General features: G+C 36.6%; 49 protein-coding genes (2 of these 49 cut by a window edge). 31 read left to right on the top strand and 18 right to left on the bottom strand.

Annotated features, from left to right (window positions below; genetic code table 11):
• The 3 genes in view from EG849_RS03615 to tsaD are tightly spaced (at most 6 nt apart) and all read right to left on the bottom strand, a layout consistent with a single transcriptional unit that may run on beyond the window.
• A protein-coding gene (locus EG849_RS03615) for a DUF4159 domain-containing protein (RefSeq protein ID WP_199732249.1) crosses the window boundary here: on the bottom strand, nucleotides 1–351 show its 5' portion. 291 nt of this gene lie to the left of the window's left edge; the window shows 351 of its 642 coding nt (coding positions 1–351); it begins with the start codon at nucleotides 349–351; its stop codon lies off the left edge, out of view.
• 6 nt (nucleotides 352–357) lie between these two features.
• Entirely contained in the window at nucleotides 358–1,062 is a 705-nt protein-coding gene (locus EG849_RS03620) for a 16S rRNA (uracil(1498)-N(3))-methyltransferase (protein ID WP_125011724.1), read from the bottom strand.
• A gap of 2 nt (nucleotides 1,063–1,064) precedes the next feature.
• Nucleotides 1,065–2,087, bottom strand: a complete 1,023-nt coding sequence (gene tsaD / locus EG849_RS03625) for a tRNA (adenosine(37)-N6)-threonylcarbamoyltransferase complex transferase subunit TsaD (protein WP_125011725.1) — start codon at nucleotides 2,085–2,087, stop codon at nucleotides 1,065–1,067.
• A 106-nt stretch (nucleotides 2,088–2,193) separates the two neighbouring features.
• Between tsaD and EG849_RS03630 the strand changes: the two genes are divergently transcribed.
• The 4 genes from EG849_RS03630 to EG849_RS03645 all read left to right on the top strand — a co-directional run bounded on the left by EG849_RS03630 (nucleotide 2,194) and on the right by EG849_RS03645 (nucleotide 10,014).
• Nucleotides 2,194–6,624 (top strand): translocation/assembly module TamB domain-containing protein, encoded by a 4,431-nt coding sequence (locus EG849_RS03630; RefSeq protein ID WP_125011726.1) that lies wholly within the window; start codon nucleotides 2,194–2,196, stop codon nucleotides 6,622–6,624.
• Between the two features lie 176 nt (nucleotides 6,625–6,800).
• Entirely contained in the window at nucleotides 6,801–7,787 is a 987-nt protein-coding gene (gene pfkA, locus EG849_RS03635; protein WP_125011727.1) for a 6-phosphofructokinase, read from the top strand.
• 114 nt (nucleotides 7,788–7,901) lie between these two features.
• Complete coding sequence (gene gap, locus EG849_RS03640) at nucleotides 7,902–8,906, top strand: type I glyceraldehyde-3-phosphate dehydrogenase (RefSeq protein WP_125011728.1); 1,005 nt, start codon at nucleotides 7,902–7,904, stop codon at nucleotides 8,904–8,906.
• Between the two features lie 259 nt (nucleotides 8,907–9,165).
• Nucleotides 9,166–10,014, top strand: coding sequence for an N-acetylglucosamine kinase (locus EG849_RS03645; protein WP_125011729.1), 849 nt, complete (start codon nucleotides 9,166–9,168; stop codon nucleotides 10,012–10,014).
• Between the two features lie 123 nt (nucleotides 10,015–10,137).
• Here EG849_RS03645 and EG849_RS03650 read toward each other — a convergent pair whose 3' ends face one another.
• Entirely contained in the window at nucleotides 10,138–10,518 is a 381-nt protein-coding gene (locus EG849_RS03650; RefSeq protein ID WP_125011730.1) for a RidA family protein, read from the bottom strand.
• Between the two features lie 10 nt (nucleotides 10,519–10,528).
• Nucleotides 10,529–13,279: a putative LPS assembly protein LptD gene (locus tag EG849_RS03655; RefSeq protein WP_125011731.1), complete on the bottom strand. Its 2,751-nt coding sequence runs from the start codon at nucleotides 13,277–13,279 to the stop codon at nucleotides 10,529–10,531.
• A gap of 84 nt (nucleotides 13,280–13,363) precedes the next feature.
• Between EG849_RS03655 and EG849_RS03660 the strand changes: the two genes are divergently transcribed.
• The 8 genes from EG849_RS03660 to EG849_RS03695 all read left to right on the top strand — a co-directional run bounded on the left by EG849_RS03660 (nucleotide 13,364) and on the right by EG849_RS03695 (nucleotide 22,471).
• Nucleotides 13,364–14,557, top strand: a complete 1,194-nt coding sequence (locus EG849_RS03660; RefSeq protein ID WP_125011732.1) for an N-acetylmuramoyl-L-alanine amidase family protein — start codon at nucleotides 13,364–13,366, stop codon at nucleotides 14,555–14,557.
• Nucleotides 14,558–14,611: 54 nt separating this feature from the next.
• Entirely contained in the window at nucleotides 14,612–15,577 is a 966-nt protein-coding gene (locus tag EG849_RS03665) for an MlaD family protein (protein ID WP_125011733.1), read from the top strand.
• A 9-nt stretch (nucleotides 15,578–15,586) separates the two neighbouring features.
• Nucleotides 15,587–16,915 carry a (Fe-S)-binding protein gene (locus EG849_RS03670; RefSeq protein ID WP_125011734.1) on the top strand — a complete coding sequence of 443 codons (1,329 nt, stop codon included), beginning with the start codon at nucleotides 15,587–15,589 and terminating at the stop codon, nucleotides 16,913–16,915.
• A 50-nt stretch (nucleotides 16,916–16,965) separates the two neighbouring features.
• The gene (locus tag EG849_RS03675) at nucleotides 16,966–17,412 is read left to right on the top strand and encodes an LNS2 domain-containing protein (RefSeq protein ID WP_125011735.1); all 447 of its coding nucleotides are present in this window, start codon (nucleotides 16,966–16,968) and stop codon (nucleotides 17,410–17,412) included.
• A gap of 84 nt (nucleotides 17,413–17,496) precedes the next feature.
• The gene (locus tag EG849_RS03680) at nucleotides 17,497–18,288 is read left to right on the top strand and encodes a (Fe-S)-binding protein (protein WP_125011736.1); all 792 of its coding nucleotides are present in this window, start codon (nucleotides 17,497–17,499) and stop codon (nucleotides 18,286–18,288) included.
• 53 nt (nucleotides 18,289–18,341) lie between these two features.
• Nucleotides 18,342–18,824 (top strand): ABC transporter ATPase, encoded by a 483-nt coding sequence (locus EG849_RS03685; RefSeq protein WP_125011737.1) that lies wholly within the window; start codon nucleotides 18,342–18,344, stop codon nucleotides 18,822–18,824.
• Nucleotides 18,825–18,840: 16 nt separating this feature from the next.
• Complete coding sequence (locus EG849_RS03690; RefSeq protein WP_125011738.1) at nucleotides 18,841–21,759, top strand: glycoside hydrolase family 3 N-terminal domain-containing protein; 2,919 nt, start codon at nucleotides 18,841–18,843, stop codon at nucleotides 21,757–21,759.
• A gap of 253 nt (nucleotides 21,760–22,012) precedes the next feature.
• On the top strand, nucleotides 22,013–22,471 hold the full coding sequence (locus EG849_RS03695) for a DUF1801 domain-containing protein (RefSeq protein ID WP_125011739.1): 459 nt from the start codon (nucleotides 22,013–22,015) through the stop codon (nucleotides 22,469–22,471).
• Between the two features lie 45 nt (nucleotides 22,472–22,516).
• On the opposite strand, the gene EG849_RS03700 is transcribed toward EG849_RS03695, so the two are convergent.
• Complete coding sequence (locus EG849_RS03700) at nucleotides 22,517–23,032, bottom strand: hypothetical protein (RefSeq protein ID WP_125011740.1); 516 nt, start codon at nucleotides 23,030–23,032, stop codon at nucleotides 22,517–22,519.
• A 199-nt stretch (nucleotides 23,033–23,231) separates the two neighbouring features.
• Here EG849_RS03700 and bshA point away from each other — a divergent pair, with 199 nt between their 5' ends.
• Together bshA and EG849_RS03710 are read left to right on the top strand one after the other, a co-directional pair.
• The gene (bshA, locus tag EG849_RS03705; RefSeq protein WP_125011741.1) at nucleotides 23,232–24,371 is read left to right on the top strand and encodes an N-acetyl-alpha-D-glucosaminyl L-malate synthase BshA; all 1,140 of its coding nucleotides are present in this window, start codon (nucleotides 23,232–23,234) and stop codon (nucleotides 24,369–24,371) included.
• Nucleotides 24,368–24,826 carry a protease complex subunit PrcB family protein gene (locus tag EG849_RS03710; RefSeq protein ID WP_125011742.1) on the top strand — a complete coding sequence of 153 codons (459 nt, stop codon included), beginning with the start codon at nucleotides 24,368–24,370 and terminating at the stop codon, nucleotides 24,824–24,826. Before bshA ends, EG849_RS03710 begins: the two co-directional genes overlap by 4 nt.
• Before the next feature lie 70 nt (nucleotides 24,827–24,896).
• Here the strand turns inward: EG849_RS03710 and EG849_RS03715 are convergent, their stop codons facing one another.
• Both EG849_RS03715 and EG849_RS03720 read right to left on the bottom strand, forming a co-directional pair.
• Entirely contained in the window at nucleotides 24,897–25,400 is a 504-nt protein-coding gene (locus EG849_RS03715; RefSeq protein WP_125011743.1) for a hypothetical protein, read from the bottom strand.
• Nucleotides 25,401–25,504: 104 nt separating this feature from the next.
• Complete coding sequence (locus tag EG849_RS03720) at nucleotides 25,505–26,329, bottom strand: UDP-2,3-diacylglucosamine diphosphatase (protein WP_125011744.1); 825 nt, start codon at nucleotides 26,327–26,329, stop codon at nucleotides 25,505–25,507.
• 145 nt (nucleotides 26,330–26,474) lie between these two features.
• On the opposite strand from EG849_RS03720, the gene aroC reads away from it, so the two are divergent.
• On the top strand, nucleotides 26,475–27,530 hold the full coding sequence (gene aroC / locus EG849_RS03725; RefSeq protein ID WP_125011745.1) for a chorismate synthase: 1,056 nt from the start codon (nucleotides 26,475–26,477) through the stop codon (nucleotides 27,528–27,530).
• 85 nt (nucleotides 27,531–27,615) lie between these two features.
• A complete protein-coding gene (locus EG849_RS03730) occupies nucleotides 27,616–29,190 on the top strand; it encodes a T9SS-dependent choice-of-anchor J family protein (RefSeq protein WP_125011746.1) in 1,575 nt (524 codons plus the stop codon).
• Nucleotides 29,191–29,241: 51 nt separating this feature from the next.
• On the opposite strand, the gene EG849_RS03735 is transcribed toward EG849_RS03730, so the two are convergent.
• The gene (locus EG849_RS03735) at nucleotides 29,242–29,655 is read right to left on the bottom strand and encodes a thiol-disulfide oxidoreductase DCC family protein (protein WP_125011887.1); all 414 of its coding nucleotides are present in this window, start codon (nucleotides 29,653–29,655) and stop codon (nucleotides 29,242–29,244) included.
• Between the two features lie 3 nt (nucleotides 29,656–29,658).
• Nucleotides 29,659–31,830: an endonuclease MutS2 gene (locus EG849_RS03740; RefSeq protein ID WP_125011747.1), complete on the bottom strand. Its 2,172-nt coding sequence runs from the start codon at nucleotides 31,828–31,830 to the stop codon at nucleotides 29,659–29,661.
• A gap of 146 nt (nucleotides 31,831–31,976) precedes the next feature.
• On the opposite strand from EG849_RS03740, the gene EG849_RS03745 reads away from it, so the two are divergent.
• Nucleotides 31,977–32,642 (top strand): uracil-DNA glycosylase, encoded by a 666-nt coding sequence (locus EG849_RS03745; RefSeq protein WP_125011748.1) that lies wholly within the window; start codon nucleotides 31,977–31,979, stop codon nucleotides 32,640–32,642.
• A 201-nt stretch (nucleotides 32,643–32,843) separates the two neighbouring features.
• Here the strand turns inward: EG849_RS03745 and EG849_RS03750 are convergent, their stop codons facing one another.
• The 5 genes from EG849_RS03750 to EG849_RS03770 form a co-directional block, all read right to left on the bottom strand.
• Nucleotides 32,844–33,776 (bottom strand): transglutaminase domain-containing protein, encoded by a 933-nt coding sequence (locus EG849_RS03750; protein WP_125011749.1) that lies wholly within the window; start codon nucleotides 33,774–33,776, stop codon nucleotides 32,844–32,846.
• Between the two features lie 21 nt (nucleotides 33,777–33,797).
• Nucleotides 33,798–34,646, bottom strand: a complete 849-nt coding sequence (locus EG849_RS03755) for a substrate-binding domain-containing protein (RefSeq protein ID WP_125011750.1) — start codon at nucleotides 34,644–34,646, stop codon at nucleotides 33,798–33,800.
• A 48-nt stretch (nucleotides 34,647–34,694) separates the two neighbouring features.
• Nucleotides 34,695–35,561 (bottom strand): nucleoside phosphorylase, encoded by an 867-nt coding sequence (locus tag EG849_RS03760; protein ID WP_125011751.1) that lies wholly within the window; start codon nucleotides 35,559–35,561, stop codon nucleotides 34,695–34,697.
• A gap of 49 nt (nucleotides 35,562–35,610) precedes the next feature.
• Nucleotides 35,611–35,943 carry a translation initiation factor gene (locus EG849_RS03765; RefSeq protein WP_125011752.1) on the bottom strand — a complete coding sequence of 111 codons (333 nt, stop codon included), beginning with the start codon at nucleotides 35,941–35,943 and terminating at the stop codon, nucleotides 35,611–35,613.
• Between the two features lie 69 nt (nucleotides 35,944–36,012).
• Entirely contained in the window at nucleotides 36,013–36,963 is a 951-nt protein-coding gene (locus EG849_RS03770) for an isopenicillin N synthase family dioxygenase (RefSeq protein WP_125011753.1), read from the bottom strand.
• Between the two features lie 220 nt (nucleotides 36,964–37,183).
• Between EG849_RS03770 and EG849_RS03775 the strand changes: the two genes are divergently transcribed.
• The 7 genes from EG849_RS03775 (at nucleotide 37,184) to ygiD (ending at nucleotide 47,743) form a co-directional block, all read left to right on the top strand.
• On the top strand, nucleotides 37,184–39,586 hold the full coding sequence (locus EG849_RS03775; protein WP_125011754.1) for a TonB-dependent receptor: 2,403 nt from the start codon (nucleotides 37,184–37,186) through the stop codon (nucleotides 39,584–39,586).
• Nucleotides 39,587–39,603: 17 nt separating this feature from the next.
• Nucleotides 39,604–40,959: a hypothetical protein gene (locus tag EG849_RS03780; protein WP_125011755.1), complete on the top strand. Its 1,356-nt coding sequence runs from the start codon at nucleotides 39,604–39,606 to the stop codon at nucleotides 40,957–40,959.
• A gap of 36 nt (nucleotides 40,960–40,995) precedes the next feature.
• Entirely contained in the window at nucleotides 40,996–41,607 is a 612-nt protein-coding gene (locus EG849_RS03785; RefSeq protein WP_125011756.1) for a hypothetical protein, read from the top strand.
• A 109-nt stretch (nucleotides 41,608–41,716) separates the two neighbouring features.
• The gene (locus EG849_RS03790; RefSeq protein WP_125011757.1) at nucleotides 41,717–42,913 is read left to right on the top strand and encodes a PepSY-associated TM helix domain-containing protein; all 1,197 of its coding nucleotides are present in this window, start codon (nucleotides 41,717–41,719) and stop codon (nucleotides 42,911–42,913) included.
• A gap of 199 nt (nucleotides 42,914–43,112) precedes the next feature.
• Entirely contained in the window at nucleotides 43,113–43,838 is a 726-nt protein-coding gene (locus EG849_RS03795; protein ID WP_125011758.1) for a T9SS type A sorting domain-containing protein, read from the top strand.
• Between the two features lie 173 nt (nucleotides 43,839–44,011).
• Nucleotides 44,012–45,988, top strand: a complete 1,977-nt coding sequence (locus EG849_RS03800) for an alpha-ketoacid dehydrogenase subunit alpha/beta (protein ID WP_125011759.1) — start codon at nucleotides 44,012–44,014, stop codon at nucleotides 45,986–45,988.
• 921 nt (nucleotides 45,989–46,909) lie between these two features.
• Nucleotides 46,910–47,743 (top strand): 4,5-DOPA-extradiol-dioxygenase, encoded by an 834-nt coding sequence (gene ygiD / locus EG849_RS03805; protein ID WP_125011760.1) that lies wholly within the window; start codon nucleotides 46,910–46,912, stop codon nucleotides 47,741–47,743.
• Here the strand turns inward: ygiD and EG849_RS03810 are convergent.
• Complete coding sequence (locus tag EG849_RS03810) at nucleotides 47,740–48,174, bottom strand: PH domain-containing protein (RefSeq protein WP_125011761.1); 435 nt, start codon at nucleotides 48,172–48,174, stop codon at nucleotides 47,740–47,742. The two genes, ygiD and EG849_RS03810, sit on opposite strands and share 4 nt — an antisense overlap.
• Before the next feature lie 119 nt (nucleotides 48,175–48,293).
• Nucleotides 48,294–49,403, bottom strand: coding sequence for a C1 family peptidase (locus EG849_RS03815; RefSeq protein WP_125011762.1), 1,110 nt, complete (start codon nucleotides 49,401–49,403; stop codon nucleotides 48,294–48,296).
• Nucleotides 49,404–49,471: 68 nt separating this feature from the next.
• On the opposite strand from EG849_RS03815, the gene EG849_RS03820 reads away from it, so the two are divergent.
• The 7 genes from EG849_RS03820 (at nucleotide 49,472) to EG849_RS03850 (ending at nucleotide 56,519) form a co-directional block, all read left to right on the top strand.
• Entirely contained in the window at nucleotides 49,472–50,311 is an 840-nt protein-coding gene (locus tag EG849_RS03820; RefSeq protein WP_125011763.1) for a 1,4-dihydroxy-2-naphthoyl-CoA synthase, read from the top strand.
• Between the two features lie 81 nt (nucleotides 50,312–50,392).
• Nucleotides 50,393–50,908: a PH domain-containing protein gene (locus EG849_RS03825; RefSeq protein WP_125011764.1), complete on the top strand. Its 516-nt coding sequence runs from the start codon at nucleotides 50,393–50,395 to the stop codon at nucleotides 50,906–50,908.
• Nucleotides 50,908–52,422: a PH domain-containing protein gene (locus EG849_RS03830; protein WP_125011765.1), complete on the top strand. Its 1,515-nt coding sequence runs from the start codon at nucleotides 50,908–50,910 to the stop codon at nucleotides 52,420–52,422. Before EG849_RS03825 ends, EG849_RS03830 begins: the two co-directional genes overlap by 1 nt.
• Nucleotides 52,423–52,459: 37 nt before the next feature.
• Nucleotides 52,460–53,407, top strand: coding sequence for a 1,4-dihydroxy-2-naphthoate octaprenyltransferase (gene menA, locus EG849_RS03835; RefSeq protein WP_125011766.1), 948 nt, complete (start codon nucleotides 52,460–52,462; stop codon nucleotides 53,405–53,407).
• Nucleotides 53,408–53,418: 11 nt separating this feature from the next.
• Nucleotides 53,419–54,096 (top strand): metal-dependent hydrolase, encoded by a 678-nt coding sequence (locus EG849_RS03840; RefSeq protein ID WP_125011767.1) that lies wholly within the window; start codon nucleotides 53,419–53,421, stop codon nucleotides 54,094–54,096.
• A gap of 148 nt (nucleotides 54,097–54,244) precedes the next feature.
• Nucleotides 54,245–55,453, top strand: a complete 1,209-nt coding sequence (locus EG849_RS03845) for a tetratricopeptide repeat protein (RefSeq protein ID WP_125011768.1) — start codon at nucleotides 54,245–54,247, stop codon at nucleotides 55,451–55,453.
• A gap of 31 nt (nucleotides 55,454–55,484) precedes the next feature.
• Nucleotides 55,485–56,519 (top strand): o-succinylbenzoate synthase, encoded by a 1,035-nt coding sequence (locus tag EG849_RS03850; RefSeq protein WP_125011769.1) that lies wholly within the window; start codon nucleotides 55,485–55,487, stop codon nucleotides 56,517–56,519.
• Between the two features lie 179 nt (nucleotides 56,520–56,698).
• Here EG849_RS03850 and EG849_RS03855 read toward each other — a convergent pair whose 3' ends face one another.
• A protein-coding gene (locus EG849_RS03855; protein WP_125011770.1) for an acyl-CoA dehydrogenase family protein crosses the window boundary here: on the bottom strand, nucleotides 56,699–57,671 show its 3' portion. Its footprint extends 1,313 nt past the window's final position; 973 of the gene's 2,286 nt are visible here — the last part of the coding sequence; its start codon lies beyond the right edge, outside the window — the gene reads right to left on this strand; its stop codon occupies nucleotides 56,699–56,701.

Genomic DNA, 57,671 nt, shown 5'->3' on the forward strand with positions numbered 1-57,671 from the left:
TTCCTTGCGGATGTATTCGTCCATTCCATAATTGTCATCAATGTGCAGAAAGCCTCCAGAAGTCAAGTAATTTCGAAGGTTTATCATTTCAGAATCGCTAAAAACTACGTTTCCATGGCCGGTCATGTGAATAAACGGATACGAAAGTAAATCAGGACTACCTGGTTCGACAGTTCCTGGTTTTGCAGTGATTTTTGTTCCAATGTTTTGATTGCAAAATTTAATCAGATTTGGCAAAGCCGTCGGATTTCCATACCAATCCCCACCGCCACTGTATTTTAAAAGAGCGATTTCTTGCGCATTTCCGGCTATCGAAATTAGAATCAGTAATGCAAAATATATTTTTTTCATCATAAATTATTCATTTATAAAAGCAACGCTGTGGCAAGCGACAACTGCAGCGGTTTCGGTGCGAAGTCTTGTATTTCCCAACATTACGGCAAGATAATTATTTTCTAAAGCCAATTTGATTTCTTTTTCAGAAAAATCACCTTCAGGACCAATTAAAATAGTAACGTCTTGCTGGGGTTGAACTACATTTTTCAATGATTTTTTATCCGTTTCTTCGCAATGCGCAATCAATTTCAAGCCTTGTTTTTCTTGTTTTAAAAAGTCTTTTAAAGCAATCGGTTCGTTTAATTTTGGAAGATAATAATGCAGCGATTGTTTCATTGCCGATTGAAGTATCTTGTCAAATCGATCGGTTTTGATAATTTTTCTTTCCGAATGGTCGCAGATAATTGGCGTGATTTCACTGATGCCGATTTCGGTCGCTTTTTCTAGAAACCACTCAAAACGGTCGTTCATTTTTGTGGGAGCTACCGCCAAGTGCAAATGGTATTTTAAAGGGGCCTCTTTTTCGGAAGAGACTATTTTTACTTGGCATTTTGAATCAGAAGCCAACGTGATCTCTGTTTTAAATAAATAGCCTAATCCATTGGTTACAAATAAATTGTCGCCCTCTTTTTTGCGTAAAACTTTAATGATGTGTTTGCTTTCTTCTCTATCAAAAAAATAGATTTCTGCGTCTTCAGTTATATTCTGATTGTAAAATAATTGCATAATTAAAATTCGATTCTTGCTTTTGAAACAACAGTATTGTCTTCAAAATTTTGAGATAAATATTTTTGATAACCAACGATTCCAATCATCGCCGCATTATCGGTTGTGTATTCAAATTTGGGAATAAATGTTTTCCAGCCGTATTTTTTTTCGCCTTCTTTCAGGGTTTTTCTAATTCCTGAATTTGCCGAAACGCCACCGCCAATTGCAATCTGTTTGATTCCGGTTTCTTTAACGGCTAATTTTAATTTATCCATTAAAATTTCAATGATGGTGTGCTGGATTGAGGCGCAAATATCATTCAGGTTTTCTTCAATGAAATTCGGGTTTTCCTTGACTTGTTTCTGGATGAAATATAAAATGGCCGTTTTTAATCCGCTGAAACTGAAGTCCAATCCAGGAACCCTCGGTTTGGTAAACGCAAAAGCTTTTGGATTTCCCAATTGGGCATATTTGTCAACCAAAGGCCCACCAGGATAGGGAAGTCCTAATATTTTTGCACTCTTGTCAAAAGCTTCTCCAACGGCATCATCAGTGGTTTCTCCGATAATTTCCATATCAAAAAAATCATTGACTTTCACAATTTGAGTATGGCCTCCGCTAATGGTCAGGGCTAAAAAAGGAAACTCAGGTTTTTCAAATCCTTCTTCATCTATAAAATGCGCCAAAATATGCGCATGCATATGATTTACAGCAATTAACGGAATTTTCAATGCCAATGCTAATGATTTGGCAAAAGAGCTTCCCACTAAAAGGGAACCCATAAGTCCCGGACCTTGCGTAAAAGCTATTGCATTTAACTGATTTTTGTCGATATTTGCTTTGCGAATGGCCATCTCGATAACCGGAACGATATTTTGCTGGTGCGCTCTTGAAGCCAATTCAGGAACAACACCGCCATATTCGCCGTGAATGCTTTGGCTTGCCACCACATTTGACAAGACTTTATCGCCTTGCATTACGGCCGCCGCAGTATCATCGCAGGAGCTTTCAATGGCCAAAATTAAAAGAGAATTATTTCCCATAGAAGGGCACGGATTTTGAATTATATTTGACAAAAATAAAACAATTAAGAGTATCAAAAAATTTAAAAAAATAGTATTTCGAACCTTTTTAGGTTTAATCCTACTTTTGCTGTTACTCGGCATTACACTTTCCTTACCTTTTGTTCAGACAAAAATTGCCCATTACGTTACCGAAACACTGAACGAAGATTTTGGAACCGACATTTATGTAGACAAGGTGGCAATCTCCGTTTTTGGAACTGTAAAACTTCGCGACGTCCTGATAAAGGACCATCACAACGATACGCTGATTTCAGCAATGTCCATAAAAACCAATATTTTGAGTTTCAAAAAGCTTCAAAGTGGCGATTTGGTATTTGGAGATCTGTATGCAGACAAGCTTTTTTTTAATCTAAAAACCTATAAAAACGAAACAAATTCGAATATCAATATTTTTGTAAAATTATTTGATAACGGCAAAAAGTCCACTAAACCTTTTCAATTAAACGCAGATAATATCTATCTGAATGCCAGCCATTTTAAAGTAACCAATGAAAATCTGATAAATAAGACAGCGATTGATTTTACAAAAATGAATTCGCGCGTCAGACGATTTAAAATTTATGGAAGCGACATTACTACTGAAATAAAAGAACTTTCGATGAGGGACCACAGAGGTTTGTTCATCAAAGACTTAAATGGTAAATTCAGCTATTCAAAAGAAAGCATTTTATTAAAAGAATTAAATCTTTTGACCAAGGAATCTTCGTTAAAAGGAAACGTTGTGTTGACGTATAAAGAAGGCGGTTTGGCTGATTTTGTTAACAAAGTGCGATTGGATGTAGATGTGGACGCCGCGTCGATTTCCACAAATGACCTCAATCTTTTCTACAATGAATTTGGGAAAAACAAGAAATTTAATTTTTCTACGATTTTCAGCGGTACAATGAATGACTTTTTTACCCGAAATTTAAAATTAACAGTTGATAGAAAGTCGCAGATCATAGGAGATATTAATTTCAAAAATCTTTTCAGCACTAATAAAAATGCTTTTATGATTAAAGGCGATTTTAAAAAATTGTCTTCTGACTATGCTAACTTAAAAACAATTTTGCCTCGAATTTTAGGCGAAAAACTGCCTTCTTCCTTAGAATATTTAGGGAATTTTGACATTATCGGAAAAGCCCAAGTTACCAAAATGACGGTAAAAGCCGATTTGTACATGACTACAGATATTGGCGAATTGGCTACCGTTCTTGAATTGTATGACATTGACAATATTGACAATGCGTCCTATTCTGGAAATATTAATTTTGATAATTTTAATATTGGTAAATTCTTGAAACAAAAAGATTTGGGGACAACCACTTTAGATATTGAAGTAAATGGAAAAGGTTTTACCCGAAAATTCTTGAATACCAAAGTTTCTGGAACGGTGTTCAGCCTGAATTTCATGAATTACAACTATAAAAATATCGATATTGATGGAATATTCAAAAATCCGATATTTCAAGGAAAAGTTTTGGTCAATGACGAAAATTTAAAGCTGGATTTTAAAGGTTTGGTTGATTTGAGCAAAAGAGAAAACCGTTATGATTTCCATGCGCTGATTGACTATGCTGATTTGAACAAGCTGAAATTAATCAAGCGTGACTCCATTTCTTTATTTAAAGGAGATATCACCATGCAGGTCACCGGGAATAGCATTGATAATATGTATGGAGATATTTTTATTTCCCAAACTTCTTACCAAAACGAAAAAGACCTCTATTTCTTTGATGACTTCACATTGCGATCAAGATTCGATGCGGATAGGGTCAGAACCATTTCTATTGAATCTCCCGATATTATTCAAGGAAAAATTGTTGGAAAATACCAATTTAAGGAAGTTCCGAAAATTGTGGAAAATGCCGTCGGGAGTTTGTATACCAATTATAGGCCTAACAAAGTCAAACCCGGGCAATACTTAGATTTTAATCTTTCGATTTATAATAAATTGATTGAAATTTTCTTGCCAGAAGTTTCGGTGGGATCAAATACGGTGGTTTCCGGAAAAATTACATCGGATTCAAAAGAGTTCAAAATGAATTTCAATTCGCCTGAAATCAAGGCGTATGACAATTATTTAGACAATGTTTCTTTAGAAGTCGATAACCAAAATCCGCTGTACAATGCTTATGTAGAAATGGACAGCATCCGAACTAAGAAATATAAAATTACCGATTTCAGTACGATTTCAGTAAAATTAGAAGATACCTTATTTTTCAGGACAGAGATGAAAGGTGGTGTTGACCATAAAGATTTTTACAAGCTGAATATTTTCCACACGATTGATAAACAAAACAATAACGTGGTAGGGATCAAGAAATCACAAGTAAATATCAAAGATTACATGTGGTTTTTAAACGAAGATGATGCAACGGATAACCGAATTGTTTTTGATAAAAAGCTAAAGAACTTCTCGATCGAAAATATTTTGATGACGCATGACAACCAAAGGGTTGAATTGCAAGGAATTATACGCGACAGCACTTATAAAGACGTTAACTTGAGTTTTGAAGACGTAAGTCTAGGGAAGCTTTTGCCCACAATGGACAGTCTTCGGATTGCTGGAAACCTGAACGGAAGAATTGATTTTAAGCAAAATAAAAATGTATACCAGCCGTCATCCTCGATAACCGTTGACAGTCTGCACGTCAATGAAATTTCCCTCGGAAACCTTTCTGTTGATATCAAAGGAAATGAAAGTTTGAATCGTTTCAGCGTAAATTCTGTTTTAGAAAATGAAAATGTTGAAAATTTTATTGCCACCGGTGACATTGGCATTTTAAATAAAGAAACCCTTTTTGACTTAAATTTTAGGTTCAATAAATTTAATCTTGGCGCGCTGAGCCCGTTGGGAGGAAATGTGATTTCAAAAATCCGGGGCTTTGCTTCCGGAACCGCCGGCTTTGCGGGAACTTTGAAAAATCCGCAAATTGACGGCCGATTATTTTTGGATAAAGTGGGCTTAAAAGTACCGTACTTAAATGTCGATTATGAATTTGACGAGCGCTCGATCGTGGATTTAACTGAAAATCAATTTAGATTTAATGACGCCAGAATGACCGACACAAAATATGGCACAAAAGGATTTTTGACGGGTAGCATCAAGCATCAAAATTTCAGAAACTGGGTTTTGGATCTCGATATAAAATCGGACAATCTCTTGGTTTTAGATACAAAAGATGCAGACGATGCCATTTATTACGGAACAGCATTTATTGCCGGAGGTGCTTCTATTAAAGGACCTACGACAGGATTGCTGATTACGGTGGATGCTGAATCGAAAAAAGGTACCAATATTAAAATTCCGATAAGCAGTGCGTCTGGAGTAGGAAATAATTCGTTTATTACATTCTTGAGCCCGAAAGAAAAATACAACCAAGACAATGGAATTATTGCGCCAATTGTTAAAAACGCGGGGCTTGAACTGCAATTTAATTTAAAAGTAACGCCTGAAGCCGAAGTCGAGATTATAATCGATAAAAACACGGGCCACGCTTTAAAAGGAAAAGGTAACGGAGACATCCGTTTGGAAATAAGTACGCTTGGAAAATTCAATATGTTCGGAACTTTTGATGTTACCGAAGGAGAATACAATTTCAAATATGGCGGAATTATTGATAAAAAATTCTCGGTTAGAAAAGGAAGCTCCATTTCTTGGGACGGAGATCCAATCCGTGCCCGATTAAACATTGACGCAGTTTATAAAACACAAGCAAATCCTGCCGTTTTGCAAGATAATGCTTCGTTTAACAGAAAAGTCCCGGTGGAAGTCATCATCGGCTTGACCGGAAACTTGACCAATCCAGAACCTGATTTTACAATTAATTTTCCAACGGTAAGTTCGGTCTTGAAATCAGAACTGCAAGTGCGTTTGGATGATAAAGATACGCGTGTTAACCAAGCGCTGTCTTTATTAGGTACTGGTAACTTCTTAAGTGCAGATAATGCAGGAACGGCGGTTTATGGCAGTTTGTTTGAAAGAGCTTCTGGGTTGTTTAATGACTTGTTTCAAGACGAAGACGGTAAATTTACGGTGGCCCTTGACTATCAAATGGCTGACCGAACGCCGACGGCTGAAACCAATAGCCAGTTCGGTATTGCAATTTCCACTCAAATCAGCGAAAGAGTTTCAATTGACGGTAAAGTGGGAGTTCCTGTGGGTGGCGTCAACCAATCGGTGATTGTGGGTAACGTGGAAGTAAAATATAGAGTTAACGATGACGGAACTTTAAACCTTAGGGTTTTTAACCGTGAAAATGACATTAACTATATAGGAGAAGGAATTGGATATACGCAAGGAATTGGAGTTTCATACGAAGTCGATTTTGATACTTTGCGCGAACTTTGGTTTAAAATATTCAATATTAAAACGCCAGAAGATAAAAATAAAGCTTCGGATGAAATTCCCGATTCTGACCTTTCACCCGATTTTATCCAATGGACACAAGAACGAAGAAAGAAAACAGAAAATCCAAAAACCGAGCAATTAAGAGTTCCAGAATCAGAATAACCTCTTTTTGGCCTGTTTTTTTTCATAGATTCCTATAATTTAATGAACATTTAGATACGATTCAAGAAAACTTATTAACGAAATCGTTTGAAACAGCTCCCGTTTCCTAAAATAATAAAAACCTGTGCTGATAAATGATATATGTTTGCTAATTTTACAATATTAATAGCAAATAAATGTCAAAAACAATAAAAAAAATAGGTGTATTGACTTCTGGAGGCGATGCTCCCGGAATGAATGCGGCTATACGTTCTGTTGTAAGAACCTGCGCTTTCCACGGAATTGAGTGCATCGGAATCTACCGCGGTTACCAAGGTATGATTGAAGGTGATTTCAAAGAAATGGGTCCCCGAAGCGTAAATAATATCATTAATAAGGGCGGGACCATCTTAAAATCTGCCCGCTCAAAAGAATTTACAACTCCAGAAGGAAGAAAAAAAGCATTTGACAACTTGACTAAGGTGGGAGTAGATGCTTTAGTAGTAATAGGTGGAGACGGAAGTTTTACAGGAGCAGAAATTTTCAATAATGAGTTTGGTTTTCCAGTAATGGGAATTCCGGGAACTATTGATAATGATATTTTTGGAACAAGCCACACTTTAGGTTATGATACTGCTTTAAATACTGTAATTGAGTGTATTGATAAAATTCGTGACACGGCCAGTTCACACAACCGTCTTTTCTTCGTAGAAGTTATGGGGCGTGACGCGGGGCACATTGCTTTAAATGCGGGAATCGGAGCGGGAGCAGAAGAAATTCTGATTCCGGAAGAAGATTTAGGCTTGGACCGATTGTTAGAATCACTCCAAAAAAGTAAAGCTTCCGGAAAATCTTCAAGTATCGTTGTGGTAGCTGAAGGAGATAAAATGGGCAAAAATGTCTTTGAGCTTAAAGACTATATCGAATCACATCTGCCAGAATATGATATCCGTGTTTCTGTGTTAGGACACATGCAGAGGGGTGGCGCGCCATCCTGCTTCGACAGGGTTTTGGCAAGCCGCTTGGGCGTAAAAGCCGTGGAATCTATTTTAGAAGGGAAATCAAACTTTATGGTTGGTATTTTAAAAGACGAAGTTACTTTAACTCCGCTAGAACAAGCTATAAAAGGACACTATCCAATCGATAGGGAATTATTAAGGGTGTCTGACATCATGTCAACATAAACTATTTAAGGTTGGATGTTTAAAAGTGAGGAAATTTAAACAACAGGCTTTACATTAAACAAACAAATTAAATAATCGGCCCAAGGCGAAAGCTTAAGCCAAAAGCAAATTAAAATGTCAAAAGTAAAATTAGGAATTAACGGTTTCGGAAGAATTGGAAGAATTGTTTTCAGAGAATCTTTCAACAGAGATAACGTAGAAGTAGTAGCAATCAACGATTTGTTAGAGGTTGATCACTTAGCTTACCTATTAAAATATGACTCAGTTCACGGACGTTTCAACGGAACTGTCGAAGTTAAAGAAGGAAAATTATACGTTAACGGAAAAAATATCCGTATCACTTCAGAAAGAAATCCTGCGGACTTAAAATGGAACGAAGTTGATGTGGATGTAGTAGCAGAATGCACCGGTATCTTCACAACTATCGAAACGGCAAACGAACACATCAAGGGCGGTGCTAAAAAAGTAATCATTTCTGCTCCGTCTGCTGACGCGCCAATGTTTGTAATGGGTGTCAACCACGAAACAGCAAAAGCAACAGATTTAGTAGTTTCAAACGCATCTTGTACCACAAACTGCTTGGCGCCATTGGCTAAAGTAATCCACGATAATTTTGAAATCGTAGAAGGCTTGATGACAACAGTCCATGCAACAACTTCAACGCAAATGACAGCTGACGGTCCTTCAAAAAAAGACTGGAGAGGTGGCCGTGCCGCAAGCGTAAATATCATTCCGTCATCAACGGGAGCTGCAAAAGCAGTTGGAAAAGTAATTCCAGAATTGAACGGAAAATTAACAGGCATGTCTTTCCGTGTTCCAACGGTTGACGTTTCAGCAGTAGATTTAACGGTAAAAGTGGCTAAAGAAACTTCGTATGAAGAAATTATGGCCGTTTTAAAAACAGCTTCAGAAACAACAATGAAAGGTATTTTAGGATACACGGAAGACTTGGTAGTTTCTCAAGATTTCATCTCAGACTCAAGAACTTCTATTATCGATGCAAACGCAGGAATTGGACTAAATTCAACTTTCTTCAAAATTGTATCTTGGTATGATAACGAATACGGATATTCAAGCAAATTGATTGATTTGTCTGTACACATTGCAGGTTTAAAATAATTTATAATTGACTGGTCCCGTCATTCATTTGGCGGGACTTTTTTATATACAATTATCAAAATCGCACACATTTCATATTTTTTTTGAAGCCAAACACAAAGAATTTTTTTAAGCCATATTCCCGCTTTCCGTTACAATCTTTTCTTTTTTTTCTTTAAAAAAAGAAAAGGATTTGCACTGCAATCGGGGCTAAAATCAATCTTTCGGCGTTTTTTAAACCATTTTCGCCAAGATTACCTAACAAACTAACTAACCAGAAATGAAACTATTAGTAGACAGTGGTTCCACAAAAGCAGATTGGATTGCATTAGACGATAATGGCAACAAACTCTTCACCACACAATCTTTAGGATTAAATCCTGAAGTCTTAGACAAAAAAGAAGTCTTGGAGCGTCTTGAAGACCGCTTCGATATTTATCAAAACAGAAAAGCAGTAACGCACCTTTTTTTCTACGGGGCGGGTTGCGGGACCGACAGGATGAAAAATTTCTTGGCTTCAATTTTTAAGGAGTTTTTTCCAAATGCAGAAATTGTAGTAAAAGAAGACACGTATGCGGCCGCCTATGCCACCAATCCGTCAAATGAGAAAGCAATCATTTCAATTCTTGGAACAGGTTCCAACTGCAGTTATTTCGATGGCGAAGAATTGCACCAAAAAATCCAGTCTTTAGGATACATGGCAATGGATGATTGCAGTGGCAACCGTTTTGGGCGTTCGTTAATCCGTGCGTACCACTTTGGAAAAATGCCAAAGCATCTTGCCGAAGAATTTGAAAAAGAATACGATCTTGATCCAGATGTAATCAAGCAGCATCTTTATAAAGAACCAAACCCGAATGCGTATTTGGCCACTTTTGCCAAGTTTTTGATCCAGTACAAAGACGACGTCTTTATCAATGTTTTTGTCAAAAAGGCAATGCAGAAATTTGTTGACAATTACATCACGCAATTTGAAAATTGCCGTGAAATTCCGGTTCACTTTGTAGGTTCTATCGCTTTTTACTTGAGAGACGAATTAAAAACGGTATTGGAACAAAACGGACTGATTTTAGGAAACGTGTTGCGCCGTCCAATTGATGGCTTGATTGAATACCACAAAGTAAACTAAGATATGATTACAATAAAAACCTGCTATTTGGCAGGTTTTTTATGTCCAATTTTTTAAAATAACATTTAATAAAAAAGGCTTTATCAATTGATAAAGCCTTTTTTATAGATTCAAAAATTTGGATTATTTCATAGCAATCATAGAAATTTCTACATTCACATTTTTTGGCAATCCGGCTACTTGAACCGTTTCTCTGGCAGGAGCCGTTTTTTCGTCAAAATAGCTTCCGTAAACGGTATTTATCCTTGCAAAGTTGTTCATGTCCATAATAAAGATAGAAGTCTTAATTACGTTTTCAAACGTCATTCCAGCTTCTTCAAGAACTGCTTTCATGTTTTCCATTACCTGCTTGGTTTCGGTTTCAATATCGTCCAGAACCAATTCCCCAGTTTTAGGATCTAATGCAATTTGTCCTGAAGTAAAAAGGGTGTTTCCAAAAGCAACGGCTTGGTTGTAAGGTCCAATTGGTGTTGGTGCTTTATCTGTAAAAATTATTTTTTTCATAGTAATTGTATTAACGTAAAGTTCTATCCGGTTGATTTCTCTTGTCCCATTTGATGTCGCTCAGGATCGAAGATTTGATTCCGATAAAGAATCCCCAAGAAGTATAATCTCCAATCGGAACCCAGTTGAAATCCATTCTCCAGCTTAATAAATCTCTTTCAAAACGAAGTTGTGTAAAGGTTACACCGTTTTGAACAAAGTCATATCCGGTTGATACACCCACTTTCCAACGCGGTGTCAAATCAACATTTCCAGAAACCATTATTGAATTGTTTGTAATCGTGTTTTGGCGCCTATCATTTCCATAAGTCAAAGAGTAGGCAAGGCGAATGTCCCAAGGAATTGCGGCACTATACATTCCTGTTTTTTTCTCTGCTTCCTCAATGTCTTCATCATTAAATTGACTTGTTCTGTTGTCGCCAATGTCTCGTGCAGTACCAAATAAATCATCTTCGCGGCCACCATTTCTTAAACTTTGGTTTTTCAAAGGATCAGATTGGTCTTTTTTATTTGCTCCGTCTGAACTTGAAAAAGAATAATTGATCGTCAAGTTGGCGCTGGTCATTCTGAATAAACTTCCGCCATTGTCAATATTCCATTTATCGATAGTTCTGTTTGCGTTATCTAGAGCATACGGATTTAAAGTAGCTCCAAAATTCACATTCATCTTGTCTTTAAAAAGATTTGTTCCGGCACTAACTCTAATAGGTTGCAATTTTAACGAATCTGCATTTAAATTATAAGAAGTATCAAAATTCAAGCTGTTCAAAAGCATTACTTTTCTCGGCTCTGTTGCGGTACTGTCTTTGTCTGTAACCTTTGCTTCAAAAGTATTGTTTAACGAGAAGCTCACAATGTTTGACATGTTTTTTCCTGGAACTCCATAAATTCCGCCTTCAAAACGAGTATAATCTTTTAGCATCGTTCCACTTCCGTCAGGATCATAAGTATCATAGTACTTTTCAAAACTTGGACGGTAAGAATAACTTACATTTGGTTTAATCAAATGTCTGATTGCTTGGATTTTTTTACCTTCTCCAAAATTAAATGTTCCGTAAATAGTTGTTCCAATAGAAGCATTTACACTATACGTTCTAAAAGCATCAAAACCATTATTGTTAATCGTATCTAACTTTTGATCTGTTATATTGTATTTTTTATCAATTGTTTTCATGGTCCAAATTTCTTCATAATTTGCTCCGGTACTAACACTGAAGTGTTTAAAAATTTTGAAATTGGTTGCAATTGGAATAGAGTGCTGCATTCCAATTCTTGCATCTCTAAACATTTGAGGTTTGAAAAATAAAGAATCATTGGTTTGAATGTCATTTTTTGCATTCAGGTTGTATTGGAAATTGATGTTTTTGATAAATCCTTTTTTGGGTTCATCATCCGATGCAAAAGGATAAATTCGGTCAACGCTACCTTGAAAAGTGGGTAACGTCATATTGATAGTCTGTGTCTGCGTATTCTGTGAATGTGTTGCTGTGATAGACATATTCACTTGAGGCACTGTATTAAACGTTTTTGAATACGAAATAGAAGAACTCAATGTGTTATTTAACGCAGCTCCAATATTGGCTTGATTCATTGTTTGTTGGTAGTAACGGCTACTTCCTAAATTCACAGAGGCTGAAAATCTTGAATTCGGATTGGCTTTAGCATCCTGAGAATGTGTCCATTGAATGTTATATTGCGATGATTTTGCATAATCAGGAAAGCCTCTTTCGCTTTGAATTTGATTTTCAAAACGAACGTTTACATTTCCTCTATATTTGTATCGCGCCGCATAGCTGGATTCAAAGCGCATGGCATAACTTCCGTTTGTATAATAATCTCCAAGAATTGCTAAGTCATAATTATCTGACAGAGCCAAATACAGTCCACCATTTTGTAAAGAAAATCCTTGTCTATTTGAATCACTGGGTGATGGCAATATTAGTCCAGAGGTACCTTTGTCAGACATCGGAAAGAAGGCAAAAGGAACTCCAAGTGGGGTTGGAACGTCAGCAATTACAAGATTTGTTAAACCAACAACTACTTTTTTTCCCGGAACAAATTTAAGTTTTCTAACATAAAAATAATATTCAGGATTGTCAATATCTTTTGAAGTTGTCAATTTGGCTTTGGCCATATAATAGACCGAATCGTTGATTTTTTTAGTTTTTTCGGCAATGATATTCATATCATTTTGTTTGGTTCTAGAATTCCAAACTAAAGCCTTTTTTGTAACCGTATTGAAACGAATAGAATCAGGTTCTATAATGTTACTACCTTGTTTAAATACAGGTCTTTGGGTGTAGTTACCTGAAGAATCTTTTATGCGGCCCGCATAGACTTCATTTTTTGAATAATCCATCACGATTATTCCTGCTTTTAATTCAAAATCTTGGTAATAAAGTTCGGCTTGATTGTATAATGTCAAAAGTTTCTTCTTCTGATCCATCTTTTCATAATCCACCGCTTTACGTCTTACAATTCCTTCAATAGATTTTTTTTTAGGTTTTACCGAATCTAGTTTTGTAGAGTCTTGAGGAGTAACAAGATCCTCCATACCGATCGTTTTTGATACGGTGTCATTGGGTGTAATAACCTGTTTTTCAACAGGTACTGTGATTGTTTTGGTTCTTCCTTCTTGAGAATAAAGCGGTGCACTTCCTATTGTTAGGAAAATTGCTGATAAAACGATATGAAATAAGTTTGTACGCAAAGGTTTAAATACTATTTTTGTAAAAATATGGCTCACTTTTTGACGTGCCAAACTTACATATATTTTTTATCAAAAATAAGGAAATAACAAAATTATAACCATAGGAATTTTATTAAATTTTAACTTTAACAAAATATGGACATACCCACTAAATATAAACAATCATTCGCTTTATTCGCCTGTTTTCTTTCAATTTCTGCTTTCAGCCAATCGGGTAATAATTTTAAAGTAACTCTTGATGCAGGTCACGGCGCAAAAGACTATGGTGCTATCAAAAATAATTTCGTAGAAAAAAACATCGCCCTTGCTGTTTCATTAAAGGTAGGAAAGCTTTTGGAGAAACAACCAAAAGTAGATGTAATTTACACTAGAAATTCAGATGTCTTTATTGAATTGGTTGAAAGAGCAAATATTGCAAATCATGCCAAATCAGATTTATTTGTTTCGATTCACTGTAATTCAAATGACAATTCGGAAGCTTTCGGCACAGAAACGTATGTAATGGGTCTTACCAAAACGAAATCGAATCTTCAAGTTGCAAAAACGGAGAATGAGGTAATTACGTTAGAGCCAGATTATAAGTTGAAATATGCAGGTTATGATCCAAAATCTCCAGAGTCACTAATAGGAATTACTTTAATTCAAGAAGAGAATCTGCTTCAAAGTATGTCTGTTGCCAGTGTGATCCAAGATAATTTTAAAATGCAATTGAATAGAAAAAGCAGAGGCGTGAAGCAAGCTCCGTTTATGGTTTTGCACAAAACGGCAATGCCTAGTGTCTTGATTGAAATGGGATTTATTTCGAACAAAAATGAAGGCGCTTACTTAAATTCAGAAGAAGGGCAAAATGAAATTGCAAAGTCAATTGCGGATGCTATTATGAATTATAAGAAAGAATATTTTGGCGGTACTTCTATCGAAAACAGAATTGATAAAGAAGCATTGCGTGTTGAAAAACCTAAGGAAGTTGTAATTCCTGCAAAACAGGATACGTCAAAAACGGTTGCTGCAAAAACGACTGAATCTAAAAAACCAGAAGAAAAAAAGCCTGAAGTTAAGATTGAAGCCAATTCAAAAGGCATTTTGTTTAAAGTGCAGATTTCTGCAAGTGGTACAAAATTAGATTTGACACCAGGTAATTTTAAGGGATTAAAAAATGTATCTGTAATTTCAGAAGGAAATTTATATAAATACATGTATGGTTCTTCAGATAATTATGAAACCGCAAAACAGCAATTAGCAGAAGCCAAAGCAAAAGGATTCACTACTGCTTACTTAATTGCATTTAAAAATGGAAAAAAAGTCACTTTGCAGGAAGCATTAAAATAATTTTGTGAAATCTTTTTGATTTTATTACTTAAATTTGTTTAAAAACACCAAGCTTTGAAAATATCTAGAGAAATTAAAACCGCGATTCTTGTCATTTCCTCAATTTTATTATTTATTTGGGGATATAGTTTCTTAAAAGGAACAGACCTTTTTAATAATTACAAAACATTTTATGCCGTTTACGACGAAGTTGAAGGTCTTGCACCATCAGCTCCCGTAACAATCAATGGTCTTGCCGTAGGAAAGGTGACCAGCATCACGCTTCACGACGATGGAAAACTATTGGTAGAAATTCAAGTAAAAACTGATTTTCCAATATCAAAGACCACAATTGCTACCATTTATGAGCCAGGATTATTGGGCGGAAAGAGTATCGCCTTAATTCCAGATTTTAAAAATACAGTGGAGGCAGTGGATGGACAGCAACTTTCTACAAATGTAAAACCAGGGATGCTTTCAAATATTGGAGACAAGCTATCGCCACTTCAAACTAAAGTTGAAAAAACCGTAGTTACTGCTGATAGTCTATTGATGGCTTTAAACAATGTCTTTGATAGAAATACACAAGAAAATCTTAGAAAATCGATTGCTGAATTAGCTGTAACGATGAAAGAATTTAGTGCCGCTGCAAAAGGAGTAAATGGCCTGATTGCGGACAACAAAACAAAATTAGACGGTACTTTTACGAATTTAGATAAAGCGACTGCCAATTTTTCGCAACTTTCTGATTCATTGAACAATGCCAATATCGGTGCCGCAATGAAAAAATTAGACAAAGCATTGACCAATGTAGATAAAATCGTTAATGATGTTCAGTCAGGAAAAGGTTCTTTAGGTAAATTGCTTAAAGATGAAGGAATGTATGATAATTTAGAAGCCGCTTCATTAGAAATGAAACAGCTGGTGCGAGATTTAAAAGAAAATCCGAAACGTTACGTGCATTTTTCAGTTTTTGGTAAAAAACCAAAGCCGTATGTTGCACCAAAAGAAGACGAAAAGGTTAAAGATACTATTAAATAAAAAAGCCTGATGAGCTACATAGACAATATTTTATTTGCCATATTACTTGGTTTAGGCTTCGGATATTTTGCTTTAAATGTAAAAAAACTAATCCGCAATATTAAGTTGGGTCAAGACGTAAACCGTTCTGACAACCCAAAAGAACGTTGGGCAAATATGGCAATGATTGCTTTGGGCCAATCAAAAATGGTCAAGCGTCCCGTTGCTGGAATTCTGCATATTATTGTTTATGTAGGTTTTGTTATTATCAATATTGAACTTTTAGAAATCATCATCGATGGCCTTTTCGGAACGCACCGTGTTTTCGCTTTTATGGGCGGATTTTATGACGTGTTAATTGGTTCTTTTGAAATTCTGGCGTTTTTAGTTCTTGTGGCGGTTCTTGCTTTTTTGACCAGAAGAAATATCATCAAATTAAAAAGATTTATTCACAATGACTTGAAAGGCTGGCCAAAAAGTGATGCCAATTATATTCTATATTTTGAAATCGTATTGATGTTGCTGTTCTTGTTTTTAAATGGTTCTGACTTGGCTTTGCAAATGAAAGATGCGCCACATTATACCAAAGCAGGTGCTTTTCCAATCAGCCAATTTATTGCGCCATTATTTGAATCCATGTCAGTTGGAACGCTTATCATCTTTGAAAGAGCATTTTGGTGGCTTCATATTGCCGGAATTTTAGTGTTTATGAATTACTTGTATTATTCAAAACACTTGCACATTCTTTTAGCTTTCCCAAACACTTACTTTGCCGATTTGAATCCAAAGGGTAAGTTTGATAATCTTGAATCAGTTACTAAGGAAGTAAAACTGATGATGGATCCAAACGCTGATCCGTTTGCGGCGCCAGCGCCTGATGCAGATGCAGCACCAACAAAATTTGGAGCAAGCGATGTTCAAGATTTAAATTGGGTACAATTATTAAATGCTTACACGTGTACAGAATGTGGCCGTTGTACGTCTGCCTGTCCAGCAAATATTACAGGAAAAAAACTTTCTCCTCGAAAAATCATGATGGATACCCGTGATAGGATGGAAGAAGTAGGAAAAAATATGGATGCCAATAAAGGTGTTTTTGTACCCGATAATAAAACCTTATTAAACGATTACATTACTCCAGAAGAACTTTGGGCGTGCACAAGCTGTAATGCTTGCGTTGAAGAATGTCCCGTAAATATCAGTCCGTTATCTATTATTATGGATATGCGTCGTTACTTAGTGATGGAACAAAGTGCCGCGCCAATGTCTTTAAATGCAATGATGACTAATGTAGAAAACAACGGCGCACCATGGCAATACAGCCAGCAAGACCGTTTAAATTGGAAAAACGAAAATTAATTCCAAACCCTGCATTAAACTTACCCCTCAACACACTAAATTAAAATAGAATGAAAACTGAAGACATCGACAAAAACTTATTGGCTATTTCTGAAAACGGAGAGGCAATCAGTCCGATACTTCCCGAAGGAATTAAAAATTATCTGATCGACATTGATGGAACAATCTGTGATGATATTCCAAATGAAGAGCCTGAAAGAATGGCTACCGCCGAAGTATATCCAGATGCATTGGCAACCTTAAACCGCTGGTATGACGAAGGACACGTTATATTTTTCTTTACGTCAAGAACTGAAGCCCACCGTGATGTTACGGAACAATGGTTGAAACTGCACGGTTTCAAATACCACGGAATGGTGATGGGCAAGCCTCGTGGAGGAAATTACCACTGGATTGACAACCACTTGGTAAAAGCGACCCGTTACAGAGGGCAATTTACAGACTTAGTGGATAAAGAAGTTACCATCCAAGTTTTTGACGACGGAAAACACGAATAAATTGATAAGCAAACAATTCGATTTTTATGAATTTATAAAGATTTAAAAATCGAATTGTCTAAAAATCTAACAATCAAAAAATATATGTCAGAAGTTTTATCTGTGCCAACAATGGCCGAAATGTTAGCCGAAGGAAAGCAACCCGAAGTATTATTCTGGGTAGGTTGTGCCGGAAGTTTTGACGATAGAGCAAAAAAAATCACGAAAGCTTTTGTTAAGATTTTAAACAGGGCCGGGGTTTCTTTTGCAGTTCTTGGTGCAGAAGAAAGCTGTACAGGCGATCCTGCAAAGCGCGCTGGAAACGAATTTCTTTTCCAGATGCAAGCCATGATGAACATTGAGGTTTTGAATGCTTATGAAGCTAAAAAAATCGTGACGGCTTGTCCGCATTGTTTCAATACGCTTAAAAATGAGTATCCAGAATTAGGCGGAAACTATGAAGTGGTGCATCACACGCAATTTTTGAAATCACTTCTAGATGAAGGAAGATTGACTATTGAAGGCGGCCAATTTAAAGGAAAAAGAATCACTTTCCACGATCCGTGTTATCTTGGAAGAGCCAATAAAATTTACGAAGCGCCAAGAGACTTAATTGAAAAATTAGACGTGGAATTGGTCGAAATGAAACGCTCAAAAGCAAACGGTTTATGCTGTGGCGCGGGTGGCGCGCAGATGTTTAAAGATGCCGAACCCGGAAATAAAGAAGTGAATGTTGAAAGAACGGAAGACGCTTTAGAAACGGCGCCAGATATTATTGCGGCGGGCTGTCCTTTCTGCAACACGATGCTTACAGACGGTGTAAAAAACAAAGAAAAAGAAGCACAAGTGAAAGTGATGGATATCGCTGAGCTTATTGCAAATGCAAAAGACCTGTAAATTCAGGAAAAGGAGTGGACCTCCTAAATTAAAAATTATAATCTAATAGTATTATGTATATTCCTTTTGAAAATTTGCCAGACGAATCAAAAATCTGGATTTATCAATCAAATAGAAAATTTTCAGATGAAGAAATGGCTGAAATCGAGACGGATCTGAAAGCTTTTGTTGAAAGTTGGGCCGCTCACGGAACCGGTCTTGAGGCTTCCTATCAATTAAAATACAATCGTTTTATAATTTTAGCCGTAAATCAAGAAGTTCAAAATGCAACAGGCTGTTCTATTGATAGTTCGGTGCAGTTTATTCAAGATTTAGAACAAAAATATAGCGTAGATTTATTGGATAAAATGAATGTTACTTTCAAATTAGGAGAGCACATTGCACACAAACCTTTGATTGAATTTAAGAAAATGGCCAAAGAAAAAGCCGTTTCTGGAAATACTATTGTCTTCAACAATCTCGTTAATACTGTTGGCGAATGGCACGAATATTGGGAAGTTCCAGCTAATGAAAGCTGGCATAGCCGTTTTTTCTAAAACAAATTTTACATTGATGAGATATTTTATTTTTAGCCTGCTGTTCTTCAGCCAGACTGGATTTTCACAGTCTAGCGTTCCTGATTCAAATTTTATAGAAATAGATAGGACTAAGGAAATTGCGTGGGTCGACAGCATCTATAATAAAATGACGATGGAAGAAAAAATCGGACAGCTTTTTATGGTTGCCGCTTATTCTAACAAAGATTCTACTCACGTTAATTCTATTGACCGGCTGATTGAACGCAATCACATTGGCGGTGTTATCTTTTTTCAAGGTGGCCCAATGCGCCAGGCGAAATTAACAAACCGGTACCAAAAAAAATCTAAAGTTCCTTTGTTCATTGGTATTGACGCCGAATGGGGATTGGGAATGCGTCTTGATTCTGTTATCAAATACCCTTGGAATATGACTCTTGGAGCCATCCAAGATATGAAACTGATTGAAAAAGTAGGCGAACAATATGGAAAACAAAGCCGTAGAGTGGGAGTTCACTTTAACTTTGCTCCGGTTTTAGATATCAATACGAATCCAAAAAATCCAATTATCGGAAACCGTTCTTTCGGGGAAGATAAATTTAATGTGACCGAAAGAGCTTCGGCATTAATGCGCGGTATCCAAAACCAAGGTGTTTATGCAACTGGAAAACACTTTCCGGGTCACGGAGATACTTCAACAGATTCCCATTACACGCTTCCATTGGTTAATTTTTCAAAAGAAAGATTAGAAAGCACCGAGTTTTATCCTTACAAAAGACTTTTTAAAGAAGGTTTAGCGAGTGTGATGGTGGCGCATTTGAACGTTCCAAGTTTAGAACCTCGCGACAATTATCCTTCCTCCATATCGTATAACATAGTTACAAATGTGCTTCAAAAAGAGCTTCATTTTAACGGATTAATTTTTACGGATGCCCTGAATATGAAAGGTGCGACTAATTTCAAATCTCCCGGAGATATTGATTTAGAAGCTTTTTTGGCCGGAAATGACATTCTTCTTTTTGCAGAAAATGTGCCGTTGGCTTTAGAAAAAATCTGTGTTGCCATTCAAGATACCGTTATCCCTGAATCAAGGTTGGAAAAATCGGTGAAAAAGATCCTGAAATACAAATATTTGGCTGGTTTGAACCAATACAGGCCTATTGACATTCCGTTTTTATACGATGATATCAACAGTATGGAAGCCGATGCTTTGCAATATGAATTGTATGAAAATGCAGTTACGGTTTTAAAAAATGAGCAGGAAATCCTTCCTATAAAAGATATTGAAAACGAAAAGATTGCTTATGTGAAATTAGGCGATGATTCCAATAGTTCTTTTATTGGCACTTTGAAACAATATACGGATGTTACCGAAGTTTCTAATGACAGCCTGCCGAAATTGATTGAAGAATTAAAAGGATATTCTACCGTAATCATTGGCTACCACAAAGCAGATGGCGCTTGGAAAAAGCACGATCTTACAGTCGATGAAATTGTGAAAATCCAAGAGATTTCAAAGACCAACAGAGTTATTCTTGACATTTTTACGAAGCCTTATTCTTTGATCCCAATTAGCAATTTTGCCGATATTGAAGGTTTGGTTGTATCTTACCAAAATAGCGATGTAGCGCAAAGTGTTTCGGCACAGCTTATTTTTGGCGCTATCGGAGCAAAAGGCAAGCTTCCGGTTTCTATCGGGACTGCTTTTAAAACCAATGACGGCTTGAGAACCAAAAAACTCAATCGTCTTGGATTCACTGCTTCTGGAAATGTGGGAATGAATGCTAGAGTTTTAGACAAAATCGACTTGATTGCTAAAAATGCGATCCAAAGAAACATGGCTCCTGGAATTCAGGTTTTGGTGGCCCGAAAAGGAAAAGTAGTTTTCCAAAGATCTTACGGTTCTCACGATTACACGAACGCGACCAAAGTGAAAAATTCAGATATTTATGACGTGGCTTCGTTGACAAAAATGGTTTCGACCTTGCCGGCCGTGATGCAGTTGTACGACCAAAAGAAAGTTACTTTAGAAACAAAACTAGGAACAATGCTTCCTATTTTTGATAATACCGACAAAAAGAACATCACTTTCAAAGAACTTTTGTCGCATTATGCAAGACTTCAAGCTTGGATTCCGTTTTACCAAGCCACACTTGACGAACAAAAAGTGCCAAGCGAAAAGTATTACAGAAAAACGATGATGCCTGGCTTTACGTCGCAAGTTTCTGAAAATCTTTTTTTGAGAAATGACTATGAAGACACCATTGTAAAAATCATTGCCGAAAGCAAATTGCTTCCGAAAAAGGAATACAAATACAGCGATTTTACGTTTATCATCTTGAAAGAATACGTGGAAAGAATGACGGCAAAAAAATTAGATGTCGTTTCAGAACAAAACTTTTACAAAAAATTAGGTGCCAACAGCACGACATACAATCCGTTGCGAAAGTTTGATATGAGCGTAATTCCGCCAACCGAAGAAGATAAATATTGGAGATATTCTACAGTTCAAGGTTACGTGCATGACATGGCAGCCGCTATGCAAGATGGAGTAGGCGGTCACGCCGGAATTTTTTCCAACTCGATTGACCTTGCCAAAATTATGCAGATGTACCTGAACAAGGGAACTTATGGAGGCATCACGTACTTTTCACCAGCCACTTTTGACGCTTTCAATACAACTTATTTTTACAAAGAAGGCAACCGAAGAGGTCTTGGTTTTGACAAACCGCAACTTCCCGGAACGATTGGTTCAGTATATCCTGGAGTTTCAAAATCTAGTTTTGGTCATACCGGTTTCACGGGCACGATGGCTTGGGCGGACCCAGAAAAAGAGCTGGTGTACATCTTTTTGTCAAACAGGACCTACCCAGATTCAAACGCGCCAAACGCACTTTCTAAAGAAAATGTGCGCGAAAACATCCAAAAAGTCATTTACGACGCCATAGAAAAATAAAATAAATCAAGCTATATTTTGCGTCTTAGCGCCTTTTCGAGTCCTCATTCTCGGCAAGCCGTTAAGACGCAATTTTTTTTGAAACGAATGTTCAGGCATTTTTTGGAATCCCTTTTCCCGCTTTCTGCAGTAGCTTTTTTTAACCGTAAACGGATTAAAAAAAGGCTACAGCCACCAATCGGGGTTAGTTTAGGAAATTACTTTTCAATCCGTTAACTTTGTCATACCAACCCTAAAACCAAACAAAAAAAAGATGCAGTCAACAGCAAAAACTCCACAAGAATATCTTGAAAATCTTCCAGAAGACAGAAAAGAACCCATGGCAAAGTTTAGAAACCTAATTCTTGAAAGCTTACCAAAAGGTTTTGAAGAAGGAATGTATTATGGAATGTTGACGTATGTTGTTCCGTTTGCCACCTATGCGGCAGGTTACCACTGCGACCCAAAAAATATGCCGTTGCCTTTTGTCAGTTTGGCATCCCAGAAAAATTTTATTGCCCTTTACAATATGGGAATTTATGCCAAGCCAGAACTATTGGATTGGTTTGTAAAAGAATATCCAAACCATTCCAAGCAAAAATTAGATATGGGAAAAAGCTGCATCCGTTTTAAAAAAATGGACCAAATCCCCTATGATTTAATTGCAACGTTGCTTTCAAAAATCACAGTTGAAGAGTGGATTGAAACCTATGAAAAATTATATAAAAAATAAAAGCCAATGCGGGTGCATTGGCTTAAAATTTAAAGTTTTTTTTATTTACTGCATTGACGAGAAATTTCCTTGATAAGAACCCGTTATTGTTTTATTAGGCAGTACTTCATCAAATTCCACTGCAATTACATTGTTAAACTGCAATTTATATTTGTTATTTCCTAAATCAGTTACTGTAACAGTTCCCTCTTCAAAGAAGTATGCTTCTTCACCTTTCATATAACCTCCGTCAGCGCTGACATCTTCAAAAGAATCTACAGAATAAGTCCCATCGATGCTTGTTTGTGAGGCGGGATAGGTAACTGACAATGTTAGTTGCTCAGAAGAAGAAGCGCCAGTACCCAGGCTTGCCAATTGAAATGTTCTTACTTTTGATTCTGAATCAGCCTGATACATTGTAGAAGCATTAAAAAAGGGAGCCACGGCGCCTGATTGATTAAAAGGTACATTGTCAATCATGATGTTAGTAGGCTCAGAATTTGGATCTGAATCTGAATCGTCGCTGGAACAGCCTGTTAGCAACAATGACATTGCAGCAAATGCAAAAAATAATTTTTTCATAATAAGTGGTTTTGGTTAGTTCACAAATATGGATAAAAAATCAATAGGTTTTATAAATACTATTTTTTTTCTTACTAATTAATTCTTAAATTCATAAAATATCTTCTTTTTATGCTGAACCTACCGACGTTAAATTTGTTTAAAATTAAAAAATAACCTTTCTTTTTAAGTACTTTCGTACTACAATTTATATTTCATTATGAAAATCGCAATCGTATGTTATCCCACCTTTGGCGGAAGCGGTGTAGTTGCCACAGAACTAGGCCTTGAGCTTGCCAAAAAAGGACACGAGATACATTTTATCACGTATAGCCAACCTGTTCGTCTGGCACTTTTAAATCCCAATATCCACTACCACGAAGTTAACGTTCCTGAATATCCGCTGTTTCATTTCCAGCCTTATGAATTGGCGCTTTCGAGCAAATTAGTGGATATGGTAAAACTTCACAAAATTGAATTGCTTCATGTTCATTATGCCATTCCGCACGCCTATGCAGGCTATATGGCAAAAAAAATGCTGAAAGATGAAGGAATACGAATTCCGATGGTGACCACGTTGCACGGAACTGATATTACCTTGGTCGGAAGCCATCCTTTTTACAAACCGGCGGTAACGTTCAGTATCAATAAATCGGATATTGTAACTTCGGTTTCTCAAAGTTTAAAAGACGAAACCTACAAGCTTTTTAATATCAAGAAGGATATTGAAGTAATTCCAAATTTTATTGAAGTCAATAAAAACAGGATCGATGAAAACGCGCCTTGCCAAAGAGCCTTGATGGCTTCAAAAGGAGAGCGCATTATCACGCACATCAGTAATTTTAGGGAAGTGAAAAGAATTCCTGACGTGGTTAAAATCTTTGATAAAATCCAAAAAGAAATTCCTGCCAAGCTGATGATGGTTGGCGAAGGACCTGAAAAAGAAAAAGCGGAGAAGCTTTGTGAAAAATTAGGGATCAGCGACAAGGTGATTTTCTTTGGCAACAGCAATGACATTGACAAAATTCTGTGTTATACTGATTTATTTTTGCTTCCCTCACAAACCGAGAGTTTTGGTTTGGCTGCGTTAGAAGCGATGGCTTGCGGCGTGCCTGTAATTTCAAGTAACTCTGGAGGACTTCCTGAAGTTAATTTTGAAGGAGTTTCGGGTTATTTGAGTGATGTGGGAGATATTGACGGAATGGCAAAAAATGCACTTTCGATATTAAATTCAGATGAAGAATTACATAAATTTAAGCAAAATGCGTTAGGAGTTGCCAAACAATTTGATATCTTGAACATACTGCCGCTCTATGAAGCGGTTTATGAAAAAGCATTAAACAAAAAAATATTGTTATGAAAAAGATAGTTTTAGTTCCGTTTGTCCTTCTTTTATTTTCTTGCGATAGCACAAAAATAGCCAATGAAACTGCTGAAAAACCAGTTACAGAACAGAAAAAAACGTCTGAGAAATTGTATACTATTTTAAGTGAATCTGATTATCAAGGAAAGGAAGCCAGATCTTTTGAAATAATTAAAGACAATGAGGGGCTTTCAAAATTATATGCATCCGTAAATGACGAGCAAGTTCCGAAAATTGATTTTTCTAAAGAAAGAATTGTGGCCTTGTTTTTAGGACAAAAAAATACGGGAGGTTATTCTATAAAAGTGAAAAATGTGGTTGAAAAAGGAGGGAAGATATATGTTTCTGTGGAAGAAACTGCTCCAAAACCAGGAGGAATGGCAACCATGGCAATTTCTAATCCCTACACGATTGTAAAAATAAATGCTACAAAAGATATTGTTTTTGAATAAATAAAACACAGTTTATAAAAAAAAACATCCCGATATTCTCGGGATGTTTCTGTATAGTATTTTGTCTGTTTTAGAATGTAAAACGTGCACCAAGAGCGATGTCTGGACCAAAATTGTCATCTCTAAAATCATCACCAAAATACAATTCTGGTCTAAAATCAAGAGATAATTGCAATGGGAAATCAAATTTATATTCGATTCCGATATCTCCAGCCACTAACAAAAATGTTCCGCTGTCATCATAATCATCGTTTGGGAAATAATAACGTTTGTCATAATCATACGTTCCAATACCACCACCAACACCAGCATACCAGTTAAAACCGCCTTCAATGTTCCAAACCCATTGGTATAACCCAACTAGTTTTATGGCATCATAATATTTTGAATCACGCCATCCCAAATCAAGTTCAAGACGATTGTTGTCACCCAAGCCTCTTTGGTAAGAGAGTTCTCCTCCAAAACCGTCGTTGTCACCAAGTCTTAATCCTAAAGCGTTTTTTGCAATCTCTTGTGATTGAGCTGTAAACGCCATTCCTGCTAGCATAAATGCTGATAAAAATAGTTTTTTCATAATTGTTTTTATTTAGAGTTCACTACAAGGTAATAATATAGTCGAGTATTCTAATTAAAATTATGAATTTTATAACATAAAATTTTACAAGAAATATGCGGTGTTTATTTATTTAAAACAAAATTCACCATAGTGTTTTCAGTCAAAAGCGTTTCCATTTCATGATAATCTTCTTCCACAATTTCTATGTTTGCAACATGCCTGTATAATTTCCATCGTTTTTTATTGTATTCTAAAGCAGTCAGGTTTTCTACCCAATCGCCTGAATTCAAATAGTGCGTTTCTCCCTTTTTATTCGACTGCCTTAAAATTTTAGGTTCATGGATGTGGCCGCAAACGACATAATCATATTTATTTTCAATAGCCAAGTCAATTGCCGCAGCTTCAAAATCACCAATAAATTTTACTGCTTTTTTTACGCTCGATTTAATTTTTTTAGAAAAGGAGTAAGGTTCCCTTCCTAATTTCATCAAACACCAGTTAATAAATCGATTTAAAAGGATCAAATAATCATACCCGATGCCGCCTAATTTGGCAATCCATTTGGCGTGTTGCACCGAAGAATCAAAAATGTCTCCGTGGAAGAACCAGCTTTTTTTTCCGTCTAAATCAAGAACCAATTTATCTAAAATAGAAAAATTACCTAAACGAGAATCGCTGAATTTGCGTAACATTTCATCGTGATTTCCGGTAATGTAATAGACTTGAGTTCCCTTTGAAGTAAAATCAATAATTTTTCGGATGACTTTTAAATGTGATTTTGGAAAATACGATTTTCTGAATTGCCAGATGTCCACAATGTCTCCGTTTAAAATTAACGTCTTTGGCTTTATTGAAGAAAGATAATTATGCAGTTCTTTTGCGTGACATCCAAAAGTACCAAGATGAACATCTGAAATTACTACGAGTTCTACGGCTCTTTTTTTCAATTTGATGTTATTTAAAGTTTTACAAATTAAGTTTTCAAATATTAATTCACTTTTATTTGAAGGTTAAATTATGATGATTAATTCCTTTTGAAATGCAGGAATTTTGTAATTCATAATCCTTACATTTGCTTTAAATCGAAATAAAATGGCAGGAAATACTTTTGGAAATCTATTTAAGGTAACCACTTTTGGAGAATCTCACGGCGAAGCTTTAGGCGGAATTATTGACGGATGTCCTCCAGGAATTGAGTTGGATTTCGAAGCCATCCAACATGAAATGCAACGTAGAAAACCAGGACAGTCTTCTATAGTCACGCAAAGAAAAGAAAACGACGAAGTGCAGTTTTTATCCGGAATTTTTGAAGGAAAAACAACCGGCACTCCAATTGGTTTTATTATTCCGAATACCAATCAAAAGTCTGATGATTACTCCCATATAAAAGATACATTTCGACCTAGCCACGCTGATTATGTTTATGAAAAAAAATACGGAATCAGGGATTATCGCGGAGGCGGCAGAAGTTCAGCAAGAGAAACAGCCAGCAGAGTAGTGGCCGGTGCGATTGCAAAACAGGTAATTCCGGATATAAAAATTAATGCCTTTACTTCTTCCGTAGGAGAAATTTTTATTGACAAACCGTATCAAGATTTGGATTTTTCAAAAATAGAAAGCAATGCGGTTCGTTGTCCAGACGAAGCTTCGGCTCAAAAAATGGAAGACTATATTAAACAAATCAGGAAAGAAGGCGATACTGTTGGCGGAACGGTAACGTGTGTGATTCAAAATGTACCGATTGGTTTAGGCGAACCGGTTTTTGATAAATTGCATGCGGAGTTAGGAAAAGCTATGCTTTCAATCAATGCCGTGAAAGGTTTTGAATACGGAAGCGGTTTTTGTGGCGCCAAAATGAAAGGAAGCGAACACAATGATTTGCACAACGCGGACGGAACTACAAAATCAAATCTTTCCGGCGGCATCCAAGGCGGTATTTCAAACGGAATGGATATTTATTTTAGGGTAGCTTTTAAACCAGTGGCCACAATTATGCAAAAACAAGAGTCGTTAAACACCTATGGAAACTTAGTAGAAATGCAAGGAAAAGGTCGCCATGACCCATGTGTTGTTCCCAGAGCAGTGCCAATTGTGGAAGCTATGGCTGCATTAGTAATTGCAGATTATTTTTTATTAGCGAAAAAGTAAAATCCTGCTAAAAATTTAACATATAAAAAAATTAATATATTGAAAATAAGCATAAATTCGTGTAAATAATTAAAATAATATTAATATGAAAAAAACTTTACTTTCAGGTGTCTTTTTATTAAGCACTTTTATTTCTGCGAATGCACAATTTTCACAGAGTTTTGAAGGAAGCACTACAACTCCTGCTGGCTGGTCAGTTATTGCTGGAGGTGATACAGGGCAGACTTGGGTGATTACAGATTTAGCTGCAAGTGCTGGTATTAGTGCTCAAAATGGAACGAATGTGTTTTCAATCAATTATGGTACTACTGCGCATAATGATTTTTTAGTAACACCTCAAATTGCCGTTGTTGCTGGTGTTTCAGATAAATTAACTTTTTGGGGAAGAAGCAGAGATGCTAATTTTCCAGAGACAATTTCTGTAAAAGCTTCAATGACTACTGCAACTGCAGCTGCTTTTACAACAACTTTGGCTGCTACAATTGCTCCAGCCGGAGGAACTTCATTTTATAAATATACCATTGATTTAGCCTCATTTGCAGGTCAATCAATTTATGTAGGTTTTCATAGTCAAACTACAGATCAATTTGTTTTTGATATTGATAATGTTGTTGTGGGAACTACAATGTCTTGTATTGAGCCAACAAGTGCACTTACATTTACAAACGTGACCAATACTTCATTAAATCTTGCCTGGACAGCTGCAACACCAGCACCGGCTCAAGGATATGATATTTATTATTCTACGTCAGGTGTTGCTCCAACAAGTGCAACGGCAGCGAATTTATCTGTGGCAGCAGGTGTAGTTACTACACCAGTAACAGGATTAACTCCTGGTTCGAAGTATTATTTTTATGTACGTTCAAAATGTTCTGCTACAAGTTCTTCAGTTTGGGGACAATTAGGAACTATTCTTACAGCTTTCACTCCTGTTGCTCCACCATACAGTTACGGTTTTGACAATGCAGCTGGTTATTTACCAGATGGTTGGACAGGAACTTGGTCTACAAATGCTACAGCTGGAAATCCACAAGCAGGTACCCAAATGATTTTTTCTAACAATTCTATTACAGCCGCAACAAACAGATGGTTATTTTCTCGTCCATTTAGTTTAGAAGCTAATTCAGTAAACACAATCACTTTTTATGTAAGAAATTTCGGTGCGGCTCCAATTCCTCCACAGAGTTTCAAATTAACTACTGCTAACACAAATATTATTGCAGATCATACAAATGTTGTTTACACTTCGTCAACTTTAGCGAATAACACTTGGACTCAAATCACAGCTAGTTTTACACCTACAACAACTGGTATTTATTATTTTGGTTTCCACCATTTTTCACCAGTTCAAGCTACAACTGTATCTTTTGCTCTTGATACTTTTGCTATTTCTTCAGTGTTATCCACAAAAGAATTTAGTACTAATTCATTAAATGTCTATCCGAATCCATCTAATGGACTTGTAAACATTTCAACAGATTCTAATTATAGTTTAATTTCAGCTAACATTTCTGATTTAAACGGAAGAACAGTTAAAACATTGAAATTAAACGGAGAATCTACTTCTCAAATCAACATCTCTGATTTAGCAGCAGGTGTTTATATGATGAACATTGCTTCTGATCAAGGTTCCGTTACTAAAAAGATTGTAAAAAATTAATTCAGTTTCTATAAAATTTAAAAGCCAAACTTTAAAAAGTTTGGCTTTTTATTATAAGAATTTTGCTTTCAATTCTGGTGTTGGTATCATGCAGGCGTCTTTTTTTCCATACCATTTGTACCTGTTTTTAGCGATGTAATCGTAAACAGAATTGGTTAGTGATTTTGGCAAAACAGAAAACCAACTTATGAAGGAATGAATTCCTCCCAATTCCTTTGCGATTTTTAAAGCCGCTTCCGCTTTGTAATAATAAGCATTTCCAGGTTCATACAGAATAATAGAATCTGTTTTTGAAAGATCCACGCCAATGTGTTTGATGATTTTTAAACCCAGCTCCGATTGCAAAGCCACAAACCTAAAAACATCCTTTTTATCGTGTTTGATAATAAACTGAATGGAAGCATCGCACAAATTACAGACTCCATCAAACAGAATTGTTTTTTTATTTTCGGGCAAGTTCATCATCATTTATTTTTTTGCTTCAACCAGTTCTAAAGAATCTAATGCTACTTTTGAAGTGAAAATTCCATAGTTGACCGTGACTTTTGTTTTTTCAATTTTATCAATGGTACCAATCGCTTTTCCATCAACCATTCGAACCCGATCGCCCAATTTTAAAATAGGTTTGGGCTTGTTGGCTTCTAATTTTATGGCTTTGATTTTCTTCTCTTTTTTCTCTTCTCGAATTTCCTCGACTTTTACGGCAACTTCCTTGATGATTTCCTTTTGGATGATCTCTTTTTCTTTCTTTTCTTTAACCGTAACTTTTTTACGCTTTGAATTTTCAATTTCCACCATCTTCAAAAATTCTCCAATCAAAAACTTTTTATCTTTATTATTGAAGTATTTTTCAGAAATATCATCCACTTTCTGCCCCATATAAATCAAGCGCTGGTTGGCATCATACAATTCTTGATAACGTTCTAATTTATCTTGAATTTTCACGTTGATGTTCTGCATTTTAGTACTTTCTTCACGCGCTCTAACTTCTTCTTCTTTTAAGTTTTGAGACGTTTTTTCAAGCTTGGAGCGTTCTTTTTGCAACGTAGCAATCGTTTTGTCAAAACGAACTTTTCCGCCTTCAATTTTCTTTTTGGCACGATTTATTAACCCAAAAGGAATTCCGTTTTTTTGTGCTACTTCAAAGGTAAACGAACTTCCGGCTTGACCGAGAATCAATTTATATAAAGGTTCCAGGGATTTTTCATCAAAAAGCATATTGGCATTTGAAGCAAAAGGCAATTCGTTTGCCAAGATTTTCAAGTTGGAATAATGTGTTGTAATAATTCCAAAAGCTTCCCTGTGATAAAATTCTTCCAAGAATGTTTCTGCCAAAGCGCCACCTAATTCAGGGTCAGAACCCGTTCCGAATTCATCAATCAGGAACAACGTTTTATCGTTGCATTTCTTCAAGAAATAATTCATATTTTTCAAACGGTAGCTGTAGGTGCTCAAATGATTTTCAATAGATTGATTGTCTCCAATATCCGTCAAAATTCGATCAAACAAAAATGTTTCGCTTCGCTCGTGAACCGGAATCAACATACCGCTTTGCAACATTAATTGAAGCAAACCAACGGTTTTTAGCGAAATGGTTTTTCCCCCGGCATTTGGCCCAGAAATTACAATGATTCGACTTTTATCCGTCAATTCTATGGTTTGAGGAAACGTGACTTCGCCTTTCTTTTTGTTGTTCAGATACAAAATAGGATGGAAGGCTTCTCTAAAAAATAATCGTTTTTCTTCGATAATATTCGGAAGAATTCCGTTGATTTTATTCGCATATTTTGCTTTACCGGCAACCACATCAATGTCGGCCAAAAACTCCTGGTACGTTTTCAAAAGTTCCAAGTGCGGACGGATATCGTTGGTCAGTTGCTTTAAGATTCGCGTAATTTCTTCCCTTTCTTCGTATTCTAAATTGCTTAATTCTCGCGAATATCGCAATGTAGCTTCGGGTTCGATATAAGCGATGCTTCCGGTTTTAGAATTTCCTAATATCGTGCCTTTAACTTTTCTTCGATACATTGCCGAAACCGCCAAAACCCTGCGATTTTCAACAATACTTTCTTTAATATCGTCCAAATATCCCAATCCGCTGTATTGGCTTAACGCCAATCCGAAACTCTGGTTGATCTTGCCACGAACCAAGTTCATATTTCGGCGGACTTCTACCAAAACAGGAGAAGCGTTGTCTTTTATTTCTCCGTATTTGTCTACGATTTCATCAATTTTTTGGGCGATGAATTTGGTGTATTCAACTTGCGATGATTTTGCATTTAATTGCGGATAATAATCGTTGAATTTTTTCAAGAAAAGCAACAAAACATTAACCGTTTCAGAAATCGTGGCAATTTTTCGAAAGCTTCCTACTTCTAAAAAACTGTCTTCAATCGCCAAAAATTTTATTTCGTGGTTGATCGACTCAAAACCGTGGTTGGGAATCGCGTTATTGTTGGTAAACGAAGAAACATATTCTGAAGTCTGGTGCAAGTTGTCCATCAGCTCTTTCTTATTATTTAAAGTCTTGATTTTCAATGCTTTTTCTTTTCCTAAATCGGTGTTGCAGATTTCTGAAATGGCTTGCAAGACGGTATTGAATTCTAAATCTTGTAATGTTTTATCTGTGATGCTGATCATTTTTTATACTAGCGAATTTTAGATACAAAAATACGAAAAACTAAGCCAAAGAAACACAGTTGTTTTACGGATTATACCAAAGGATTTATAATTTGTTTTAGCGCTTTTTCAAAAATCTTTCCGAAATTTGCAATTAAACTATATGTATGCAAGTCACAATTCATCCTTCTTGGAAATCGGTTTTATCAGAAGAATTTGAAAAACCATATTTTGAAAACCTAATCAATTTTGTAAAATCAGAATATGTGGCCCAGACTTGCTACCCAAAAGGTAACCAAATCTTTTCGGCGTTTGACCATTGCCATTTTGACGATGTAAAAATTGTAATCATCGGCCAAGACCCTTATCACGGACCAAATCAGGCCAATGGTTTGTGCTTTTCTGTCAATGATGGAATTCCTTTTCCGCCGTCTCTGCAAAATATTTTTAAGGAAATTTCAAGTGATTTGAACCGACCAATACCAACTTCCGGAAATTTAGAACGTTGGGCAGACCAAGGCGTCTTGCTTTTAAATGCGACTTTAACCGTAAGGCAAAGCGAGGCGGGAAGCCACCAGAAAAAAGGCTGGGAAACGTTTACTGACGCGGTTATCAGAAAAATATCAGATGAAAAGGAAAATGTGATTTTCTTGCTTTGGGGCGGTTTTGCACAAAAGAAAGCATCGTTGATTGACAGCAAAAAACATTTGATTTTAAATTCAGGACATCCTTCGCCGTTGAGTGCGAATCGTGGTTTTTGGTTTGGAAACAAACATTTTAGCAAAGCCAACGATTATTTAAAGTCAATTGGAAAAGAAGAAATTAACTGGTAAAGTGTTCTTTACTTTTTTACCCGAAGTATTTTTTTGACAATGGTGGGCTGAAAGTTTAAAAGAAGCCCTAAAGGTTTAAAAAATAGCCCTGATGCTGGAATTGTTTGAGCTCTTAAACCTGTGACCAAACAGGTTTAAAGCGAGTTCCTGCAGCAGGTAATTCATTTAAAAGTGCCATTTGTTGGGCTTCAACTAAAAATTTTAGCCTAAAGTCAAGGCTCCTAAAATTTCTTCAGACATAAACGGACCGCCCGGATATTTGGCCGTGTAATCAAGATTCAGCCAGATTTTACCACGTTCATCGATGTGATAATGTAATTCTTTTCCTTTGCTTTCTTCTTTAAATAGAACTTCTTTTATAAGATAATTGATGGCTTCAAGGTCTTTTTTGTCACCAATTAAAACCTCTGGATAAATGTGGCCGCCAGTGTGAATAAGCCTTGGCGTGCCTCCGACAGCGCGAACGGCGGCGGCCATCAAAATGGCGTGGTCGTCACAATCTCCCGAGAAATGAATCAGCGATTCAGACGCTCTGGCTATATATTCTTTCCCTTTTGGGTCGTTGACGTAATTCCAGCGGTTTTGAATTTCTTTAAAAACGGCAAAGGACTGAATTTGAAGACGGTATTCGCTGTAGCCTTTTACATCTCTGAAATATTTGGTGGTGGCCAAAAGCGCAAAGTTCCTGACCTTTGGATTGTCATATTCAATGGCATTCAGAATCTTTGACTTGTTTGGAAATGGAAGCAGTTTTGAGATGATGATGTCTTGCGGATTCGGGTCGTCAGACATGGCATAAACCATGGAGCGGTAATCTTCAAAAACGCTGTTGAAACCGTAGTTTCCGAACAAGCTTCCGAAGACTAAAACCAATAAATAAATGACAATGCAAACGATGATAATGGTGCGCAAAAGCCTTAAAATTAATTGGATGACGATAAGGATTCCTAAGAAAAGTAGGATTCTATCTAATTGAAACGGCCATTGCGGATCGATTAATTTCTGGTGGATAATGATGAAAACAGGAATGGCAATCAAGATATTTAAAAGCAATATAATGACACTGTCCCAAGGTTTTTTAACCTGGAGCTTGGCTTTTATTTCTTTAAAATTGATGTTTCCGAGTTTTGTCATAGTGGCCTAAAGGCAGGTATTTCAGCTTTGAACGATATCTGTAAAAATACCTTTTTTATCTATAATTGATAGTTCCAGGAGTTGATTTTGAACATTGTTTAACATTTTTTCTGTTAATTGTTCTTGAGACCATTCGGTCAATGAAAGCCACTCTTGAATGTCTTCTTGTTTTTGATGGTAGCGTTCAGAAAGCGTCCTGTCAATGCTTGGAATTTCTTTAAAGTCTGCTGTCGTCTGGTTGATGATTTCAAGGATTTTTTCGATAATTTCTGGGTTCTTCTCCAGCATCTCATTTCGAACCGCAATCACAAAACACGGCCAAGGCGTAGGACAATCAGCGATTCTGCGGAATGTGCCGTTGTCAACCAAAGGTTTTGTCATAAAACGTTCCCACATAAAATAATCTGCAGTGCCTTCATTTAAGGCAACAACCGCGCCATCAATGGTGTTGATGATTTCGAATTTTAGGTTTTCGGTTTTCCAGCCCTCTTTGTGCGCGTTGACATAAGCCATCAATTGCGAACCCGAACCCAATCGGCTGATAGCTACTTTAGTGTTTTCTAAGTCCGAAAGATTTTCGTATTTTGATTGGGCATATACGTGAATTCCCCAAATTAAAGGCGATTTTACATAAACCTGAACAATTTTACTTTGATTTCCGGCAACGATATCTTTAATGATCCCTTCGGTTAAAATAACGGCAATGTCAGTCTCTTCATTGCGAAGCATTTGGCATAATTTTCCTGTTCCTTCAGGAACATCTGTCCATTGCAAGTCGATATTTTCGGCTTCAAATTCACCGTTTTCAATGCAAAGATGCCACGGCAGATTAAAATGTTCTGGAACTCCGGCTATTTTTATTGTTTTCATTTTTCTATTTCAAAGTTCAAAATTAGTCGATAAATATTCTTTTTTTGACTATTCAACTAATTTGTTTAAAGTATAAGCAATCAATTCATCTACAGCTTTATATGGATCTTCACTAAAAGTACCGCTTGCACGATTGGCAATGATCGCATTTAACGATAAAGCGTGGTGACCTAACAACGCAGAGAGGCCGTAAATGGCAGCGGTTTCCATTTCAAGGTTGGTAATCCTGTTATCGTCAAAATTGAAATTATCCATTTTATCATTCAATTCTGGATCTTGAATTTCCAATCGCAAAACGCGTCCCTGCGGACCATAAAATCCTCCTGCAGTTGCCGTGATGCCTTTGAAGATTTTATCGCTTTCAATCAGCTTTTCTAATTTTTCACTGCATTTTACCACATACGGTTTTCCTTTTCGGATGTCCCAGTTGGTGTGATTTAAAAAGGCTTCCTCGATAGCGTACGACGTAATTTTATCAATCAGATAGGAGCGAAGCATATTGTCTAGACCCAATCCGAATTTTGACATTACAAAACTATCGACAGGAATGTCTTTTTGCAACGAACCTGAAGTTCCGATTCTGATGATGTTTAGAGAAGTCAGTTCTTCTTTCGGTTTTCTAGTGTCTAAATCAATATTGACTAAAGCATCTAATTCATTAACTACAATATCAATATTATCAGGGCCGATTCCGGTTGACATTACGGTAATTCTTTTTCCTTTGTAGATTCCCGTCTGGGTTTTAAACTCTCTTTTTTGCGTTGAAAATTCAATGCTGTCAAAGAACTGCGTGATTTTTTCAACACGGTTTTGGTCGCCCACAAAGATGATATCGTGCGCTATATTTTCTGGTTTTAAATTCAAATGGTAAACACTGCCGTCTGGATTTAATATTAGTTCTGAAGATTGTATCATTGGTAATTGAATGATTTAATAGTTAGAAATTGAATGATTGTACAAAGGATCAACCGCCCACGCGTTTTACTTTAAAACCTTTGTCTTTTAAAATGGCCATTATTTTATCGCGGTAATCGCCTTGAATGATGATTTCTCCGTCTTTAAAACTTCCGCCCACAGCTAATTTACTTTTTATTTCTTTGGCGAGAATTTTAAAATCTTCGTCTTCGCCCGTATAACCAGAAATTATTGTGGTCGGCTTGCCTTTTCTCTTTTCATATTTGCAGATCATCGGCTCTTTTTGTATCCAAAGTTCTTTTGGTTCAGATGAAACTTCCTCAATTTCTTGGGAAGGTTCGTGATCTGGAAACAGGTTTTTTAATTGGTCTTGTAAATCCATTTTAAATAAATTAAAAAGAAAAGACATCAAGCAAAACTTAATGTCTTTTCAAATATATAAAAGTAAAACTTATTTTTTGATTAATCCCAACTCAACCAGACGTTCGTACAGGAATTCTCCGGCAGAAATGTCATCGTATAATTTTGGATTCTCTTCATCGATGCAGTTTTCCAAACAATCCAGGCGCATATCGCTGACAGGATGCATGAAAAACGGAACCGAATAGCGTGACGTTCCCCACAATTCTCTTGGCGGATTTACCACTTGGTGAATTGTCGATTTTAATTTATTATTGGTGTGGCGTGAAAGCATGTCGCCTACATTAATCACCAATTCGTCAGGTTCAGCAATCGCATCAATCCATTCGCCGTCGTGGTTTTGAACTTGCAGTCCTCTACCTTGAGCGCCCATCAACAAGGTAATCAGGTTGATATCGCCGTGCGCCGCGGCACGAATTGCATTTTCAGGTTCTTGCGTAATCGGCGGGTAATGAATCGGCCTCAAGATCGAATTTCCTTCTTTTGCGAATTGGTCAAAATAGAATTCATCCAATCCAAGGTGCAAGGCTAAAGCTCTCAAGACATAAATTCCTGTTTTTTCAAGCATCTGGTAGGTTTCTTTTCCGACTTCATTAAAACGAGGCAATTCTTTTACTTGCACATTGTCAGGATATTCGCCAGCCCATTTTGAATCGTTGCCTACATATTGGCCAAAATGCCAAAATTCTTTCAAATCACCTTCTTTTCGGCCTTTTGCACTTTCTTTTCCAAAAGCGACATAACCTCTTTGGCCACCGATTCCAGGAATTTCATAGCTGTACTTCGTTTCTAATGGGAGGGCAAAGAAGTTTTTAATTTCCGTGTACAATTCATCCACCAATTTGTCATTTAAAAAATGACCTTTTAAAGCAACGAAGCCTATTTCTTCAAATGCTTTTCCGATTTCATTTACAAATTTTTGTTTACGTTCCGGGTTGTCCGAAAGGAAATCACGCAAGTCAACACTAGGAATATTTTGCATACTCTTTTAAAAATAGATGTTAATAACTTTGCTAGGCGTCACGCCTTAATAGTTACAAAAGTAAAGATTATTTCATTTAAAAATTCTAAAACGCGTCAACATTTTACTTTATTCGAGACTGAAAAAAAAAGTAAAATAAATATTTGCGTTTATTTGGATTTATTATAAATAATGAAGTTCTTTGCACCAGAATTAAAAAAATATCCCACAAAGACTGGTCATGAAAAAGTGTTTTTTCTTATTTTTCGTACTTAATACGGTATTAAGTTTTGCCCAAAACGGGACTGTTTCTGGAAAAATTGAATCTAACGATGCGCAATCGTTTTCAAATGTCAATGTAATTGTAAAAGAAATAAACAAAAGCGCAGTTGCTGATCAAGATGGAAATTTTCTATTAGAAAACATTCCTTATGGAAAATACACTTTAGAGTTTTCTTCTCTTGAAACGGATAAAAAAGCAATAGCAATTGAAGTTAAGGTGCCAACGAATTTTATTCCAGTAGTACTTTTAAGAAAAACAAATTTTCAAATAGACGAAGTTGTAATTAAAAAAGAATCAACAAAAAGCCAGATCGAAGGAAAAGGTTTTGCCGTTAATGTGATTGAAACCAAACAAGCCGGATTGCGCAATTTACAGACAATTGAACTGTTAAATCGTACTGCTGGCGTAAGAATCCGTCAAAACGGAGGATTAGGATCTGATGCCAATTTTAATATCAACGGAATGTCTGGAAATGCGGTAAAGATTTTTATCGATGGAATTCCGGCTTCCACTTATGGTTCTTCTTTCGACTTAAACAGCATTCCACCGGCCATGATTGAAAGAATTGAAGTTTACAAAGGAGTCGTTCCGGGTCATTTGTCTGAAGATGCTTTAGGTGGCGCCATTAACGTAATCCTGAAAAAAGGAATGAGAAACAACTTAAATGTTGCTGCTTCTTATGGGTCTTTCAATACGGCGCAAACTAATTTTAGCGGATTGTATCGCTTTGAAAATTCAGGATTTACAATCAAATCTTCTGGATTTCTAAATTATTCTGACAATGATTATGAGGTTTGGGGAAATATGGTTTACAACATTTTGCCCAACGGAAGAAGAGAGTTTGTAAAAGCAAAAAGACGCAACGATGCTTATCGCTCAATGGGCGGTGTCATCGAACTGGGATATACAGATGTAAAATGGGCTGATAATTTTTTAATCGGAATTACCGCTTCAGATGCTTATAAAGAAGACCAGCACGGTGTTTTTATGACCATTCCTTATAAAGGAAGATTTAATGAATCGGATGCACAATTGGTAAACCTGAATTACAGCAAGAAAGATTTCTTGACAAAAGGACTGGAAGTGAATTTGCAAGCCATCTACGGACAAAGAAACCGTATGATAAATGACACGGTAAGAGGTGTGTATGACTGGGATGGAAATAGAGCTTATGACATCAATGGAAATCCAGTATTTAGCAATACCGGTGCGCAACAAGGCGCGGCTACCTTAGCAACAATAAAAAGAGATGTTTTTTCTGTAAGATCAGGTGTTTCGTATGCATTTAATGACAATCATAAGATATTGGTGAATAATTTATTCAATACTGTGGATCGAAAAGATGATGACGAATTGAAATCAGTTTTAGAAAGAAATTTTCAAGGAACTAGGGATTTATCGAAAACAATCACATCACTGACGTATGAATTTGTAGGTTTTAATGATAAATTAAAAACGTCTTTATTCGGAAAATACTACCAGCAGAAAATTGAACGAATGAATCCGATCGTTGAACAAATAAACGGTGTGAATACAAGAGTGGAACAAGTGGTAAGCAGCAATAAGAAAGCCGAAGGATACGGAATTGCAGCGTCTTATATCATTACACCGACAGTAACTGTTTTGGCATCTGCTGAAAAAGCAGTTCGAATGCCAAATGAAAATGAGGTTTTTGGAGATGCAGGTGATAACATTGTAGAAAATCCGAACATCAAAAACGAAACAAGTGAAAACGTAAATCTTGGGTTTAAGCTGGGAACATTTGAATTTAAAAAACACGCTTTGTCTTTTGCCGTTAACGGATTTATTAGAGATATCCAAGATAGAATCGGTCGTCCCGTTCAAACATTGATTAATAGCAATATTCAAGTTTTGCCTTATGTCAATCAAGGAAACGCGAAGTCAAAAGGATTTGATTTTGAATTGAACTATACGTTTGACAACAATTTGAATTTTACATTCAATACATCAAAATTTGAATTGACGACTACAGACATTTACAACAGAAAAAGAGCGCTTCCAAATGAACCTTTTTTTACGATCAATGCAGGACTAAATTACACCTTTAAAGATCTTTTGGGTAAAAAATCAAAACTTAACGTGTTTTACAATTACTTCTTCGTTGATACATTTAATTACATAATGTCACCAGGAAGCAACAACGCGGGGCTAGATTATTTTGATATACCTCAGCAAAACATTCAAGATTTAGGCTTGAGTTATATGTTTCCTAATAATAAATTGATTATCAGCTTTGATGCTAAAAATATCTTTAACAAGCAAGCTTTTGATAACATGGGAGTTCAAAAACCAGGAAGCGCTTTTTACCTAAAATTAAATTACGTATTCAATAATTTCTAAATACACATATATATCCAATGAAAAGAAAATTTTTTAAGTTATTCACTTTAGCAACCGTTTTAGGTTCGTTAGTTTTAACGAGCTGTGGGGATGATGATACAAATGGATCTGGAACAACTGAACCGCCTATCACTGAAGGCAGATGGATCACAGTTGCTGGAGCAGTTATGGGAACAACAGATGGTGTTCCAGGAGATGGAAACGGGGGAACATTGATTTACTCTATCAGTAAGGACGATGCCAAAGACCCAAACAAATCAGTTAACGTTTTTGATAATGGATATGTAGTGCCTTCAGCAAGAACTGCTCGTTTGCAATCGTCTGAAGATGGTTTTACCTTCTTTAATATTGCTTATGGCGGTGGTAACGGAGGAGAATTTTCTAAATATATAGTGGGTGGAGGACAAAACTTCTCGCCAACAGGTGGTGTGGTAAACATTGCACAATATGCAAGTGCAAGTCCAAGATGGGTGAAACTATTTGACGGTGACAAAACGGGTGTTGCAGTAAATGTAACAGCGCCAGTAGTTCACACCGATGGAACTGGTGCGTATAGCAATACGAGAGGTACGGCTACAGTTTTGACTTTAGACATGCAAAATGCATTAATTTCTGGAACTAAATCGTATGAAATTGCATTAACTGCAGCAGAAGAAGTTTTAGGGCACCACATCTTCAGGTTAGATGCACCAGTTTTAAATAAAGCAGGTAACAAATTGATCATCGGTACGTGGATGCGTAAAACAAATCCGGCTACAGGTGCTAACGAAACTACTTTTGAGCATTTAGGTTCTAAATCAGTAGTTGTGGATTATCCTTCTTTACAAAATCCAACCATCATTACCTCAACAGTTGGTTTTGGCGACACCAGCGGATACCGTTCTTTCAACAGCTTTTTGGCTGACGACGGAAATATCTACCAGGCGACCCAAAGAGATGCAGGCGGTTCACACATCTTAAAAATCAACCAAAACAATACGTACGATAACAGTTTTGTTTTCAGTTTAGATGCAGCATTAGGAGTAACAAATTCATACATTGAAAACTGGAGATACGTTGGTAACGGAATTGCATTGATAATGTACACGCACGATGGCGCTTCTGTATCAGGATTAACTGATCAGCCTCAAAGTTTCATGGCTCGCGTGGACTTGAATGCAAAAACAGCACAGCAAATTGACTTGCCATACAGCACAGATATGTATTTCTTCCAGTACCAAGGTTTTGTTGTTGACGGATACGATGTATATGTAACAATTGCGCCGGTGGGCCAAGATGGAAATATCTATGTAATCAATAGCCTTACCGGTGCGGTAACTAAAGGTGCCAGATTGATCAACAAACCAGGAAATCACTTTATTGGAGCGTTCTAACAAATACAGCATATAAATTTTAAAATACAAAACAATATGAAATCAATAATCACAGCACTTGCATTTTCTTTAGTATTAGTTTCTTGCAACAAAGAAGAGAAAAAAAGAAAAGGCGTGGATTACAACGCTGCAAAAGCAGAATTAGCCTTGACAGCAGAACAAGAAAAAAGTTATGACGAAGTAGTTGCAAAATATGCTAAAATTGCAGAAGAAAGCAAGGCAGCGGCAACTGATGGTGCAAAACCAGACCGTGTGGAGATGTTTAAAAAGATGGAAGAAAGAAACGTGCAGCAAACTGCTGACATGGCTGCTTTTTTAAATGAAGCGCAACTTCAAAAATATTCAGATTTCGTAGCAAAGAATTCAAGAAAAAGACCTCGTTATGATGATGCGCTTTTAGCTAAAATCAAAACAGATTTGGCTCTGGATGAACAGCAGGCAAAGATGTTGGAAGCAGCAAACAATGCTTTCGAAAAAGCCTACCAAGACGCACACGATTTATACCATGGAAATGGAGAATTGGCAAAAGAGTATTGGGATAAATATGATGCCGAAAGAAAAAATGCGATGAAACAAGTTTTATCAGAAGAGCAAAATACGGCATTCTTAGAACTAGTGAAGGGTCAAAAACCAGCAGCTAAAAAATAATATTTAGGTTAGTGTTCATAAGGCATACGTAAGGAGTTCTGATTCATCAAACTCTTTGCGTGTGCTTTTTTTAATAGCTAACTTTGCATAACAGCACAAACAGCAACACATGAATATCTTAAAATCATTAGTTAGAAAACGACTGAAAAAAGAATCAAAACTAAAATATGCAATAGCATTATTGCATTTGTGGCTGGGATTGCTATCTTCATTAGTGATTTTTACTGTTTGTCTTACCGGAAGTATTTATGCTTTTAAAAACCAGATCAATGATTTTTACAACCGTGACAAAGTATATGTAGAAAGCACTGGAAAGCGACTGCCTCTAGATGTTATTCAAGAAAAATTTTCTAAAAAGAATGCAGAAATCACGGCAATCATAATTCCAGAAAACAATAAAAAAAGCTACTTAGTTACCTTTGATGATAAAGACACGAAGGTTTCTAAAACACAGTATCTAAATCCATACACAGGAGAAACGTTAGGTGGAGCGGACCACGGCTTAGACCAATTCTTTGCTGTCGTGCTTGACATTCACAGAACAATGCTGGTCAACCAGATCGGAAAACAGATTGTGGGCATATCTTCGCTACTATTTATTTTTATGCTGCTTTCAGGACTGGTGCTTTGGTGGCCTAAAAAGTGGAAGCATCTCAAAGCAGGACTTACCGTCAAATGGAACGCCAAATTCCACAGATTGAATTATGACATCCACAACACTTTAGGCTTTTATGCGCTTCTCTTTTTAATGTTTATGGCCATCACAGGTTTGTATGTGACTTATCCTTGGATGAAAAGTGGCATCATCGTCAGCTTGGGCGGAAATGCCGTGCTGACTGAAAATGCTGGGGAAGGAGCCAATGATGAAATCTCAAATGCTTTTTCTGATTTGCTGAAAGACATGATGGACAAGCAAGACGAGATGGCCGACTTAAAAGAAGTGAAGCCGGTTTCTATGGACAGTATTTCAGGTTTGGCTTACAAACATTTAAAATACAGCGCTACCACCATTATCCAGCTTCCTGACGAAAAAAATCCGCGTTACCGAATCAAGAAAATAAATACCGACAATTGGTTAGGAGCACAGCTTCCAGATGAAATTACTTTTGATAAAAAAGGAGAAGTAAAGACCATAGAGCGTTTTGCAGACAAACCGTTAAACAAGCAGTTTGTGGAAATCTCAAAACCGTTGCACACCGGAGAAATTCTAGGGCTCCCAAGCGTGATTTTATATTTCATTGTTTCCTTGGTAGGATGTTCTTTGCCGATAACAGGTTTTATTATTTGGTTGAAAAAAGTGAAATAAAAAAAAGAATACTGATTAAAGAATTCAATATAAAAAAATCTTGTCTAAAAGCTATAATTGTTTATACAGGATTTTTTTTTAGGATTAAAATCAAAAAAAGTACAGAATAATGAATTAGGATAATGCTTCTTAAATAGCTGTTTTTTATTATGATATAATTACTTATTTTTGTTTCATGCTAACAATAAATTAATTTATTATGAAAAAACTTTACGTACTATTCTTTTTTGCAATTACTTCCTCTTTTGCACAACAAGGTTCCTTGTGCACTGACCCAATTGTCATTATATCTTTGCCCTATACTACAACAGACAATACGGCAAATTATGGTGATAATTATGATCCCGCCACAACCTCAAGTCCTACTTGTAGTACAACATCGAGTGGTAACTATTATCACGGAGGAAATGATGTTATTTATTCTTATACACCAACTCAAAGCGGTACAATTAAGATAGAAATGCCATCGGCAGTAGGTTGGTCTGGATTGTTTGTTTATACTGATTGTGCCGATATTGGTGTTACTTATGCAGCTTGTTCCACAAGTATTTCTACAGGAAACAGAACAATAAATAATTTTGCAGTTACTGCAGGGCAAACTTATTATTTCTTCCTTTCTACATGGCCAAATCCACAAACAATGGCATACACTTTAAATGTAACACAACTGACATTAAATATAAATGAATTTGAAGCTACTCAAAAAATAGGATTGTATCCAAATCCTGTAAAAGACAAGTTGCAAATTCAATCCAATTTAGACATTACTTCAGCTTCAATAATTAGTATCAATGGACAAGTAATTCGAAAAGTTGAGGTAAAAGACAATACAATTCCAATGGAAGATTTACAATCTGGATTGTATATTGTGCAGTTAAATACAGCAAACGGAAGCATATTGCACCAAAAAATCACGAAGTTGTAATTTAAATTAAGATAATTTTTAAAAGCCTATTCCTAAAAAAAATAGGCTTTTTTTAATGGTAATTATTTAGAAAAAAGACGCTATAAATTAATATCACAGAACTTATTTATACTGTTATTTTTTTATACTTTTGGGCGAGCTATTAAATCACGCAAACCTTTTCGTAAACGATTATGAACTTCGATAGAAAAAACCTAACCAACGAGCAATTATTAGATTTATACAAAAGAATTTTAAAGCCTCGCTTAATTGAGGAAAAAATGCTGATTCTCATCCGTCAAGGAAAAGTGTCCAAATGGTTCTCCGGAATCGGGCAGGAAGCCATCGCTTGTGGCGTCACCGCCGTCTTGGACAAAGACGAATACATCTTGCCGATGCACCGAAACTTAGGCGTTTTCACAGGAAGAGATATTCCGTTGCACCGCCTATTTTCGCAATGGCAAGGAAAAGCAAACGGATTTACCAAAGGGCGCGACCGCTCGTTCCACTTCGGAACCCAAGAATATAAGATTATAGGTATGATTTCACATTTGGGACCTCAATTAGGGGTTGCCGATGGAATTGCCTTGGCCAATAAACTGAAGAAAAACGGAAAAGTAACTGCTGTGTTTACCGGAGAAGGAGCTACTTCAGAAGGCGATTTCCACGAAGCTTTGAACATTGCTTCCGTTTGGGAACTGCCGGTGATGTTCGTCATCGAAAACAACGGTTACGGACTTTCAACACCCACCAACGAACAATACCGTTGCGAAAACTTAGCCGATAAAGGCATTGGCTACGGAATGGAATCCCACATCATTGACGGCAACAACATTTTGGAAGTTTTCAATAAGCTATCTGAATTAAAAGCGTCAATGATTGAAACGCCACGTCCGGTTTTATTAGAATTCAAGACCTTCAGGATGCGTGGCCACGAAGAAGCCAGCGGTACCAAATATGTGCCTCAGGAATTAATGGATATGTGGGCAATCAAAGATCCGGTGGACAATTATAGAAAATATTTAAAATTAACCGATGTTCTTTCTGAAGAAGAAGACGAAGCCATTCGTGCTGAAATTAAAAAAGAAATAGACGAAAACTGGGCTTTGGTGCAAACCGAACCAGAAATTGTGGCTTCTTATGAAGAAGAATTAAATGATGTGTACAAGCCGTTTGATTTTGAAGAAGTTACACCTTCTGAGAAGACAGTCAACATCCGTTTGATCGACGCCATTTCAGAAAGTTTAAGACAGTCGATGGAACGCCATGATAATTTGGTGATCATGGGACAAGACATTGCCGAATATGGCGGTGCATTTAAAATCACAGACGGTTTCGTGGCCCAATTCGGAAAAGAAAGAGTGATCAACACCCCAATCTGTGAAAGCGCAGTAGTTTCTGCCGGAATGGGACTTTCGATAAACGGACACAAAGCCATTGTGGAAATGCAATTTGCTGATTTCGTATCGACCGGTTTTAACCCGATTGTCAATTTATTGGCAAAATCACACTACCGTTGGTTAGAAAATGCCGATGTTGTAGTAAGAATGCCTTGCGGTGGCGGGACCCAAGCGGGACCTTTTCACTCCCAAACCAACGAAGCGTGGTTTACCAAAACGCCAGGCCTGAAAGTGATTTATCCTGCGTTTCCATATGATGCCAAAGGATTGCTGAACACTGCCATCAATGATCCTAACCCAGTGCTGTTCTTTGAGCACAAGCAATTGTACCGAAGCATTTACCAAGATGTGCCCAAAGAGTATTACACGCTTCCGTTTGGAAAAGCCGCCTTATTGAAAGAAGGAAAAGACGTCACTATTATCGCTTTTGGCGCGGCAGTGCATTGGGCATTGGACACGCTGAAAAACAATCCTGAAATTCAAGCCGACCTGTTAGACTTGCGTTCGCTGCAGCCTTTAGACACCGAAGCGATTTTTGCTTCCGTAAAGAAAACTGGAAAAGCAATCATCTTGCAAGAAGACACCATGTTTGGCGGTATTGCCAGCGATATTTCTGCCATGATTATGGAAGAATGTTTCGAACACCTGGACGGACCCATAAAACGTATAGCGAGTTTAGATTCTCCAATTCCATTCACCAAAGCATTAGAAGACCAATTTTTAAGCCGTGGTCGATTTGAAGAAGCCTTAAAAGAATTATTGGCGTATTAATAAAGTTGATACTATAATTCGTCACCGCAAGAAACGAACCAATCACATCACAACACAAAATCCCGATTAATAAATGTGCCCCAAAAGTTTGACACTATTTGGGGCATTTTCATATAAAGAAAGTCATGTCTCCAGCACGTTTACAATTTCCCAATTCTGTAGTCAAATCACCTTATTTGTGAATGTATCACCTTAAACCATTTCTATTTTTTATAGCAACTTGGCGTAAACTAGAATTCCGTCCACAATAATTGAAGTTCCAAAGGATTTATTTCCAAAGAGAATATTACTGATATCAGTTGGTTTTACAGTTTTAGTAGCGATAGCTTTAAACTCACTTAAATTAAAATTTGTTATAGCTTGTCCTAGAAGTTGTTCTAGAACATCGTTCAGAGTAAAGGCTTGAACTTATTCAGTAGATCTTTTTTGGATTAAATTTTAGGGTAATCTTTTCCTTTTCTGACAAAAACTACAATTTTATGCAAACACAAGTTATGTGTATTAAGAAATATTAAAGCTCTTTAAAAAGCTTTGAAAGTAAAATTTTTTCCATTTTCATGTTTATCTAATTATTTAAAAACAATCATTTCATTGATTGTTATTTTTTTTTTTGATCAATCATGTTCACATTTTGAATGGCAAGCGAAGTAGTAGTTTTAATATATACTTTTTAAAGTTTGTAGGAGTAATAGATTGGTTATAAAAGAAGAATAAAACAAGAGAGTTGTTTACGATGATAATTTATTTTTTATTAATCATATTTAAAAAGATAGATCATATTTAATGTACACTACTTTTTGATTTAGTTAAAATTATGTTGTACAGAGTTTTTATTTAAATATGTTTTGTACATTTGTATATACAAATAAAAGTATTTTGGAACGCAAAGATTTTTTAAAAACTATAACAGGAGGAATAGCTATGGCATCATTATACCCATTCTACAACTGGACAAAAGAATTAAGTGAAGAAGATGTGAAACTTCCGGTTTTGTTCATCGGCCACGGTTCTCCCATGAACGGAATTGAAGATAACGAGTTTTCACAAACGTGGGCAAAGATGGGCGAAACCATTCAAAAGCCAAAGGCGGTTTTGGTGATTTCGGCACACTGGCTTACGCGTGGCACGCACATCACGGCAATGGACAATCCAAAAACGATCCATGATTTTGGTGGTTTTCCGCAAGCATTGTTTGACGTACAATATCCTGCAAAAGGAAATCCTGAATTAGCGAAAGCTACAAAGAGCCTGATTCATACTACTGACGTTGGATTAGACCACGATTGGGGTTTGGACCACGGAACTTGGACAGTTGTTCGACATATGTATCCAAATGCAGATATTCCGGTTTTGCAATTGAGTATTGATTATAACAAACCGCCACAATATCATTATGACTTGGCAAAACAATTGGCTTCTTTAAGAAAAAAAGGTGTTTTGATCATCGGAAGCGGAAATATGGTTCACAATCTTAGAATGGTTGATTACAGCAAAATGAATGTGCCCAATTATGGTTATGATTGGGCTGTTGAAATGGATCAGGTTTTTAAAGACAAGATTGCCGATAAAGACCACAAAGCTTTAATCAATTATGAAACGTTGAACAAAGCTTCAAAATTGGCAATTCCAACGCCAGATCATTATTTTCCATTGCTCTATTCGCTAGGATTGCAAGATGATAAAGACGATACTTCGTTTTTTAACGACAAACTAGTAGGTGGTTCTTTAAATATGACGTCGGTAAAAATTGGCTAATGTTTTACTTCAATATGCGAATTAATTTCCAATAAAGCATTTATAAATTCTTGCTTTCTCTTGGGCGAAATATAAATATCGTCAAATTTATTGTACTTGATAATCAATCCTTTTGAGCCCAAAGCAGGTTTCAAATTAGAAGAAACGATCCCGTTCTTCTGGTGTTCAATCGTATGAATTCTAAAAATATCAATTTTGCCTTTCAGAGGGCCTGATTTGTATTTTAAGTACGAACCTTCAATGCTGTAATTGGTTCCTAAAAGAATCCAAAGTAATAAAACCGCACTGACAACACAAATTACAATCGGAATAAAAACTGCAATTTTGGTAAGGTTATTTGGAGTTAAAAACGGTGTAGCAAGCAAAAATAGAACAGCAATCCATAATAGAGAAACTGTTGGAATGTGCTTATCTGAATAAAATTTTTTCATATTTAAATTTAAGAAATATATTTAGGAACAAAAAAAATTCGGGACTAAAAAATCCCGAATTTTCTATGAATACAAATTTATAGATTTCTAAAAAAAATCAATGTATTGTATGTAACTTTTTAAAGATCTAATTGTTTTTTTGTTTTCTTGACCAAAGCGTCTTTATGGACCAAAACAGAGATCGCTTTCAATCTCAAATATGGAACGCTCATATAAATATAGCCGTCGTTCCCCACGTTTTTAGTTCCCCAAGAATTTTTTACTTTATAATAAACGCTTCCGGCTTGATCTCTCACTTTTCCAACGATGTGCATCAAGTGATCGTCTGTGGTGTTGAAATTTTCAAATTCTTGCTGGCGGTATTCTGGCGTAATTTTTTTCTCAGGTTTGATTTCCGTCAAAATCGCTTTTTCGTCGGCTACATTTTCCGGAATCACAGCAATTCCATTTCTTCCAGAGAATGTTTTCTCGCTGACGTCAGCATCCAAAGCCAAAGTATATCCTTTTTCTAAAGCATTGTCCACATTAGCTACAAATTCATCTAACGGCATATTGTAAAAACTTCCGTTTGAAAAATTATCAGGAACATCTAAAATGAATTTTGAATAATTAGGCTCATTGGTGAACGAAGTAATTGTCACATAATCATCTAAATTCAATTTAGTCATCTCCAAAAAGCTTTTCGGAGTGTAGTTTTTTGTTTCGTAAGTAAATTCAGTAACATTGGGGCCCATATATTTGTCAAGGATAACAGCTACTTCTTCTTTCCATTTTGGCTCTAATTTTCGCTCTGGATTAGAATACCATTTTACTACTTTTTCAATTTCAGCTACCATTTTTGAATGGTCATGCTTTTCTGTATTCCCCACAATTCCGGTGTAAGCCACATCTGGAACAAGTCCAAATTCTTTAGCGCTGTTAATCACATCGTGATTCAGTCCGCCTTCGCCAAATTGCGCTTTTCCTTGACGCATTACAAAATTCCAGGCTTTTTTAGGATAAGTGTGGCGAACGTTATACATTTCTGAAAGATCAATTTTTTTTCCCGAAATTCGGATGATTTCTGCTTCTAAAAAAGAAGTGGAAGAAAAGCTCCAGCACGTTCCGGTTTCACCTTGAGAAAGTACCGGCGTGCATGCGATGTCTTTAATTGATTGAAATTCATACTTTTGGGAATAGCCCGAAAATGCCAAGCTTAAAAATGCGATGCTTAAAAAAGTCTGCTTCATTATTATTTGGTTTTGTTTATTCGTAATCTGTAAAAAATGAATTATTTTTACGCTAAAATAATAATAAAATGAGTGCAATAAACTGGGAAACTGTTAAAGATTTTGAAGATATAACTTATAAAAAGTCAAATGGCGTTGCTAGAATCGCTTTCAATCGTCCTGATGTACGCAATGCGTTTCGTCCAAAAACAACGGCTGAACTCTACCAAGCCTTTTATGACGCGCAAGAAGACACGTCAATCGGCGTAGTTTTATTGTCTGCTGAAGGTCCTTCTTCAAAAGATGGGGTGTATTCTTTTTGCAGTGGTGGCGACCAAAAGGCGAGAGGAAACCAAGGATATGTGGGCGATGACGGAATGCACCGTTTAAATATTTTAGAAGTTCAAAGATTAATCCGTTTCATGCCAAAAGTAGTTATTGCAGTCGTTCCGGGTTGGGCCGTTGGCGGTGGCCACAGTCTTCACGTGGTTTGCGATTTGACATTGGCAAGTAAAGAACACGCAATTTTCAAACAGACTGACGCTGATGTGACAAGCTTTGACGGCGGTTATGGTTCGGCGTATTTGGCTAAAATGGTCGGGCAGAAAAAAGCTAGGGAAATTTTCTTTTTAGGAAGAAATTATTCGGCTCAAGATGCTTTTGATATGGGAATGGTAAATGCCGTAATTCCGCACGCCGAGCTGGAAGATACTGCATATCAATGGGCTCAGGAGATTTTAGAAAAATCGCCAATGTCAATCAAGATGCTGAAATTTGCCATGAATTTAACTGACGACGGAATGGTAGGACAGCAAGTTTTTGCGGGCGAAGCAACTCGTTTGGCGTACATGACCGAAGAAGCAAAAGAAGGAAGAAATGCCTTTTTAGAAAAGAGAAAACCAAATTTCGAGAAGAAATATTTGCCTTAATTAGTCGAAGGCCGAAAGTCGAAAGGCTTCACCTTGAGGAGATTTTCCTTAAACCTTTTACCTAAAATCGAATCCCCCTTAATGGAAAACTTCACAAACGATACTTTAAACATAAATTCACTTCCCAAATTTGAGGAAGTGAATTTTTCTTCCCTGCATAAAAATTACATCAAGGTAGTTAGCATCAATATTGCCATCACTTTATTGATTGTAGCCATTGGAATCGGTGTTTTGCTTTATTTTGATGAAGAATTACAAAGTACAACTTCGTATTTGATCTTCGGAATTTCGTATTCAGTTTTTGCGCTACTCGTACTGTTTTTAAGTCTTGCAGGTGTAAAACGACGTGGTTTTGCCGTCAGGGAAAAAGATATTTTATACAAAAGAGGATTGCTTTCTTCAACAACAACCATAATTCCCTTTAACAGAATTCAGCATGTGGCCATGCACGAAGGTTTTTTTTCAAGGATGTTTGATTTGGCTCAAATCCAAATTTTTACTGCTGGTGGCGGTGATGTTAAAATTTCTGGAATCGAAAAAGAAAAAGCAGAAAACATCAAGGGACTTTTGATGCAAAAAATCCAAAACGAATTGTAATGCAAATCGATTTTAAAACCCCGCAAAGACAATCCATCACAGGAATTGTGGTGATGTTTGCTGAAACATTGCAAGGCGTGATTCGTGCCATGTGGGCGCCATTATTGATCATTTTATTCAAATTAGAACCCGAAAAATACATTCTTGTGGGTTTGAGTTTCCTCGGAATCATAATTTTGGTTGGAATTGTTGCTTTTTTAAAATACCGAAATTTTACTTTTTTCCTTGACGAAGAGAAGCAAGAATTTGTTTTAAGCAAAGGAATTTTGAACAAAAGTAAAATCAATATCCAGCTTTCAAAAATTCAGCAGGTCAATATCAACCAGTCGATAATTCAGAAAATTATCGGCGTTTACAGCCTTGACATTGACACCGCCGGAACCGATAAAAAAGAAATCAGCATTCGTGCAATTGATCAAAATTTGGCTTTGCTCTTAAAAGAAAGACTGCTTGATTATGGCGAAAAAGAAGAAATGCTTTTGGATGAAAATCAAGAAGTAATTCCTAAAGAAGAAAATATTGCAAAACCTTTTATTAAAATAAGTTATGTTACTTTATTTAAAGTAGGTATTACATCAAAATACGGACGAACGATCGCTATTTTAATTACGTTTTTGGTTACCTTATTTCAAACTTTTAAAGACGCTGTCGATACTTTTGAATTAGATGAAACGCAAGTTGATTCTGTATTTGAAAAAGGTTTCGGGATGATTTCTGTCGTGATTATAATCTTCGGAATTTTGATTTTAGTGCTGTTCATCAATATCATCAGGACGTTCATCAAACATTTTGATTTTGAAATGGTAAGGCAGAAAAAATCATTGGTGGTTACTTCGGGATTATTCGCCAAGAAAAACACCTTGTTGAATCCGTTTAAAGTTCAGATCACCTCGTTCAGCCAGAACTTCTTCCAAAGAAAACTGAGGATTTTGGATATGAACATGAAACAGGCTTCCAATGATGAAGTGAATGAAAAGCAGAAAAAGAGCAACGTGATCGAAGTTCCTGGTTGTGAATCAGGCGAACGTGACGCGATTTTAAAACTAATTTTAGGCAAAATTCCTGAAAAAGGGCAGGAGTTCAAGCCTAATTTCCGCTATTTACTTTTCAAGATTCTTTTCAGTGTGATTTTTCCAATTCTCATTTTTATCGTGCTTTCCTTTACGGTTATTGATGATTTGTATTTTTATTTACCGCTAGTTTTCGTATATTTAGCTCTTGTTGGTTTTATGATTTTCTACGGATTTAAAAATTACAGAATGTATTCGAATTCAGAGTTTATAATCTTAAAACACGGCGCTTGGGATGTTGAAAATGAAATCATCCAGCCCCACAAAATTCAGGGAATTACGACAAAACAATATTTTTGGAATAAAAGTGCTGACGTCGGACATCTGACTTTGCACACTGCAGCAGGGGATGTTCACTTTCATTTCGGTAATTTTTCCGAAATAAAACTATTAGTCAATTATTGGCTGTATCAAGTAGAGACTTCCAATGAAAATTGGATGTAACTTTGCAGAATAAATTATTTACGAATAAACACAAAAAATGAAACATTGGGTTGAAGCAGCGCGTCTGCGAACGTTACCGCTGTCGGTATCAGGAATTATTGTAGGAAGCATGTTTGCGTTGGCCTATCCAACTACAGATGTATTGACGCCAACCGAAGTTTTTAACTGGCAACTATTTGGTTTTGCATTACTTACAACGCTTGGCTTGCAGGTTTTGTCGAACTTTGCAAACGATTATGGCGACGGAATAAAGGGTACTGATAACGAAGACAGGATCGGGCCAAAACGTGCCATTCAAAGCGGAGTCATTTCACCAGAAGCAATGAAACGCGCCATTATCATCACGTCGGTATTGACATTTATTTCAGCGCTTTTATTGATTTATTTTGCATTTGGCGAAGCTTATATTTGGTATTCCATCTTATTTATAATTCTAGGATTGTTGGCAATCGCATCAGCAATTCGTTACACAGTTGGCAACACAGCTTATGGTTACCGCGGTTTTGGAGACTTTTTCGTGTTCGTTTTCTTTGGATTGGTAAGTACTTTGGGTGTTAACTTTTTATATTCTAAAGAAGTCGATTACCGATTGATTCTTCCGGCAATCGCCATTGGTTTCTTGAGCGTCGGCGTTTTGAATCTGAACAATATGCGTGATGAAGCTTCTGATAGAAAAGCAGGCAAGAACACTATTGTTGTCAAAATCGGAGGCGAAAAAGCAAAAAAATACCATTACTTTTTAGTCATTTCGGCAATGGTTTTGGTTTTGGTCTTTGCATTTTTAAAAGATTTCAATTTTGACCAATACATTTTTGTCGTTGCTTATTTTCCGCTGACAAGCCATTTAATCACGGTTTACAGAAATAAAGAACCAAGAGCATTAGACCCAGAATTAAAAAAATTAGCGTTAAGCACGTTTTTGTTATCCATCATACTTTCGCTTTGTATGATCTTTTTCTTCTCAGATGTTATTGTAAATAGTTAAAAAATAAATTTATGAAAATCACATTTTACGGACAGTCGAGCCTTGGTATTGAAGTTGCAGGAAAAAACATCATCGTTGATCCTTTTATTTCGGGCAATGAAATGGCTTCGCATATCGATAGTAACGAGCTGAAAGCTGATTATATTTTGGTTACGCACGCACACGGCGACCACGTTCTAGACGTTGAAGCCATCGCAAAACATACGGGTGCAACAATAGTTTCCAACGCAGAAATCGCTACCTATTACGAGAAAAAAGGCTTTAAAAGCCATCCGATGAACCACGGCGGAAGCTGGAAATTTGACTTTGGAAGCGTGAAATATGTGACCGCAATTCATTCAAGTTCTTTTCCTGACGGCACTTACGGAGGTAATCCTGGTGGTTTTGTCATTGAAAGCGAGCACAAAAATATTTACATTGCGGGCGACACCGCCTTGACTTTTGATATGAAATTGATTCCATTGCGCACCAAGCTAGATTTGGCTATTTTGCCGATTGGAAACAACTTCACGATGGATATCGAGGATGCCATTATTGCTTCTGATTTCGTGGAATGTGACAAAATTTTAGGGTATCACTACGATACTTTCGGTTACATCAAAATCGACCATGAAGAGGCTAAAAAGAAATTTTTTGACAAAGGAAAAGACCTGATGTTGCTTGAAATCGGAGCTTCATTAGAACTATGATTTTTTTCAGAAGCGAGTGGCTCGGGCTTATTCAGCAATCCATTTTCCCGATGGCGCCATTGCTTGAGCTCTCTCATTGCCTTCTTGGGCAATGAGAGAGCTCAAGCAATGGCGCCATCGGGGCTATTTAAGTAATCCATTCCATAAAATGTCTACAAAAAAACTCTTGCTATTATTTGTATTTTTTATTTCAAAAACCACATTTGCACAGCAAGATGGTTACTGGGACAAAGATCGGGCAACTACCAAAGAAATCATCGTCACAGCCGGCGACCGAATGACTGTCAAAACCGAAGATTTACCCACCGGAACCACAGAAATCATCTACAGAATCACTTTGTTAGATGAAAATCAGCAAATGGCAAACAGTTTGGTTTCGCTTTTAAAAGCAATTCCTGACCCAACAGGGATTAGTCAAGGCGGAGCGGGCGCGGTATTTTTGATGTCAAAGGTTTCGGGTGATGATAAATGCAAATACGCCATTTTTTCTACTGATAAATTTGCTTCAGAATATCAAAAATACGGCAAAACTACCAATGCTTGCTTGGCACAAAACATGCCGTTGAGCAAAGATGCCAAACGGTTGACAATGGATAAAACAGCCTGCTTGGCAAGCATAAGCGAGAACATCTGGTTTGGTTTTGAAAGCCAAAACTGGATTATGAAACAAAAAATCGTTTTGGAAGTCGTGCCGTGGGTTGATACAAAGCTAAGCAAAGGCTGGAATTCGGAAAATCGGCAGGCTATTTTAAAACAAGTCAAAGCGTCAGAATTGGCAAAGAAAATGCTTAATTCAGATGATTTTTCACTTTGTATTCTTGAAAAAATCCAGAAACAATACAAATTTAAAGAGTTCCAGAACTTGTTGGCGTTGGAAAAAACAAAGTCTCTAAAAGATTATGGAAACGCCTGCCTTTCAGAAAAACCCGCAAATAAATCAATTCTTACCGCAATACGCTTGGATGCACAGCAATTGTTCAAAAATAAAAAATACGACGAAGCTATCGATTTGCTGAAACTCGGTGTAATTGATAACTCTAGTGGAACCGTTTTGGATTACAATGCTTTAGGGCAGTACTATCTGTATTCAAAACAATTTGATAAAGCTTTAAAAGCATTAAAAGAAGCAGAGCGATTGGATAATTCAGAACTTTTGGTCCAGCTGAATTTGGCTCATTTGTATCTGTTAAATGATGATTACAAAAAAGCAAAAGAAATCCATAAAAAATACAAATCGCAAAATGTAACTTCAAAAGTAAGCTGGGTTTCCAAAGCCAAAGCTGATTTTGAAGAACTCCAGAAGGCAGGTTTTAAAAGCGATGATTTTGAAAGAATTTTAAAAATTCTTGAAGATTAATTACGCTTGGCATTTTTAAAATAGCACTACAATGAAAGCTTCTTATAAAAAATATGTCCTTGATTTTAAAAGGCCTTCGGGAACCTCACGAGGAATTATGACCGAAAAGGAAACTTGGTTTCTTATTTTAGAAGAAAATAACAAAAAAGGAATAGGCGAGTGCGGTATTTTAAGATCGCTGAGCGTGGACGACCGGCCCGATTATGAAGATCAATTAAAATGGGTTTGTGAAAATATCCATCTGGGAAAAGAAAAACTTTGGGAATCATTGCTCGAATTTCCATCCATTCAATTTGGAGTAGAGATGGCTTTCCAATCTTTAGAAAGCAAAAATCCTTTTGTTTTATTTCCTTCGGAATTTACAGAAGGTCAAAAGAATATTCCCATAAATGGTCTGGTCTGGATGGGTGAACAGGCCTTTATGAAAGCACAAATTGAAGAGAAATTAGCACAGGGATTTAACTGTATAAAATTGAAAATTGGGGCCATAGATTTTACGAAAGAACTGGACTTATTACGCTTTATTCGTGAAAATTATGATGCGAAAAAAATCGAAATTAGAGTCGATGCAAATGGTGGTTTTGATTCAGAAAAAGCTTTAATTAAATTGAACCAATTATCTGGATTTGAGTTACATAGTATTGAACAGCCGATACAAAAAAATCAAACTGACAGTATGTCAGAGTTGTGTAAAAACACCCCTTTTCCTATTGCTTTAGACGAAGAACTTATTGGTGTCTTTGAATATAGTGAAAAAGAGGAATTACTGCAAAAAATCAAACCGCAATATATCATTTTAAAGCCGAGTTTGGTTGGCGGATTTCGTGGTTCAAAAGAATGGATTACACTTGCTGAAAAATACAATATTGGCTGGTGGGTTACTTCGGCCTTGGAAAGCAATATTGGTTTAAACGCAATTGCGCAATGGACCTTTCTGCAAAATAATCCGATGCCTCAGGGTTTGGGAACGGGCGGACTGTACACCAATAATTTTGATTGCCCGTTGGAAGTCAGCCATGGAGAATTGACTTATAATCCAGAATTGGATTGGAAGGTTTCTATTTAATTTTTAGACAAAATTTGCCCGCAAAGATGGGTCCTGAAGTTTACAAAAAAAATCAGATGGCTTCTCAAATAGCCCCGATTGTGGCAATTATCCTTTTTTTGCAAAAAAAGATAATGCCTAAAAGCGGGAAAAAGAATGGCCGATAAAATACCGGCCATTCGCTTCAAACTATTCTTAAATTATTTCTTTTTTGTGACAATCGGAGCGCTCAAACAGCTTTCAGGAATATTAAAAGCGTGTACAAGTGGCACCGCGTTTTGTCGAATTTCCCAACATAATTGGTTGACCGCTTTTCGAATCGCTTTGGTTTTTACACCTTCCATATAACCTTGTTCAAGGTACCAGCTTGCATTTTTCTCGATCGTGGACAATGCGTAAAGCTGGAACAATTTGCCTAAGATTGCTTGTGATCCCTTGTCATTTGTAGTTTCAATTTGGAGTTGGAATTGTTCTAATACGACTCTTTCCAAATAGGCTTGGCCGACATTTATCAAATGATGTTGCGCAATATTGAAGGCATCGAACGAGTCTAGGCCACTGTCTAATAATTTTTTAATTCGTTTTGCAGCGGAAGCCAAAATTTCTTTTTCTCTGAATTGGAAAGCGTGCAGATGAAATTCGGGATCAGCGAGATGGTTTTCGTCTGTGTTTCTGGTGGCAAACGGATTTTTGTAGGTAATTGACGTTTTTGCCTGATCTACGACATAATTAAACAAGCTCACTGCGTTCATTTCTCCGAATTGGTTTCTGAATTCTGACAGTCGGTTTTTGGCTACCAAATTCATTAAAACCGTATTGTCTCCTTCAAAAGTGGTGTAAACTTCTGTGTCATTTTTTAAAGCTCCGAAACGGTTTTCAGACAAATACCCCTTTCCGCCACAGGCTTCACGGCATTCTTGAACGGTGTCGCGCGTGTTCCATGTTGAATAGGCTTTCATGCCGGCGGCAAGTGCTTCGATTTCTTGCATTTCGGCTTCCTTTCTGTGTAAAAAGCGTTTGGTCACATATTGCAAGGCGAAATGAATGGCGTAGGATTTGGCCAAATACGGCATCAATCTTCGCTGGTGCATTCTGTAATTCAATATCGGAACTTCAGAACCGCCTTGCGGACCAAATTGACGTCTTTGGTCGCCATAACGGATGGCAATTGCC

The organism is Flavobacterium macacae (genome assembly GCF_003865365.1).
Lineage (GTDB): Bacteria > Bacteroidota > Bacteroidia > Flavobacteriales > Flavobacteriaceae > Flavobacterium > Flavobacterium macacae.

Coding starts and splice junctions, on each gene's coding strand:
- EG849_RS03620 (WP_125011724.1), bottom strand. CDS start 1,062: ATGCAATTATTTTACAATCAGAATATAACTGAAGACGCAGAAATCTAT.
- EG849_RS03770 (WP_125011753.1), bottom strand. CDS start 36,963: ATGCAAAATATTCCTAGTGTTGACTTGCGTGATTTCCTTTCGGACAAC.
- EG849_RS03760 (WP_125011751.1), bottom strand. CDS start 35,561: ATGATACAATCTTCAGAACTAATATTAAATCCAGACGGCAGTGTTTAC.
- EG849_RS03695 (WP_125011739.1), top strand. CDS start 22,013: ATGCAGTCAACAGCAAAAACTCCACAAGAATATCTTGAAAATCTTCCA.
- EG849_RS03790 (WP_125011757.1), top strand. CDS start 41,717: ATGAATATCTTAAAATCATTAGTTAGAAAACGACTGAAAAAAGAATCA.
- EG849_RS03710 (WP_125011742.1), top strand. CDS start 24,368: ATGAAAAAGATAGTTTTAGTTCCGTTTGTCCTTCTTTTATTTTCTTGC.
- EG849_RS03735 (WP_125011887.1), bottom strand. CDS start 29,655: ATGATGAACTTGCCCGAAAATAAAAAAACAATTCTGTTTGATGGAGTC.
- EG849_RS03670 (WP_125011734.1), top strand. CDS start 15,587: ATGAGCTACATAGACAATATTTTATTTGCCATATTACTTGGTTTAGGC.
- EG849_RS03810 (WP_125011761.1), bottom strand. CDS start 48,174: ATGAAAAAATTTTATTCAGATAAGCACATTCCAACAGTTTCTCTATTA.
- EG849_RS03650 (WP_125011730.1), bottom strand. CDS start 10,518: ATGAAAAAAATAATTTTTACAGATAAAGCACCAACACCAATTGGACCT.
- bshA (WP_125011741.1), top strand. CDS start 23,232: ATGAAAATCGCAATCGTATGTTATCCCACCTTTGGCGGAAGCGGTGTA.
- EG849_RS03840 (WP_125011767.1), top strand. CDS start 53,419: ATGAAAATCACATTTTACGGACAGTCGAGCCTTGGTATTGAAGTTGCA.
- EG849_RS03660 (WP_125011732.1), top strand. CDS start 13,364: ATGGACATACCCACTAAATATAAACAATCATTCGCTTTATTCGCCTGT.
- tsaD (WP_125011725.1), bottom strand. CDS start 2,087: ATGGGAAATAATTCTCTTTTAATTTTGGCCATTGAAAGCTCCTGCGAT.
- EG849_RS03850 (WP_125011769.1), top strand. CDS start 55,485: ATGAAAGCTTCTTATAAAAAATATGTCCTTGATTTTAAAAGGCCTTCG.
- EG849_RS03685 (WP_125011737.1), top strand. CDS start 18,342: ATGTATATTCCTTTTGAAAATTTGCCAGACGAATCAAAAATCTGGATT.
- menA (WP_125011766.1), top strand. CDS start 52,460: ATGAAACATTGGGTTGAAGCAGCGCGTCTGCGAACGTTACCGCTGTCG.
- EG849_RS03740 (WP_125011747.1), bottom strand. CDS start 31,830: ATGATCAGCATCACAGATAAAACATTACAAGATTTAGAATTCAATACC.
- aroC (WP_125011745.1), top strand. CDS start 26,475: ATGGCAGGAAATACTTTTGGAAATCTATTTAAGGTAACCACTTTTGGA.
- gap (WP_125011728.1), top strand. CDS start 7,902: ATGTCAAAAGTAAAATTAGGAATTAACGGTTTCGGAAGAATTGGAAGA.
- pfkA (WP_125011727.1), top strand. CDS start 6,801: ATGTCAAAAACAATAAAAAAAATAGGTGTATTGACTTCTGGAGGCGAT.
- EG849_RS03730 (WP_125011746.1), top strand. CDS start 27,616: ATGAAAAAAACTTTACTTTCAGGTGTCTTTTTATTAAGCACTTTTATT.
- EG849_RS03845 (WP_125011768.1), top strand. CDS start 54,245: ATGTCTACAAAAAAACTCTTGCTATTATTTGTATTTTTTATTTCAAAA.
- ygiD (WP_125011760.1), top strand. CDS start 46,910: ATGGCATCATTATACCCATTCTACAACTGGACAAAAGAATTAAGTGAA.
- EG849_RS03825 (WP_125011764.1), top strand. CDS start 50,393: ATGGAAAACTTCACAAACGATACTTTAAACATAAATTCACTTCCCAAA.
- EG849_RS03755 (WP_125011750.1), bottom strand. CDS start 34,646: ATGAAAACAATAAAAATAGCCGGAGTTCCAGAACATTTTAATCTGCCG.
- EG849_RS03750 (WP_125011749.1), bottom strand. CDS start 33,776: ATGACAAAACTCGGAAACATCAATTTTAAAGAAATAAAAGCCAAGCTC.
- EG849_RS03700 (WP_125011740.1), bottom strand. CDS start 23,032: ATGAAAAAATTATTTTTTGCATTTGCTGCAATGTCATTGTTGCTAACA.
- EG849_RS03800 (WP_125011759.1), top strand. CDS start 44,012: ATGAACTTCGATAGAAAAAACCTAACCAACGAGCAATTATTAGATTTA.
- EG849_RS03785 (WP_125011756.1), top strand. CDS start 40,996: ATGAAATCAATAATCACAGCACTTGCATTTTCTTTAGTATTAGTTTCT.
- EG849_RS03675 (WP_125011735.1), top strand. CDS start 16,966: ATGAAAACTGAAGACATCGACAAAAACTTATTGGCTATTTCTGAAAAC.
- EG849_RS03795 (WP_125011758.1), top strand. CDS start 43,113: ATGAAAAAACTTTACGTACTATTCTTTTTTGCAATTACTTCCTCTTTT.
- EG849_RS03830 (WP_125011765.1), top strand. CDS start 50,908: ATGCAAATCGATTTTAAAACCCCGCAAAGACAATCCATCACAGGAATT.
- EG849_RS03815 (WP_125011762.1), bottom strand. CDS start 49,403: ATGAAGCAGACTTTTTTAAGCATCGCATTTTTAAGCTTGGCATTTTCG.
- EG849_RS03690 (WP_125011738.1), top strand. CDS start 18,841: ATGAGATATTTTATTTTTAGCCTGCTGTTCTTCAGCCAGACTGGATTT.
- EG849_RS03765 (WP_125011752.1), bottom strand. CDS start 35,943: ATGGATTTACAAGACCAATTAAAAAACCTGTTTCCAGATCACGAACCT.
- EG849_RS03715 (WP_125011743.1), bottom strand. CDS start 25,400: ATGAAAAAACTATTTTTATCAGCATTTATGCTAGCAGGAATGGCGTTT.
- EG849_RS03780 (WP_125011755.1), top strand. CDS start 39,604: ATGAAAAGAAAATTTTTTAAGTTATTCACTTTAGCAACCGTTTTAGGT.
- EG849_RS03820 (WP_125011763.1), top strand. CDS start 49,472: ATGAGTGCAATAAACTGGGAAACTGTTAAAGATTTTGAAGATATAACT.
- EG849_RS03645 (WP_125011729.1), top strand. CDS start 9,166: ATGAAACTATTAGTAGACAGTGGTTCCACAAAAGCAGATTGGATTGCA.
- EG849_RS03680 (WP_125011736.1), top strand. CDS start 17,497: ATGTCAGAAGTTTTATCTGTGCCAACAATGGCCGAAATGTTAGCCGAA.
- EG849_RS03745 (WP_125011748.1), top strand. CDS start 31,977: ATGCAAGTCACAATTCATCCTTCTTGGAAATCGGTTTTATCAGAAGAA.
- EG849_RS03775 (WP_125011754.1), top strand. CDS start 37,184: ATGAAAAAGTGTTTTTTCTTATTTTTCGTACTTAATACGGTATTAAGT.